Source organism: Perlabentimonas gracilis (assembly GCF_011174675.1).
GTDB lineage: Bacteria > Bacteroidota > Bacteroidia > Bacteroidales > Tenuifilaceae > Perlabentimonas > Perlabentimonas gracilis.
This window is the reverse complement of record NZ_JAANIG010000011.1, coordinates 57672-114879: the sequence shown is the minus strand read 5'-3', so window position 1 is coordinate 114879 and position 57208 is coordinate 57672. Positions and strand designations below refer to the sequence as shown.

Genomic DNA, 57208 nt, shown 5'->3' with positions numbered 1-57208 from the left:
CTCAGGAAAAAATACCGACAATAAGGCCTTTAGGCTTTCTTGTGTTTCCATACCCAAAGGTAATAACTCTTCTCCAGCACCTCAAAATAATATTTAGCCTTGATTTGCCTTAGTAATGGCGAATTGAGGTGGCATTGACCAATATCACCGTTTTTTATAGCCCAGTGATGTATCGCCGGTAAGGGTTTCGCCTATATTTGTAGGCAGCGGATTGTTGAGCACCACAACACACCATAAACAAGTTTACCATGAGAATATGTGGAACCACCTTTACAACTTTTCTTCTCCTCTTCTTTCTGGGAACCTCTCAACTGTTTGGTCAGTTTCAGCAAGAGCTGCCCGAAAACCTTGTTAAGGAGCTTGATGAGCATTTAACCCAAGCAAAGTCGCTGGAAACCTCCGGCGATTTCAATCAGGCTGCCTTTCATACCAACCGAATTGCCAACATATACTGGTTAAATGGATTCCCAGCCAAAGCGGTTGAATTCTTTGAAAAGACCATTGAGCTAAACAAAAAGATAGGAAACCTTAACGCCCAACGTACTCTGTACAACAATATCGGTATGGTGTATATCGATGAGGAGGACTACCCCAAATCGCTGGACAACTTCCAGAAGTCGCTTGCCATTGCCCGCCAAATGAACCGTAAGCCCGATATTGCGTCGGCATTAATAAACGTGGCCAACGTGCAATCGGAATGGGGCAAGCACAGCGATGCTGCCACAACCCTTGAGGAGGCCCATACGCTGGCGCGCGAGCTGAACGACGAGCGTATGCTGCGCAACTGCTACTCGCTGCTAACCGATGTATACGAAAAGCTGGGCGATAAGGAAAAATCGGCAGAGTATTTCTCCCTTTTCACAGCCATATCGCAAAAAATTCAGCGCGAGCAAATTCGTCAGCGCGATATCCAGGCACAGCAAATGGTTGAGAAAGCCAAATCGGAGGTAAGCGAGATAGAGCAAATGCGCCAAGCTACCGAAGAGGAGCTGCTCGATAAGCAGCGCGCGCTGAAGGAAACCGAAGAAAGTTTGGTGCAGGTTGAAGAAATATCGAGAGAAAGGGAGATGCAGATTGACCTGCTAAGCAAAGAGAAGGAATTACAAGACGCCATTATAAAAAACCAAAAGCTGGTTCGGAATGTTTTTATCTTCATCATTTTTGTGGTGATGTGCTTTGCTGCACTATTTCTATACAACCTTAATGTCAAGAAGAAAGCCAACGATAAGCTGCAGAAGCAGAACAAGGAGATAGCCGAGCAAAAGGATTTGATTGAGCAGGTTAACCAAGATTTGGGCCTTGCATTCAACAGAATTGAGAAGCAGAATCGCGATATTACAAGTAGTATCAATTACGCCCAACGGATTCAGGAAGCATTACTGCCTAACCCGGCAACCCTTTCGAGCATTTTCCCCGACTCGATGGTATACTTCCAGCCCCGCGATATCGTAAGCGGCGACTTTTACTGGTACACTGGTTACGGGTCGCCCAAAGCATTGGCAGATGACCCAAGAGAGAATTTCATTAAGATACCCAGCTTAGCAAATTCCGAAAAAGGTTTTCTTATCTCGGCTGTAGATTGCACAGGGCATGGCGTGCCAGGTGCGTTTATGAGTATGATTGGCTTTAACCTGCTCGAAACCATTACTCGCAATGGCACAATCATACCAAACCAAACCCTAAGGAAGCTACACAATGCCATTCGTTACCTACTAAAACAGGAAACCACCGACAACCGCGACGGCATGGATATGGCCCTTTGCGCCATTACCGATGGAGGGAGAAAAGTACATTTTGCTGGCGCTAAAAATCCGTTGATATCCATTTGCGATGGAGAGCTTACCTACATCAGGGGCGATGTGTACCCCATTGGCGGCTTACAAAAAGAGGGGGAACGCGAATTTGCTGTACATACCATTAACGTGGAGAAACCCACCTCGTTCTATATTTTTTCCGATGGCTACACCGACCAGTTTGGGGGGCAGCATGGCAAGAAATTTGGCACAAGGACATTCAAGCAGCTGCTGCTCGAAATAAATCATCTCCCAATGCAGGAGCAGCTCACTGTGCTTAAAGAGAAGATGGCTAGCTGGATGGGTAAAGAACACAAGCAAATTGATGACATTATAGTTATTGGGTTCAGAGTAATACCAGGCGAAGTTGATTTGTAAAACATTTTTACTAAATTTAAGGCACAATACATCCACAAACTAAAAATTGAATGAAACACACCTACGCCTTTATAGCTTTAGTACTATTCTTGACAGGAACCCTGTGTGGACAAACCCATACAAAGCACGAGGCAAAGCTATTTGTCGACAGTACCGGGCAGGTATACACCCGTGCCGATGCTCCTGCATACATCTTTATTGCCCCTGCCGATGCCGAGGATCAGCTAATGCTTGTACCCAGCACCGACAAGGCAGCCAACCCTATGCAGTGGGATGGCGCTGGGAAGCATTACATTACACACAAGGACAAGGAGCGCAATATGGATATCCGATTCCGTATTCTCGCCGATGGAGAACCACCCAAAACCACCATGGAGTTCCAGAGCGGTTTGCTATTCAAGTATAACAACATCTTTTTTGCCGAGAGCGGCTCGGCAGCTACGCTTACGAGCTTTGATGACATGTCGGGAGTTTCCCAATCTTTCATTTCAATTGATGACAACAGTTTTGCAGAATTCAATCAACCCATAACATTCTCAGGCAATAAGGAATACGAGGTTCAAGTATATTCAACCGATAACGTAGGGAACACCGAGGATCCAAAATCATACAGAGTGGTAACCACAACAGAAGCTGCTGTTCAAATGGAGAATATTTACTTCGAAACTAACAGCACCTCGCTTAATGCAAAATCAATAGCAGAGCTAAATAAGCTGGTCGAAATCCTGAAGCAGTTCCCATCGGTTCACCTTGAGATAGGTGCTCATACAGACTCCAAGGGAAACCCTAACTACAACCTTGGGCTGTCGGAACGTCGTGCACAAACAGTTGTAAACTACCTTAAATCCAGAAGCATACCCGAAGGTAGGCTAGCGGCCAAAGGATATGGCGAAACAATGCTTATTAATGAATGTGCTAAGGGCGTTGAGTGCCCCGACTCAAAACACAGGGAAAACCGGAGGGTTGAGTTTGTTATAACCAAGGTAGATGAAAACTAACCCTAAAATAAGGGACAAGATGAAGGTTCGTATTATTCTTTACATATTCGCAATTCTTTCCTTTGCCTTTATATCACAAGAAATATTGGCGCAGGACACCAAAACGTTTTATGTCGACTCCACAGGACGACTCTTCGTAAACCCCGGTACACCAGTATACCTATACCTCTCCACCTCGCCCACGGGTGAGGATGCTGTTAGGGTGCAAAGCATACAGCCCGAGGGAAACCCAATGTACTGGGATGGTCACGGGGTGCACTACCTAACCCATATGGATTTGTATCTAGGTCGTAAAATCCGTTTCGGCCTGTTTGCCGATGGCCGTCCTCCCCAAACATTGGCCAAATTCAATGTGAAAGAGGGTGTTCAGCGAGGCAACAAGGTATTCCTATCGGGAAGCGCGGTGCTTGAGCTGGCATCCATCGATCCGCACTCGGGCGTTAAGAGCATACACTACTCGGTTAATGGCTCCGAGTACCAACCATACACACAACCCCTAACATTTGACAGGGATGGTGAGTTTAGCGTGCGCTTTTACGCCATCGACAACGTGGGTAATCGCGAGGATGAAGGGGAACGAGTAATTGTGATAGACACCACCCCTCCCACCACAACACTAACCATCGATGGCCCACAGCACAACGAGGTTGTTGCATCAAGCACTAAGTTTGTTTTAACTGCAACCGATTCGCTAGGTGTACAATCGACCCATTACACAATTAACGAGGGCAACGAGCTTCGCTACACTCGCCCCATAAGCCTATCGCACCTACCCGAAGGCGTGCATTCAATAGCGTGGTACTCCATTGATGAGGTTGGGAATACGGAGCAGAAGCAATCGTTCGAGTTTTTTGTCGATAGAACCCCTCCCATGGTTTTCGAGGAGATATCGGGCAATACTTACATGGTAGCTGGGCGAGAGTACTCCTCGGGGCGCAGTCAGCTTCGCATTGTGGCGGTCGATAATAAGGCGGGGGTTAAGGAGATATACTACTCCATAAACAACTCGCCATTCCAGCTATACGAAAAGCCCATTTTCCTTTCGGAGATTTCGGGAGCCGTTTCCGTTCGTTCGTACGCCATCGACAACGTTGGGAACAGAGGCGTTAGCGATGCTGAGGGGCAACAGTTCTCGATGCCCGAGGTGGATATTACCGGGCCCAACATCAGCCATTCATTCACAGGGAAAAGAGTTACCCTTCGCGACACCATTTGGATTAGCCCAATTACTAAAATCAATATTCACTCTAACGACAGGGGCTCTGGGCTAAACAGAATTGAATACCGACTCAACAATAACACACCTATTGAATATTCAGCTCCCTTTACGGTTGAGCAGCAAGGGTATCATACAGTAAATAGCAGCGCTTGGGATAACGTGGAGAATCTAAACATATCATCCTTTGGATTTGGGGTCGATAACCAAGCACCCCAGATCTTTTACCATTTCTCGGTAAAACCATATAAGAAGCAACCTGATGGTGAGCTAAATGTATTTCCGCCTAACGTGCAGCTGTACGTTGCCGCCACCGACGACAAAGTGGGAGTTGACCGAATTACCGTAACCGTTAATGGAGGTAGAGAGAGAAACTACACACAACCCATAAGCGGATTTAAGCTTAACCAGCTTAACACCGTTACGCTAAAGGCAACGGATAGGCTGGGCAACGAAAGTTCCCAAACATTTACTTTTTGGATTGAGTAAAGGGAGCCACAGCCCTACTAAAAATTCCGTGGATATAGGCAATGGCCATCCCAAAGTTAGTTACAGGAACTCCCGCCTCAACTGCAGGCCGAAGCCTGTTTTGCAGTTGCTTTGGTGTAACAACACAACCTCCACACTGAATAACAAGGGCGTAATCGGTAATTGGTCGGGGCAGGTTATCGAGTCCGGCAACTATGTCGTACTCCAATTTTTTACCCGTAAATGTGCTAATCCAATTAGGAATTTTTACTCGCCCAATATCATCGCATGAAACATGGTGGGTACAGCTCTCGAGTAGCAGCACTCTATCGCCATCCTTCAACGCAGATATTTTGGGAGTCCCCTCTATGTAGCTATAAAAATCGCCCTTAAGGCGAGCCAGCAATATGCTAAAGCTGGTTAGGGGTACTTCCATTGGCACAATTTGGCTCACCGCGCCAAACATTTGACTATCGGTTACTGCCAGGGCAGGTTTTATTCCTGTACTCTTCAGAAACCCCTCCAGCTCTGTCTCCTTTAACACGATGGAAATGGCATCGTTATCCAGCGCATCGCGGATGGTTTGTACCTGGGGGAGAATTAGGCGCCCAGCAGGCGCCTCAGTATCGATGGGTGTTATAAGCAGCACCACATCGCCCTTGCCAACCATCCCACCCAGAAGGGTGGGCTTTTGCCATGATACCTCGGGGATAGCTTTGTGAATTGCCTCAACCAGCACATCGAAACCAAAACCCGTTCTGGCCGATACTTCAACCACTGCTGGTTGCGCATCTAGCCTTTCTAGTCTCAGCCTAAACTCGGGTATAATGGGGGAAATATCATACTTGCTGTGCACAACTATAAAGGGAACTTCGTAACGCTTAAATTCTACCACCAGATTATCCTCAAAACTGCCCCACGTATTGCTTGCCACCAGCAGAATGGCCAAATCGACCTGGCGAATGGAATCGTGAGTTTTGGCAATGCGTTGCTGACCTAGATCGCCCACATCGTCAATTCCTGCTGTGTCAACTAAAATTACTGGGCCAAAGTTTAGTATCTCAAGCGATTTTTTAACTGGGTCGGTTGTTGTACCTGGCACATCGGAAACAATGGCTACCTGCTGGCCAACCAGCATGTTTACCAAAGAGCTTTTCCCATTATTGCGACGGCCGTAAATACCAATATGCGGTTTCGATTCCTTACCTCTACTCATAACGTAGCGTTTTGAGGGCAAAGGTAATATTTTGGTTAACACCATTAAGCACCTTAACACGGGTAATAATCAACTTGAAGATGCTACAAGCTAAAACAAGATTGATTATAAATTACTCGAAAACATCCACTTTCCGAGCAACACAAGAACAGGTAACACAAAAAATCTATAATTTAGCAACCAAAACACAACAAAACTAAAAACCATGGCTAATTCTGTTATCGACCTAAAAAAAGAACAGCAGGTTACGCTAAATACCCCAAGGTACAAGTATAGCCTAATGGCAAAAATATTTTTTGCTGGGATGGATCTTGCCGCAGGCAGAAAGGATGACCTACCCAAAGCGAAGCTGCTAGAAATTTTGGCAAGTATTCCCTATAGGATCTGGGAAATTAGGCACTATATGAAGCTAACCCGTAAGTATAGGAATATTGAGAAGGTGGAGAAATTCCAGAGCGTGGTTGACTGGGGCCGAAGCGCACAGGATAACGAGTACACCCATCTTTTAGTTATTCATGAGAAGATGAAGGAGGATGGCATTAAGGATAAGTGGTACTTAAATCCGTTTATAACATTCTTTATTGTGCTTACCTACGTTTTAATAGCAAGGCTTATGGCCTGCTTTAGCCAAAAAAGAGCCTTCCTATTTAACGCCGAGTTTGAGAATCACGCCGAGGGTGTTTACGCCCAGCTGGTAGTTGATAACCCACAGTGGGAAGATCAAAAGCTAACCAACGCGTTGGTAAAAAGCTACGCCGATGTTGAAACCTGGGCCGATGTGTTTAGGCGAATCAGCCTCGATGAGCGCGACCATATGAACCACAGCTTCGAGTTCTGTGGGAAGCCAGAACTAGTTCAAAAGTACGAGGGCATGCCAGAGAGCTATACCGTTTAAATTAGATTATGAACAGAGTACTATAAAGGGGGAGCATCAGCGTTCCCCTTTTTTTGTAGGGTTTGCTTTTGCGATACATTAACGGATAAGCCCAATAAAAAGATAAAAACTTCGCCCGACAAAAACCAAAGCCTTGCGGCAATGGATATGGTTGCGGCTACATCTATTGGAGTACCCAAAGCGGTTAGCCCAACCACCATAAGCCCTTCCCTAACGCCTAGCCCTCCGGGTACAATTATGGCCAGCAGACCAAGGGTTACCGATAATGGAAATGCAAAGGCCACAAAAGGAGAAATATCTGCAATAATGGACTTGGTAAAAAACCAAAACCCCGCACTCCAAAGCACCCAGTATATTGCAACGCTACCAGCAAGTGCTATTATTTCCTTTGCCGAAATTCTGGGGATATCAAACTCATGCTTAGTAATCTTTTTGTAGGCCAACGCTACCAGTCGACGGAACCAATCGGATAAATTAAAAACGGTTAGCCCAAGGAATAGGGTAAATACGATAAGCAACAGCTCCCAATTCCCATTTTGAAAAAGCAGGAAAAATGAACCCAGGGCTAAGCCAAGCCAAATGTATACCAGCTGCTCCTTTAGCGATGCATACGATGCTGTTTTAAGCGAAACCCCTTCCGATGATACTTTCGATGCCCTACCCAACACTACCCAAACCTTGCCGGGAATAAACTTGGCAAACACCGATAGTCCGTGCGACACCACTGCTTTAACTCCACTAACTGGCATATTATGCAGCACCAAGCATTTTCGCCATGCCAAAGCCGAAGCAATAAAGCCTATCCAAAGAAGAATGCACGAAAGGCTCAAATACCAATAGTTAAAACGTATCCCTTTTAGGTCGACATAGTTGTACCGAAAAAGATAAACCACAAGGAATATCAGGGAGAGGTATATGAGGATATTGAAGAACCACTTGCGCATGGGCTACCGTAGGTGTTTATTGCTGTCCATATCGAACCACATGGCGAATAGGATAAACTGCACGCCCATAATTACGGCAAACATCCAAGCCAGAAAGTTTACCTTAGGGATATGGTCGTACTCAATCCAGTAGTAAATATATCTTATAAATAACGGTATGCTAAGCAGCTGCAATAAAAAACCGAAGAAGTAGAAAAATACAAGCGGGTGAAAATCGCGGATAATGTACTTTTCGCGTAGGCGGTAGAAAAATCGTTTTATCAAAAGCCATGAGATGGTGAAGACCACCTTCCGAACCCGCATAGTGCTTTTTTCGCCCACGTTGTAAATGGGCTGGGTTATCACATCGCGAACGCGAAAGTTGAAGATGTTGAGAAGAATAAGCACATCGTTGGGGTTACCATAACGCTTGTACATCTTGTCCCAATTCACCGTTTGCAGCGCCTGTTTGCCAATGGCCGAGAAACCGCTTTGCGAGTCGGCAATATGCCAGTAGCCCGAGGCAATTTTGGTTAGTAACGAAAGGATAGCATTACCATAGAATCTAACCTTAGGGATTTTTTCGTAGGCCTCACCCGAGAATAGCCGGTTGGCCTTGGTGTAATCAACCTCGCCCATGGCAATGGGTACAACTAATCGTTCAATGTCGTTGGCATCCATTTGACCATCGCCATCCATACGCACCGCAATGTCAATATTATTCTCAATGGCCCACTTATAACCTGTGGCCAGCGCTCCTCCGCACCCTAAGTTTTTACTGTTTTGCAGCAAAACAAGTCGCTTGTTATCGTTGCTAAGGTTTCTAACAACCTCGGCGGTGTTGTCCTTGCTGGCGTCGTCAACCACTACAATGTGATCTACAAATGTGGGAATGCCCGAAATTACTGAGGCAATATTCTTGGCCTCATTGTAGCTGGGAATTACTATGGCAACTAGCTTATTCTGATACATGCTAACGTGAGGTTACAAAATGAGTATTTTGGGTTATCACAATCTCCAAATCGTCGAAATATGCAGGCTGGTCATGCGGATTCCAAACGTAAACCACAAGATGCTTCTCATTAAAATCGGAAGATATGGGTATTGAGGTGGATATCAACTCCCAACCCGTTTCGGGATCTACTTCACCCGTTCCTTTAGATTGATAAAATTTTGATGATCGTTTACCCGACACAACGAGCTCGCCCACTTTATCCTTAGAGTTTCGCCACACGCTTATGTCTACTATAGTATTTTGTTGCACTGGAATCTCAATAGTAAATCCAAAGGGATTGCTACTATCAACAAGTAACGACTGGCTGCCCGATAACGAAAAATCATCGACCAGATTTTTCTCCCCCTTTGCAAAGTATGATGGATTGCTTGTTGCGAGTAAATTATTTTGGCTTACGGTTTCAGCATTGCAGCTTATGCGGAGAACTGTATCTATCCTTTGGGTTAAAACTTTGGGATGAAGCACCCCATCGATTCTATAAACCCGAAGACTACTCAGCTCGCCTATGGGTTGGTTTAAGAATGGTTTTATGTAGGGACGCTCCTGGATGGTTTGGCTGTAATTGGACACAAAAAGGAACTTAGCCCCTCCCTCAATCTTCTTGGCAAGCGAAAGGCTATCCACTGCCTGGTCGCCATACAAAGTCCACCCCTTACGGTTTAGCAGATAAAGTGTATAATCGGGCGTTCGGTCGGGAATGCTAATGATCTTATCGTCGGGCTCAATGCCCAAATCACCAATATAACTTGCTGCATTCCGAATATCGGCAAACTGCCGATGCTCGTAATTCATCCAACCCTTGTACCTTAGCCGCTGCTTCATGTACGTGTATTGTGTACCGTAAATGGCAAGTGCAATGAGTATAAGTAAAAAATAGCGCGAGCTAAAAACGCGGGGGAATCTCTTGCTAATAACATCAAGGGCTGTTAGCGTAAGGAAGATTGGGAAAATGTAGAGATTAATGAAGTAGTAATCGTGATCGAAAAAGGCGGCAAACCAAATAGCGATGTAGAGTGATGTCCCAATAAATGTGAACGCCGTTATTGCAAGCAAAAACCGATTGGCATACCTATAGTAATAGCCAACCAGCGCAAGGCAAACTATCAGTAAAAATAGCATTGGCTTATTGAATAGATGAGGCAGCCACAGCTCGTTTACCTGACGAATAATATCGGCAAAACCGCAGTTACAGCATGAGCTAACGTTCCAAATGGGGCAGGTGCGCATTGAGAAGTACTTGGTGCAATGCTCAGCATTATATTGCCAAGCCCAAACATACCAAGCAACAACAATCCCAAATGTTACCACAAAGGGAACCAACGAACTCCATCGATGCTTAAATATAGGTTTGCCGTTCTCCCCCAGCCTAGCTCCCAGCAGCTCGAGAAACCATACTCCTGCCAACGCAAAAAAGCTTATCAACGCTGTAACCTTAAGCAATCCACCCAGCATAAAAAAGATGGCCGCTAGCCAAAGGGAACTTTTCTGGTTATGCTTTTGCCGCCGAGCAAAAAACATCCAGCCAATAAGTACAAGCATCAAAGCAGGCGCATCGGGCAAAAAGCTATTGCCGTAGAACACAATAACCGGTGATATTAGAATAATTGCTGCCCCTAGAAAAGAAATAATCTTTGACTCGAGATATGACAAAAAAAACCGATAGGTTGCCCAAAACCCAAGCGATACAATTATAGACCAGACTAAACGATAAACCCAATGGCTGGGGCCAAATATCTTATAAAAAGCAGCAACAGTGTAGTAAAGATATGGGCTCTCCGAGGTGGCGTAGCCAGTGGTATGACCATCGGCGTGTAGGTTGTGAATTTGAGGTTTAAAGAAATCCATACCATGCTGGTAGTAATTTAGGGCCAGCGAGGCACAGTCGGACTGCCGCCACAGATGGGTTGATTGCGGTGGCTGATTTAGCTGGGCTACATAGCCAAAAACCACCAGCAGCAACATGAACGAAATAAACGAGAAAAGTTTATGTCTCTTTCCAATAAACACTAACCAAGGGAATGGGTCACCCGATTTGAACATACATTTTATTTTGAAAACAAATATAGACAATATTTGAAATGGTGAGGTTTTTAGCAATCTTTGTAAAACCATTGACCCAAACATATTGCCATGGGCTACACGTTTTCAGTAATTGTCTCGGTATACAACGAAGAGCCGGTAATCCCATTGTTTTGGGATGAACTATCTAATACGCTACAGCAACTAAAAGGCTACACCTTCGAGGTTATCTTCGTAAATGATGGCAGCAGCGATAAGTCGGCCGAACTGATTGACCACATTGTAAACGCCAATAAGAATACCAAGGCCATTCACTTTAGCAAGAATTTTGGTCATGAGGCCGCCATGCTAGCTGGCCTTGAGAATGCTCAGGGCGATTTTGTAATATGTATGGACTCCGACCTACAGCATCCGCCCAGCTGCATTGAGCAAATGGTTGGCAAAGCCAGCGAGGGATACGAGGTGGTAACTATGGTTAGGAACCACAGGGCCGATGGCGGGCTCCGCAAACGACTCACCTCGGGCCTTTTTTACTGGATCTTCAATAAGCTATCGCACGGACAAATTGAGCCCAACGTATCGGACTTTTTTATGATCTCGAAACGGGTGGCAGGTGTGGTAACATCCAAATACCCAGAGAGAACTCGCTTCCTCCGTGGCCTAATACAATCGGTTGGATTTAAAAAGACATCCATTCCGTTTGTTGCCCCAAACAGGGCTGCTGGGCAAAGCAAGTATTCGCTAACGCGGTTATTCTTCTTCTCGCTCTCGGCCATTGCCACCTTCTCCCATATCCCGCTAAGGCTTGGCCTTGCCATTGGTTTGCTGTTTGGCGGGTTTAGCTTTATAGTCGCCATCTACTCCGTGGTGATGAAATTTTTGGGCGAGCCATTCTCGGGCTACACCACCATTGTGGTACTTATTAGCCTTGGGTTTTCGCTACTGTTTATAGTTATTGGAATAATTGGCGAGTACATTGGCTACATTTTTAACGAGGTAAAAGGACGGCCAACCTACATCATCGATCGTATTAACGAGCAGAAGTAACGCTATTCAACAGGGCTAGGCAGCTGCGTTTGGGGATCGAACTCAAACTCGCGAACTTTCCATATCTCGAGGTTAGCCTCGGGGTATTTTTTTACCAGCAATGGCGACCCGAGAATGTTAGCAACCCGAGTAGAGTCGAAACCATTCATAACAATCATTTCGAAACGAGGATTGCCGTGCTCCCCTTTGCCACCCTTGTAATACCAGTTTTTGTTGGTAACGTGATACCAAATCCGAAGGTTTGGGTGAACATGGTATATCCTAGCGCCCTCCTTTGATAGCATGGTTGATGATTTGGCACTCCAGTATTCCGAAATACCATACTTAACACCCGTTTCCCGCACAAAATCATCAATGGCCTCAACCCTTTTGGGGTAATACGAGATGACCGTTTTAAGCGAATAACTCTCAGCATTTAATATCCATAGTGCGAATCCTAAAACCGTAGCACCAACCACCAACGAATAGGATATGGTTGCTATATACTTTTTATTGCTGATGAGTAAAAAAACGATATACCCAACGCAAAGCACTGCCAAATAATATGCATGGATATTAAACCTAAGAATGGCTGGGCTTACATAGCTGCCGTTGAGTATTGGCGTTAACCAAACAATGGGAATATTTGCCCAAACAAAAAGGGCGAAAGCATGATCAGTCGAAAAACGGAAGGAGCCATCTGTTTTCCTTGATTTGACAATAAGGCGAGCCAAACCAAACACCCTTACTGTAAGGAATCCAAAAACCAAAATGGAAATAATTACCACCCAACCGCTAACATGACCTTTTGTGATAAATCTCATGGTTTGCTCACCTGCCACCTGAAACGATGAGGACACATTGCTAAAGTTGAACATCTTCCAACCAGTGTCAATAAAGTGCACATATCCCATGTTCCTAACCACATCGAAGAGCACCAAGCCTAAAACTGACGAAACCAGCACAGTAACAACAGTAAGGAATAAAACCCGAACCTTAGCTCGAGAAAATGCAAAAGCTAGCCATAGTAAAAGTGGGAATACAAAGGTTGGAATAAACAGCTTATCATTATAAGTTGCGACGAGCACAACAAGCCCCAAAGCAATAGTTAATGGTTTTGAATATCGATTTAGTATCTTCAACGACAGCAACAAGGCAAGCAAGGCCATAACAAAAGCGCCGATATGGTAGCTTAAGCTGAATAGGTAAAAGGTAAATATAAAATCGCCAGAGATAAGGGTTGATAATGGGAATAGAATTAAAAACAAATTCGATATAGCTAGATGATGGAATGTAATCATTTTATCGACCTGTAACAGGATGGCGTTGAAAAGCAATGCAATTAGCACCACCTGAACAAGGCTAAAAACCAGATAGGCTAACCTTACGTTGGAGAATACTGAATTAATTAAGGAAAAAATAAAGAAATCGGGGAAAAAATTGGGTGCTGCATTAAGGTTCCAGCCCTTAAAACCGCTCCCATCAACAAATACATCGCGAAAAATGGAGGCCAAGTAAAACGTATCGGAATTGAAGTAAACCGAAACTTGCTGAGGTGTTAAACTGGCAAAGGCTAGCACAGAAAAAACAGCCAACAAAACTAAACTCGTAATCCAGACTATGTATGGAGAGTTCTTTTCAATTGCTTTCATCATACTGATCTGCAGTCATCCGTTTTACCGAATAGTCATCAAAGTAAGCCGTTTCACGCTTGGGGCTCCAAACGTATACCACAAGCAAGCTATCGGGATAATCCTTGGGAACTACCAGTGTGTATACCAGCTGATCCCAGTCGCCCTCGGAGCTAATCTTGCGATCGGTTTTTTTGTAAAAATTATTAGCATCCTGTGCCGAAATGATTAGCGCAGCCTCACGCGACGATTTGGAGTGTCGCCAAATTTCGAACTCCAGCTGATCGCCAGGCTTTACGCTTATCCTATGGTTTAGGGCAAATGGGGTATTGCTGTTAACTTCAACAGAATGGTTGCCCGATCGGGAGTACCTACTGGTTTGCTGCTTCGCATTGTGTAATTCAAGCAAACCATCAATCGACAGAAATTGTGTCCCTGTTGCATCTATAGTTTCCATATCGCATACTGCTGCGTTGGCAACAATAGTGCTGGGCTTTTTCTCGGGGATATAAATGCCCTTGCGCGCGAGTTCATAATCCAATCGCTGCAGGTATCTATCGAGATTGGGATGTTTTGTAGATCGAAAGAACGATTTCCAGTACGCCTCCTTGGTCATCGAATCCCAATGTATTACCCCAGAGTAGTACTGGATATTCATAAATAGGCCCTGAGCAGTGAATAGTAATATGGTAGTAACGGTAGCAATTCGCTTCCAAAGTTTTCCCGAAGATACCCCAGCATCAATAAAAGCGGTCAAAGGAAAAGCCAAAATTGCATACGACTCAATTAGTGCTCGCTGACCAAAACCGCCACCATACCACCAGTTCCACCACGAAAATACCACATACAAATTCGCCACTAGGAACAACGTTATCGGGGTAAAATACTCCCTATGCTTTCGAAATGTTTGAACCAAACCGATAATAGCGAAAACCATTATAGGCGTGTAAACAAACCAGCCCTTACGGTAGCTAAATAATCCGCTTAAAAACTGAGGGTTACTCCAAAAGAATTTAGCATCGTCGCCGTAGGAGTAGTAAAACCAATCCCCCGTAAGCCATTTCCAGTAAACCAGCTGCGGCGCCCAAACCAGCAAGGCGCAAAGGCCAATAACAAGCACATACTTCCATCTTTTTATAAAGAAAAGAATGCGCTCGCCAATACCTTTGAAAGTTGTTATGCCATAAAATCCGAAAACAAGCAGTACCACAATATTTGTAGGACGAATAAGAACGATTAGCCCCGAGAGCAAGCCAACCAATACGGTTTTTCGAAGGGTTGGCTTTGCCCACCATTTTATGGTAAGATATAACAGTGCAGCAAATAGCGCAAAGCTAAAGCCATGCGACATTGCTCCCTCGGTATTTGAGTAATGAAACAAGTTGGTACCAAGTCCAACACCCGCCAAAGCAAGTGCAGAGGCAATCTCAGAGAAATGCTTAAGTAAGATTCTTCGCAATAGAACCAACCCCAGTAGCAAATATGGGAGAACCGAAAATTGCATCATCACAAGATAGGGTAAAGAGTACCCATCGGCCTCATAACCACCCAGCAATGCCCACACATGGGCAATAAAGAAAAAGGGTAGATACAAAAAAGCCATCCCCATACTGGTAACAACAACCTTTGCCCCATTGGGCGCTGTGCCGGGCCAGTAGTTTTTAATGTATTTATCGGGATCAGCCTTTGTAAACTCAAGCGATAAATCGCCATGAATAAATGCAGCAGGCAAATATGCGTAGTACGACTTAACATCCCACTGAATTATTCGGTCTTCCCACGTCCACATCTTTCGCTGTATATTTGCAAATATGGAGGTTAGAATTACAACTGCAATTACAACTCGAGTAAGCGTTAAGCGTTTACATAAATTCATATTCAATTATTTCTACTTCGGTTTACCCACAAAAATAGTTAACTAAAACTTATTACAATGGCAGCAAAACCATATTTCAACGGCAAACCAACCATTAAATCAATTAGCTTGGACATAAAGTGCAACTATTTAGAAACGCAACCGATGCAATAATGCAAAAAAATGCTTAAAATTGTATTATAATTCTTTTATTGAAATGAAAAGCTATATCCCTAGAAAAGTATTTTCAGTCGTAACTGTTGCTATACTTAGTTGCCAGCTAGCAATATCGCAGGTAAACCCTATGGGTATTCCCATACTTCAAAACTATTCGCATAAAACTTACAATGCCTCGGAGGCTAATTGGTCAATAACGCAAGACGAGCGAGGGGTAATGTATTTTGGTAACTCCGAATATATTCTAGAATACGATGGAAGAAACTGGAACAGAATAAACGTTCCAGGGCAAACGTATATCTTTTCGCTTGCCACAGGCTCCGATGGCGTAATATACGTTGGTGGAACCGACGACTTTGGCCGCCTCACATCTGATGATCAGGGACAAATCATGTACGAATCGCTTAGGCCACTTGTGGGCGATAGCATTGGTGTTAATAGGGTTTGGAAAACATATGCATTCGATGATAAGATATTTTTCTGCACCCTTCCACGAATATTTGTTTACAATATCAACAGCAACAGCATTAGCAGCATTATTTTGCCCGAGAACAGCTTTTGGAGCTTTCAGGTTAACGATAAACTTTACGTTGACAATTATGAAAGTGGGCTACACGTGCTTGAGGATAATGAGTTAAAACTGATTAAAGGAGGAAAACAATTTGCCCAAAACGATATCTTTTCCATCCTACCGTGGAGTACCAATACACTTCTTGTAGCCAGCGCTGGCGAGGGGTTGTCGCTTCTTAATACCGAATCGGGCGAAACATCTAAATTCAACTTCAACTCCAGAGCACAGCAAACGCTGAGCATTCTTGTTGATAAGCTAATTTATGCAGGAATTGTGGTTGACGATAATCACTTTGCCTTTGCAACTCGTCTCGATGGATTATATGTAATAAATCGAAACGGCGAAATTGTTACCCATATAAATAAGGAGACGGGGTTACCCACCGAAATCGTAACCAACCTTTTCCATTCTTCAATACAACCGGGTGTAATATGGCTTTCACTAATAAATGGTTTATCTGCAGTTAATATTGGGTCGCCCATACGTTACTTTTCCGATGAGTTGGGACTAAAGGGAACCGTATACAATATGCTTTGGTACGACAATAGGTACTACGCCTCAACAATGTATGGTGTTTCATTGCTTGAACAGAACTACAGCAAGACCTCCCAATTTGTTCAGGTTGAGGGTATTTTTGGCGAAGAGGTATACTCTATGATTAACTACAAGCATAACAACCAGAGCAAACTTATTGCCGCTAGCGTACGCGATATATACGAGATTAAAGGTAAAAAAGCATACCCGTTTAACCTTGGAATTGAAACATACCAGCTGCTGCAATCCAAAGTAAAACCCGAGGTAATTTATGTGGCATCCTCACGCGGAATACGCAAGCTTAGCCAACAGGGTAATCGGTTTATCCTCGACCCCGACGTATTTGCATTGGCCGACACAACGGTTACAAGAATTGTTGAGGACACCAGCGGAAACCTTTGGTGCAACACGCTATCGGGAGCCAAATTTGTAAGCAGCAATGGAAAAACTATGCCGCTGCCAAATCTAGCCGCCCAGCTTAACGGCGATTTCATTACATTTCAGAATAAAATACATTTTGTTGCTAATGGGGAAGTATACCAGCTCAATGAGCAGGCTAACACCTTCTCCATATGTAGCATAAACAATCACTTCAAGCCCAATGATAGAGAAATTAAAAATTTCTTTACTCTCACCGATACCTCCGCACTGGTATCGTTCGAGCAGCAAAATGCTACGCTGGCTGCGCTAGCCTACAGAGCTGATAGTGACTGGCGAATTGACACTTGTGCCCTTAGAATGATCCCCTCAATGACAATTTCTTCGGGCTCAGCACATAACGAGTTGACATTTATTGGTGGGCAGGAAGGGCTGTATGTTCACAACCGAAGTACCGAGAAAGATTTCAGGAGAACTTTCAAAACGCTTATTCGGACGGTTAAGGTGGGATACGACTCAACCGTTTACAGAGGAGCAGGTGGACTTACCCTATTTAACGCCGATGCCAACAAGCTTTATTTCCACAGCCCCATTGCAAACAGATACAATAGCATCACCTTCACTTTTAGCACTCCCTACTTCGAGTCGGAGAGCGAAACGCTATACCAGTCGTACCTTGAGGGCTTCGACAAGGGTTGGTCAGCTTGGGAAGAGAAGGATTTCCGTAACTACACCAACCTTTCGGGCGGCACTTACCTGTTCCACGTAAGGTCAAAAAACATATACGGAGTTGTTAGCCAGGAGGCAATCTTCGAATTCAAAATCCTACCACCATGGTACCTAACATGGTGGGCATACCTCATATACATTGCTGGAGCCTTTATAATCATACGCCTAACCATAGCCTGGTATACCCGCAAGCTGCAGGAAGACAACCGCAAGCTCGAGGCCATTGTGAAGGAACGAACTGCCGAGGTTGTGGAGAAAAACAAGAAGATTGAGCAGCAGAATATCTCCATCACCGATTCCATTAGGTACGCTAAGCGTATACAAACCGCCGTGTTACCCGATAAGCAAACGTGCAAATTGTTCGACTACTTTATCTACTTTGCCCCTAAGGATATTGTAAGCGGCGATTTCTACTGGGTTCACCATTTCGAGAAGCAGAAAAGATTAATATTCATAGCTGCCGACTGTACTGGGCACGGTGTTCCAGGTGCATTCATGAGCATGCTGGGCACATCGTTCCTCAATGAGATTGTAGCCAAACTCGACATAAACCACTCCGACTCTATCCTCAACCTACTTCGCCAGTACGTTATAAACACCTTAAGCCAAGGGCTAAGAGAAGGCGACAGGGAGGAACGGAAGGATGGAATGGATATGGCTCTCGCATCCATCGACCTGAACACTATGAAGTTGGAGTTCTCTGGAGCCAACAACCCGCTTGTACTTATCAGAAATGGTGAGCTAACAGAGTACAAACCCGACAAGATGCCAATTGGGGCATACGTTAAGCAAGACATTCCTTTTCAGCGGACCGATATACAGCTACAACCTGGTGACACATTCTACATGTTTTCCGATGGTTACATCGATCAGTTTGGCGGAGCTAACGGCAGAAAATATATGAAGAAGAACTTCAAGGAATACCTGCTATCTATCCACCATCTACCAATGGAAGAGCAAAAAGAGATTCTGCGCAACGAGATGAACAGCTGGATGGAGGGTTACGAACAAATAGACGATCAAATTGTAATTGGTGTAAGGGCAAGTTTCTAATTTAAAAAACCGCTAAGGTTAATTGGTTAACCCCACACGTAAAAACTTACTAGAATATGACAACCCCGAAATCATATTCAACATAAAAGGCTACGTTTTCATTTTTTTAATAACCCAATTCAAAAATTCTTGGCAATTGGTTCTTTTTTTGATGTATATTTGATATTGCTTCAAACTGACAATAAAGATGCTACACAGTTCTTAAATCAGATAAAATACTAGCCAAACCCAAAAAAATTTAATTCTAACCTAACCTACAATTACTATGAAAAGAATCCTACTCACCTTACTCTTTTCGGGTTTGTGTACATTGGCAACCATGGCACAAGCTCCGTTGGGAATGAACTACCAGGCCGTAATACGCAATTCGACAGGCGAGGTTGTGGCCAACCAACAGATAGGGCTACAACTCAGCGTTCTGCAAGGAAGTTCTTCCGGCACCTCGGTTTACTCCGAAACATTCACCCCCACTACCAATGAATTTGGTCTTGTAAACGTAATACTGGGACAAGGCAAATCGAAAAGTGGCGACTACTCAGCAATCAACTGGTCTACTGCAAACTACTACCTAAAGGTTGGACTCGACCTGAACGGTGGAAGTAGCTACCAAACAATGGGCGTAACCCAGCTGCTCTCAGTACCATATGCCAACTTTGCCTTCTCTAGCAAAACCATTGAGGGCGATGGGGGCAACGCAACAATAAGCGGAACATTGCAAGTTGTATCCGATGGCACCAACAGCGAAGAGGTTCCCATTTTCCAAGTAAAAAACTCTAAGGGTGAAACCGTTTTTGCCGTTTACGAGAATGGCGTTGAGATTCTTATAGATGAAACTAGTGGCGCCAAAACTAAGGGCGCATTTGCCATTAGCGGCAAAACAACCACCAAGGGAACCCAGGAGATACTTACGGTAACCCCAGAGCTCACCCAAATTTATGTTGACGAACCCACCACCAAAACCAAGGGCGGTTTTGCCATCTCGGGCCGTACAACAACCAAAGAAGGTGAAGCAGATATATTAACTGTTACCCCAAGCCTAACCCAAGTATTTGTTGAGGAAACAACCACAAAGACCAAGGGCGGTTTTGCCATCTCGGGTCGAACCACAACAAAAAGCACTGGCACATACGATGTGTTTACCGTGGTTCCTGAGCGCACCGATGTGTACGTTAAGCCATCGCCTAGCAAAAACGCATTGCCCATAGGCTTTAGCGTTTCTGGGTTAGACTTTAATTATGAACCCACCGAGTTGTTCTCCATCTCGGAGCAAGGCACGTTTGTTGCCACCAACCTAGCCGTTGCCCCCAAAATGGGCACTTACATTGTTAAAAGCATTACCCAAACAACAGCCATTGCAGGGGGAAAACTCCTTGACAATGGTGGCACTTCCATTATTGCTACTGGTGTTGTATACTCCCAAAAAGGGCTCCGAGTTCCAACCTTAGACAACGTTGCTAATTTAACCAAGGCAGAAGGTGGAATTGTTCTGGCTGGCACATCAACGGACTTCAACAACCTTACCCTATCAATGCTAAAACCAGGAACAACTTATGTAGTAAGAGCCTTTGCCACTAATTCCGATATGCTTACTGGATATGGTGACGCCAAAGAATTCACCACAGATGCCCCCACTAAATTTACGGTTAGCGTGATTGACAATGACACAGAAAATCCGATATTAAACTCAACTGTAAGTTTATGGCCATCATTCGGTGGTGATCCAATACTTAGCGGGCCCAGCGGTACACATAACTTTAACATTGGAAACGGAACTTACAACTACATAATTGAGGCTCCTGGTTACTACGACCTAGAAATTAGCAACTATCTTGTTAATGAAGACAAGACTCAGGTTGAACGCCTTGACGCTACAAGCCTACCTAAAGTAAGCATCGTTGTACAAAACCAATATGGAGAACCAATTAGGTATACTGAAGTGATGGTAGGAGAAGACGTGTCATACACAAACATTAATGGTGTTGCCGTATTCTACCTTGAACCAGGCACGCGCCCCTACTCCGTAAACGTGCCCGAAGTGGGTTATGAAACTTACGAAGGAGGAGAACTTGTGGTAACCACCGAACTAACCCAAGTGTACAACGTAATCCTTACCGAGTTGCCCAAGATAGTCTTTAACATAAAAGACTCTCAAGGAAAACCAGTACTTCAAGGGGATGTAATACTATCTCGTATTGGCCATGAAGACATATGGGGCTACATTGACTATGATACACCTGGAAAAGCAACTTTATACGAGGTTCCTGCAGGACAATGGGAATACTCAATTTATTGCGAAGGCTTCAAAGAGACCACAGGAAAAATTGACGTTATTGAGGGGCAGAATCTATTTGTAAACGTAACACTTGAGCCACCTAAGAAGTTTACGGTTAAAGTTGTTGTAATTGATAATTTCTGGATAACTCCTATAGCTAATGCCGAAGTTAACCTTAACTCTGAAGAAACCAGCACTTATCTTGACCAGACTACAGACCAGTCGGGCATTACAACCTTTTACAATGTGCCAGAGGGTGAATACAACATCACCGTATACGAATCAGGGCATGACACCTATGATGAAATGATTACAATTGATGAAAACAATCCTGATTTCAATGGATTTGAGATTGTTATCAACGTATCTCTTTCCGGTGTGTAAAACAAAAAAACCACATTAGTATGCTTAAGCAAATAGTAATTATTTTACTCAGCCTATTAACAATGCCACATATAATTTGGGCGCAAGAGCTTCAAGCAGTGGTCTCTGGTGGTGCATACCACCAGGGCTCCGCTGGCTCCATCAGCTGGAGCCTTGGCGAGGTGGCTACGGAAACCCTAAAAGCTGGTGACTACATCATCACACAGGGATTCCAGCAAGGCAGGCTGGGGCTAACATCGGTAAAGGAAACCCCAAACCTTGATGTTACCATCTCGGCCTACCCAAACCCTACGCATGATTACATAAACATCGAAATTATTGGTGAGATCACCAATATGCACTATGCAGTATTCGATATAAATGGTCGGGCAGTAAAAAGTGGTGAAATTATCGAGAGCCCAACCCAAGTTCAGTTCAACGAAATGGGTTCTGCCATATACTTTATCCGCATTATGCAGAATGGGCAGGAATTAAAAACTCTGAGGGTGGTTAAAAATTAATATTCGGCCATCCAAGTCTACAAATAAGCGATGCAGGGATTGTCTCTGCATCGCTTATTTTTATAACAACATCATCTAAAACCTAACTCTCTGCGGAGGTTTTCCGCCATGTTAATACCGACAGCAGTATGTATATCAGCATAACAATAGACAATGAGGCCTGTCTGAAAAAAATAATGGTTGGTACTGACACAAAAAACAGAACTTGTTGCCGCCAAGTATCTTTATAATAACCTCGCTTAATCTTTAGCGAAAACATAGGAATTGGTGACACCAACAACGCCGACAGCACTAGTACCATAACGATTATTGCTACTGGCGAGTTGGTAAAATACCCAAACCAATCACTACGTGAACTGTTTAATCCAAGCACAATACCAACAATAAAAAGAGCATTGGCTGGGGTAGGCAGCCCAATAAACGAGGTGGTTTGCCGTGTATCGATATTAAATTTGGCCAAACGGAGCGCCGAGAAAAGAGCAATTAAAAAGGGTATAACAAGCAGAGCCTGCCCACCTGTAAAGCCACCTGCAGCACTATCACCCAAAGCATCTATTAAAAGATGAAAAACAATTACCGATGGCGCCACGCCAAAGCTAACCAAGTCGGAGAGCGAATCGAGTTCTTTACCCATAGGCGAGTATGCCTTGAGCAGGCGTGCCGAGAACCCATCGAGAAAATCGAAAACAGTAGCAATAATAATTAGGTATGCGGCCAACAGCAGACTACCCTCAAACGCTGAGACAATTGACAAACAACCAAGAAGAAGATTGGCTAGCGTAAGGGTATTGGGTATATGCTTTAGCGGATTGGGTAGGCTCATAGTATCGATGATTTAGTGCAATAATTAGGGCAAATGTAAGTTATTTGGAAGACAGATAATAAAAAGCGGGTCATCAAAACTGTTTTTCAACTCCTTTTTGCAATTATGTTGTAACTTTGAGCTAAGCTAATTTAGATGTGTTATGGATGCTATAAGCACGCTAGTTAAGGAAAAAGTTAAGGAAGTAATACCTTTTTCAAGAATACTACTTTTTGGCTCACGCGCCAGAAACGATGCTGACGAGCAAAGCGATTATGACTTACTAGTTGTAGTGCCAAACTCTATATCAATTCGTGAAAAAATCTCTGTCCGAACTTCCATTCGAAAAAAGTTACTCGCCAGTGGAATCCGCAGTGATATTTTGATACAAAGCGAGGAGGAGCTTAAAAGTAAAAAACAGATACCTGGGCATATTATTAAAATGATTATGCGCGAAGGGGTTACCTTATGAACCAAGATATAAAAGACTATATTGAAAAGTGGATTTTTAGGGCTAACGAGGATTTTGCAGTTTGCCAGCACCTTGCATCGGTTAACATTGAGCAATACTCAAGTACTATTTGCTTTCACGCTCATCAAGCAGTTGAGAAATATCTAAAAGCTTTCCTCACATATAAAGGTGTAGACTTTCCTAGAACTCACGATCTCGATTATCTTTTAGCCGAATGTTCCAGTGTTGACAACAATTCATTTAATGATATTGATCTTAAAGAACTATCCGAATTTGGTGTAATCATAAGATATCCAGATGACTTCTTCATCCCCAGCCATAGCGAAACTAATTACTTTGTTGAGTTAACACGACATTTAAAAGAAGTAGTTGAAAGGCTAATCTGCTTTTAATGAAAAGATTTCTCTCCATAACAGCTTTAATTCAACTTGTCTATGCCCTATCCTTTGCCCAAACAGCCAAGTACAGCAACGATTTTCTGAATATCGGTGTGGGGGCCAAATGGATGGCTATGGGCAACACGGGTGTGGCCACCAGCTCCGATGTGGAGGCGGCCTACTGGAACCCGGCAGGGCTTACAGGCATACAAAACACCTACGAGTTGGGCGCCTTGCACGCCAGCTACTTTGCCGGTATGGCCAGCTACAACCATATGGGCTTTGCTCATAAACCCGACACGCTATCGGCCCTTGCTTTTACTGCCATTCGCTTTGGGGTTGATGATATACCAAATACCACCGACCTAATTGATTCCGATGGTAACTTCAGCTACGATAGGCTAAAGCTATTCTCGGTGGCCGATTACGCCTTCCTCCTCTCCTACGCCCGCAGGCTACCCATCGAAGGGCTTACCGTTGGCGGCAACGCCAAAATAATATACCGCAATGTGGGTAAGTTTGCCAATGCCTGGGGATTTGGTGTTGATGTGGCTGCCCAGTACCAACGCAATGGGTGGCAATTCGGAGCAAACTTTAGGGATGTGAGCACAACTGTAAATATCTGGAGTTTCAATTCCGATGAGCTAGAGATAACCATTGGCGACAGCACCTTTAACCGTGCCCCCAACAATAGCCTCGAGATAACCCTACCACAGCTAACAGTGGGTGTTGCGCGCTCATTTGATATTACAAATGATATAAACCTAACCACAGAATTTAACGGTGTATTCTACTTCGATGGTCAGCGCAACACGCCGCTCACCACATCGTTTGCCAGCATTGAACCACGCGTAGGCATTGAGGTTGGATATATCGATTTGATATTCGTTAGGGCTGGAGTAAACAACCTACAACGGGTAACCGAGTTCGACGATAAAACTGCACTTATAGTGCAACCAAACCTAGGCCTTGGGATTCGATTTAGGGGGATATCTTTAGATTATGCCCTAACCAATGTGGGTAGGGTTGGGTTCTCGCGCTACTCAAATATTTTTAGCCTAAAATGGGAATTTAGTAGGATTGGGCAGCGATAACTTTCTTATACTCCTCAAGCTTTTCGAGCACAGCTTTGGCCACCTCGTATTCGGTTGAATTCTCAAGAAACCTATTTGAGAAATTACAAAACACCAAGAACTCAATAGCCTGTTCCTGCTGTAAGCCTGTTAGACGTTCTATTCCTTCTGCTGATATAATCTCATAAATAGGTCTCATTTTTTGATCACTCCTTATCTTTCGATTTATCTTTTTTCGCTGCTTCGAGTACCAATCCTCTCCAAAATATAGTGTTTTGCTCGCAATTTTAAGATACTGTACCTCATAGGGATATTGTACTGGCATTATAAGCGAGTCGGTATTCACATCGTTAATTACTTGGGTGAGTTTTTCAACTCGTTGCTCCTCTTCGGTTAAGGGGATTTCCCGAGTCGCCACATCCTTTATGAAGTTATAGTAAGATTTGTAACGAACTATAGCTACCGAGTCAATGGAATATGACTCGGGCTGTAGGTAAATAGCATAGACTTCACCTGCACCTTCAATATGCTCATCGCATTTAAAATGTAATCGTTGGTATCCAACTGCCGAAATAATTAGCGTATCTGCTCGCCCAGCAGAAACTCTAAACAATCCCTTCTCGTTCGATATTGTACCCTGCCCTTTAGCTAGTAACATAATATGGGCGTGGGGAACGGGTAGGTGCGTAACCGAGTCAAGTAGTTGAAAGGCTTTCCATCCTTCCTTATCATCGTTATGCTGTGAGTTTGCATAGCTTGCCAAAAGCAATAGGACTATTAAATATGCTGATTTCAACTTTTTTAATCAAATTTATACTACTGACCGACTAATAAATATAGATTTCTCGCTTCGCTCGAAATGACAGTACTTTCAAGATGTCTAAGGGGGTGAGGGGGTGAAGGCGGCTACGCCGCCTTCACCCCCTCACCCCATACAGCGTAACAGCCTGTCATTTCGAGCGAAGCGAGAAATCTATTACATTATTATCATTTTAAAAAAGACTTAGTCGGACACTAGTGTCAAACTTATAAATTAAACCCGCTACAACACCCCCCCATTAACTCTTGTTAACCAAACTATTATTAACAAAGCGCTTTTTAGCTATTATTCCAATATTAAAATCTTTGGTATTTTAAAACATTTTCACTTTTTATATGTTAATAGTGTAATTATTGTATTTATCTTTGTGTTATAAAAAACACAACTTGCAATGAGTAGCATTAAAACCAAGTACATACAAAAGGCGATACAAATCTTCAAGCAGGAAGGGTTAAAGCTTTCGCTCGACGACTTGGCAGTTAAAATGTCAATATCAAAAAAAACTTTATACAACCACTTTAGCTCAAAGGAGGATCTGCACTCGGCTTGTATGCGAAGCATGTTTTCGGAATTGAACCAGAAGATGGATGTGCTAACCGACCCGACAAAGAATGCAATTGAGTGTTTACGCGAAGGTTTCAAAGGGCTAAAGGCAGTTTTCATACAACTTTCGCCGCTTTTTATTCACGATATGCAACGGCTTTACCCCGATATGGTATACTCAAGCCACGCCTCCGATATCGATTTCTTTAAGCAAAGAATGATGGCAAACATTGAGAAAGGAATTGGTGAAGGCATTTACAATCGGCAGCTCGATGTTTCATTTATTAGCCAGTACATAAGCCATTCGGTATTTGGATTCTATTTCCACTCTGTACTTAGCAATAACGATTTTTCAACCTCTAACTATTTCGAAACCGTCCTTGAGTATCATCTCAAGGGGTTGGTCACCGATAAGGGACGATTACTTCTGTAACCAAAAACCATCCATATAATGCGAACCAAAATAGCTATCATACTATTCCTGAGTGTACTCGCCTCTTTGCAGGTTGAAGCTCAGGAAATATTCAACCTGCAAAGGTGTATCGACTATGCGCTGGAGAACAACAGTAACCTAAAGAAGTCGAAGCTTGAACTGGAAAAAAGCTTTGAGTCGCGCCGAGAGATTATGGGGAGCCTGCTGCCACAAATAAGTGGTTCGGGTAGCTTAAACTACAATCTGAAAAAAGCTCAGTTTGTAATGCCCAACTTTGTGAACGACATGCTGCCCCCCAACATGCAGGATCCCAATGCATCGAAATACATGACCATTGAGATGGGCACCAACTACTCGGCCGGAGTGGGCGCAACGCTTAACCAGCAAATACTCAACTTTACGCTTTTCAGTACGCTGGAAATTGCAAAAACTGCCGAAAGCATGGCCACACTAGGCATTGAGTCGAAGGAAGAGGAGGTTATAGCTCAAACCGCAAGCATTTTCTATGCGGTACAATCAACAGCTTACGCAGCTGAGCAGTTCAAGCAGAGCATCAAACTAATCGACAGGATGCTTGTAACCATGGAATCGAACTACCAGAATGGGCTTGTGAAAAAGGTTGATTTAGATAGGCTAAAGGTAAACCGTGTAAACCTTTCAACCCAGCAGAGCGCAATCGAAAATGCCATTGATATCCAAAAAAACCTACTCAAGCTGCAAATGGGGATGGATATTAACCAACCCATTGAGATTGAAGAAATAGACCTTGATGTCTTTGAGCAAAAGGTAGAAATGCCACAACTGCAAGGCTTTGAGCTAACACAGCTGATCCCCTTTCAGCTAATTCAGCAACAGCATAAAATTGGCTATCTGCAGGTAAAATCTGTTAAAAGCGAGCTGCTGCCCTCGCTTATGCTGGGAGTGAACTACCAGTACAACCTACTTGGCGACAAACTCTTTGGGAGCGACGACAGCTACTCCTACCCTACATCAGTAGTAGGGCTAAACCTTCGGATTCCGATTTTTGCTGGAATGTCGAAGAACGCCAAGCTGAAGGGCGCACAAATTGAGCTGATGAAGCTCAGAGAGGATGAGCAATCCGTTGGCCAGTCACTCACCATGGCCTACCAAAATGCACTGCTCAAGCTAAGCGATAGCAGGCAAACCATCGATGCCCAACGCCAGAATATGGAGCTGGCTGCTGAGGTTTTCCGAATTACCGAGGAGAATTACCAGCAGGGATTGGCCTCAATGTCCGATGTGCTCAACGCCAACTCGTCACTAATCCAATCGCAAATTAGCTACGCCGATGCACTAAGCAAGCATATGACCGCATACATCGAGCTGCGTAAGGCAAACGGCACAATTAAAAAACTTGTTAAATAGCCAAAACAACTACCGAATATGAAAAGAGCGATTAACATACTCGTGATTCTGGCCATGCTTACCGCCATAGTCCTAGTTCTTAGAATGAACAAAAGAACAAACCAGCAGAAAACCGAGCTGGCCTCCGTGGTATCAACCGCTGTGCCAGTACAAATAGATGTGGTTGGGGAGGATACATTCACCACCGAATTTTCATCCAACGGAACGCTTGAACCCCTAAGGGAGCTAGCCTACGTTTCGGATGTGTCGGGCAGAATTGTAAATATTATTGTAGATAAAGGAGACTGGGTGCAGAAGGGACAAACCCTTATCAATGTTGATGATGAGATGCTCCGTGCCGATTACCTAGCCAGCGAAGCATCGTTCAAAGCTCTAAAAACCGACTACGAACGATTCGAAAAGGCCATGGAGGGCGGTGGCGTTACGGCTCAGCAGCTCGACAATATGCGCACACAACTTATTGCAGCCGAAAGTCGTTACCTAACAAGCAAGCGTAGGCTGGCTGATGCAACTGTTAAATCGCCCATGGCAGGATACATAAATGAGCGTTACGTTGAAGTGGGCGCATACCTAAACCCCGGCGCTAGGCTTTTTGATATTGTTGATGACTCACAGCTTAAGCTGCGATGCAATGTAACCGAATCGCAAGTGCTCCGAATTAGCAAAGGACAAGTAGTTTCTATAAAAAGCAATGCATTCCCCAACCAATCATTTGAAGGTAAAATATCGTTTGTAGGAAAAAATTCGGGCGGAGGACTCAGCTACCCCATCGAAATCATCATCAAAAATAAGAGGGGTCTACTGGCAGGGATGTACGTTACGGCCCATTTCGAGTCGAACACCCAACGCCAAGGCATACTTATCCCCCGAAATGCCGTGAGCGGCAGCGTTAAATCGGCCAGTGTATTCGTTGTTAACAATGGTATTGCACAGCATCGCGATGTAGCCATTGGCGAGATGGTAGGGTCAAGAGTTGAGATAACACAAGGCCTCCAAGCGGGCGATAGCATTGTGGTGGCCGGACTAATTAATGTGGCCAATGGTGTAAAAGTGGTTAACAGAAAATAGCCCATGCAATGAAAATATCCGAAATATCCATAAAACGGCCAATCTACGTAATTGTACTATTTGCCGTACTCACCATTCTCGGCTACCTAGGGTTTCGCAACCTAAGCGCCGAGCTGATGCCCAAGTTTACCCCGCCAATGATTAATGTGCAGGTAGTGTACCCCGGGGCATCGCCTCTAGAGGTGGAAAACTCGCTAACCCGCAAACTCGAGGATGCCTTATCGAGTATGGAGGGGATTGACCAAATACAGTCTTACTCCTTTGAGGGGATGTCGATGCTATTCGTGCTTTTCAACTACGGAACCGATATCGACAAGTCCATAACCAACGCGCAAAACCTTATATCATCAAAGATGATGGAGCTACCACGCGATATCCTATCGCCTACCATCAATAAGGTAACTGTCGACGACAAGCCCATCATCACCATTGCAGCCACCTCAAACCTTGAGGCCACGGCCTTTTACGACTTGATGGACAAGCGGATACTGCCCGACATCAACAGCATAAAAGGGGTTGCCAAGGTCAGCCTGCTGGGTGGGCAGGCCCGTGAGATTCAGGTAAACCTCGATATGGATAAGATGCGGGCGCTAGGTATTACCCCAATTCAAATTCAGGGTCTAATCAGAGCCTCAAACCTCGATTTCCCAACAGGGAATTTACGAGGTGCAGAAACCTCCACCATTGTCCGCTTATCGGGCAAACTCGAAAGCATTGAGCAGATTCGAAACCTAGTAATTACAACCCTACCAACGGGCAGCCAAATTAGACTTGAAGATTTGGCAGAGATTTCGGATGCCATAAAAGATCCCACCACTCTTGCCCGGGTAAATGGAGAGGAGGCCGTGCTGGTGAACCTACTCAAGCAGGGCGACGCCAACGCCATTGAGGTAAGCGATATGGTTCGCAAACGTATTGCTGAACTGGAGAGGGAATTTGTTGACGAAGGCCTAAGTATGGAGATTGCACAGGATTCAACCGACTTCACCCGCCAGTCAATCAACTCAGTTATTAACGACTTGCTACTGATTGTTCTACTGGTTACCCTGGTGATGCTGTTTTTCCTGCACAACTTTCGCAATGCGCTAATTGTTATGACTGTGGTACCCGTATCGCTAATTGCCACTTTTATTGGCATGCAGCTACTGGATTTCACGCTTAACCTCATGTCGTTGCTGGGGCTTTCGCTCGTAATTGGCGTGCTGGTTGACGATGCCATTGTGGTGATCGAGAACGTGTATCGCCATATCGAGATGGGCAAGAACCGCATCCGTGCCTCGTACGATGCTATGAAGGAGATTGGGTTTGTTGTGATCTCCACTACAGTTGTTCTCGTAGTGGTTTTCCTTCCTGTGGCCCTTACCGACACGTTGGTATCGGATATCCTACGCCAATTCTCACTTGTAATTGTAATAGCCACAATTATTAGCACTCTGGCAGCACTCACACTAACACCTATGCTAACCTCGCGTTTCGCCAAGGCCGAAAACTTATCGGGCAAAGGGATCTTTAAAAATGTATTAGTTGGGTTTGAAAAACTTATTGAGAGATTTAGCCTATGGATTTCGAATATCCTATCGTGGTCGTTAATGCATAAGCGGTGGGTTGGGCTAATTGTAACCTCCATTGCCATTGCTGTATTCTCGCTTTTCCCATTAGGATACATCGGGTTTGAGTTTCTACCAAATGTCGATAGAGGCGAGTTTATGGTGCAGCTCGAGATGCCAAAGGACATCTCCATGGAGGAGTCAAACGCACTTGTTCGCAGAGCCGAGGACTGGATGCGCTCACAGCCAATTGTTCAGAATGTGATTACAACAATTGGAGCAACCAGCGATAACACCCAAAGCACAAGAGGAACAGCCTACCTAGCCGAAATGAATATTGAGCTAGTACCCCGTAATGAACGCACCATCGAGACCAGCGAGTATATTACATTTATCCAGCAACCTCTCTCCGACTATTTGATGGACGCCAAAGTAAAAATATTTAACGTTGCCCTAACCGGTGAGGCATCGAAAGCAGCTGTAGAATACGTAATTAGCGGAACAAATCCCGACACGCTGATGATTTTTGCCGAGCGAGCCCTGGAGGTAATGCGCAGCATACCAGGAACAATGCAGCAAGAGCTTTCGGTGGAAACCGGCACACCCGAAATTTCAGTGGTGGTAAATCGCGATAAAATGTCAGCACTTGGTTTAACTATGGACAACGTTGGGCTTACGATGCAAACCGTTTTCCAAGGGAACAATACGCTTAAATACACCGAGGGCAACTACGAGTACGATATCAACATAAGAGCCGATAGGATATATCGCCAGCAAACAGGTAATGTGGAGGGGTTAACCTTTGTGAACAGCCGCGGCGAATCAATTAGGCTCGACCAATTTGCTGACATCAACCTTAGCACTGGACCGAATAAATTGGAGCGATACAACCGAAATAGTTCAGTTACCATTCGCTCACAAGTGCTTGGAACCACTTCAGGAACTGTTTCATCACAGTTTTTAGCCGATATCAATGCCATAGGAATTCCCAAAGGAGTAAGAATTGAGGCAACCGGCGATTTAAAGTCGATGGCCGACTCAATGAGTGTGCTAACAGCCGCACTGCTACTGTCAATTGTGCTCATCTACCTAACCCTGGTAGTGCTTTACAACGACTGGACCGACCCGCTGGTGGTGATGTTCTCCATTCCACTTTCCATACTGGGAGCCGTTTTGGCCTTAGCGCTCACCAATACAGCCATGAGTATTTACGCCATGCTGGGCCTTGTTATGCTTATTGGCCTAGTGGCCAAAAACGCCATCCTTCTGGTCGACTTTGCCAACGAAGCCATCAGCCAAGGCAAAACAGCCGACGAAGCCTTGTTGGGTGCAGTTAAAATTCGAACCCGACCAATATTAATGACAGCCATTTCAACCATAGTTGGTATGCTACCCGTTGCCCTGGCTACAGGATCGGGAGCCGAACTACGCAACGGTATGGCTTGGGTAATTATTGGTGGTATGGCGCTATCGACTCTACTCACGCTAATTGTGGTTCCCGTGGTTTTCAGAATATTCCACTCACGTAAAACTAAAACAGCAAAACTCGATATTGAACGATTGATGTATGAGAGCATTGAATAATCTCATGAAAAAAAAGATAAGGTCAACCCAACGGCCTTATCTTTTTGATATTATTTTACTTACAAAAGCGACATATCCGCTCGCAATGCATTGTTGATAAAAAAGTATCTGAAAAATCAACTGAAAAATTTAATTGCCAAACCATTTTTTTCCAAGATGTTAACCCACCCAAACCCCTCCTACCCTGTTCATTTCCTGTTGATAAAGAATTTTCTGAAAGGCGATTTTTATTCCTATTTTTGTGGGTTAATTAGGAGATAGTAGCATATGATGGACGGAACGTATTCGGAAGATAGTATTAGAACGCTGGAGTGGAATGAGCACATCCGCCTGCGCCCTGGTATGTATGTGGGTAAGTTGGGCGATGGCACACAACCCGATGATGGTATTTATGTACTTCTTAAGGAAGTATTCGACAACTCAGTGGATGAGTATATGATGGGCAATGGAAGAACCATTGAGCTAAACATATCGGAACATAAGGTATCGGTTCGCGACTACGGACGAGGAATTCCGCTTGGTAAGCTTGTTGATGTGTCATCAAAAATGAACACAGGTGCCAAGTACGACTCCAAGGTTTTCAAAAAATCGGTTGGGCTAAACGGAGTTGGTATAAAGGCGGTTAACGCCCTATCAACCAATTTCCGCATTCAAAGTTTCCGCGAGGGCAAATCGAAGCTGGTGGAGTATAGCTGCGGAAGGGTAGTTAGCGAGCAGGATTTTGACAACATAAACGATAGAAACGGTACTTACGTTGAGTTTCTGCCCGATGAGTCGCTGTTTGGAGAATTCAACTTCCAGAACGAGTACATCGAGACGATGGTGCGAAACTACTCGTACCTAAACACTGGCCTTACCATAAAGTACAACGGAGTTCCTTTTGTTTCAAAAAACGGTCTGCTCGACCTGCTCAACGAGCAGCTCTCGGGCAAGGAGCTATACCCCCCTGTTCATTTGAAGGGGCCAGATATTGAGCTAGCCATTACCCACGGGGTTGGCTATGGCGAGGACTACTACGCCTTTGTAAACGGGCAGCACACAACGCAAGGGGGAACCCACCTTGCCGCTTTCCGCGAGGCATTTGTGAAAACAATCCGCGAGTTTTACCGTAAAGATTTTGACGCTTCGGATATCCGCACCTCAATAATTGCAGCCATTAGCATTAGGGTTGAAGAGCCTGTATTCGAGAGCCAAACCAAGACCAAGCTGGGCAGCCGCGATATGGGGCCCAATGGCCCATCGGTACGTCAGTTCATTAGCGACTTTGTAAAGACCTCGCTCGATAACTATCTGCACAAGAACTCCGAGGTTGCTGATGCTATTCTGAGAAAGATACTAGAATCGGAAAAGGAGCGCAAGGCAATATCGGGCATTCAAAAGTTGGCCCGCGAGCGTGCCAAAAAGGCCAACCTACACAATCGCAAGCTGCGCGATTGCCGTATTCACTATGGCGACAAGGATGAGCGAAACGTTAACTCCATGCTCTTCATCACCGAGGGAGACTCGGCCAGCGGATCCATCACCAAAAGCCGTGATGTGAACACCCAAGGCGTGTTCTCGCTTAGAGGGAAACCCCTAAACAGCTACGGCCTCACAAAAAAGGTGGTTTACGAGAACGAGGAGTTTAACCTGCTACAGGCAGCGCTTAACATTGAGGAGGATATTGAGAATATCCGCTACAACAAGGTGGTGATAGCCACTGATGCCGATGTGGACGGTATGCACATCCGCCTACTGCTCATCACGTTCTTCCTGCAGTTTTTCCCCGACCTAATCCGCCAGGAACATCTGTTCATACTGCAAACGCCCCTGTTCAGGGTTAGAAACAAAAAAACCACAAAGTACTGCTACAGCATAAACGAAAAGGACAAGGCCCTTAAGGAGTTGGGAAGCACTGCTGAGATAACACGTTTTAAGGGATTGGGAGAAATCTCACCCGATGAGTTTGTAAACTTCATTGGAGAGGACATCCGGCTCGACCCCGTTCGAATATCATCGCAAGACCACATAGCCGATCTGCTCTCGTTTTACATGGGCAAGAACACACCCGAAAGGCAAGAGTTTATCATCGAAAATCTAAAGATTGAAGGCGACCTACTGGAGGAGATGAATGAGGCAGCTATGGTAAGCACCGATGAGTCGGTGTTAGAGATTGAGGAAGAGGCTGTGGTTTAACAATTATTTACCTTAGTAAGAAATAGCAACATACACAATGCAATTCGACGATTTTGAAGCGGAAGATTTACTGAATGGCGATGGCACCCGAAAAACCTCCACAGAGGAGCACAATCGAATAGCCAAGTTAACTGGCGATGGTGCAAAAAAGGTGCAGGTTTCGGGTATGTTTAAGGAGTGGTTCCTCGATTACGCCTCGTACGTAATACTCGAGCGGGCTGTTCCTCACCTCGACGATGGCCTAAAACCCGTGCAACGACGTATTCTTCACTCCATGAAACGGCTTGACGATGGGCGTTACAATAAGGTGGCCAACATTATAGGTTACACCATGCAGTACCACCCCCACGGCGATGCCTCCATTGGCGATGCCCTGGTGCAGCTTGGCCAAAAAGACTTGCTTATCGATATGCAGGGTAACTGGGGTAACATCCTCACTGGCGATGGTGCAGCTGCACCTCGTTACATTGAGGCTAGGCTCTCTAAGTTTGCACTCGATGTGGTATTCAATCCAAAAACCACAGAGTGGATGCTCACCTACGATGGCCGTAACCAAGAACCCGTAACCCTACCCCTAAAGTTCCCTTTGCTACTTGCTCAAGGTGTTGAGGGTATAGCCGTTGGATTGGCCTCCAAGATATTACCACACAACTTCAACGAGATAATTGACGCCGCCATTCTACACCTAAAGGGAAAGGACTTTGAACTATACCCCGACTTCCCCACTGGAGGCTATATTGATTGCTCGCGATACAACGACGGACTACGAGGTGGAGCGGTAAAGATTAGGGCTAAGATAGAGAAACTGGATCGTAAAACGCTGGTGATAAAAGACATTCCATTCAGCAAGACCACCACCACGCTTATCGACTCTATACTTAAGGCCAACGACAAGGGCAAAATCAAGATAAAAAAGATAGACGACAACACGGCCCAAGACGTGGAAATCCATATACACCTGTCTCCCGATATCTCGCCCGACAAAACCATAGATGCGCTATACGCCTTTACCGATTGCGAAATATCGCTATCGCCCAACTCGTGCATAATATTCGACAACAAACCCCGCTTTATGGGGGTTAAGGAGATTCTGCGCACATCGGTGGAGCGAACTAAGCACCTGCTTACCCGCGAGCTGGAGATAAGACTTAGCGAGCTAGAGGAGAACTGGCACATGTCGTCGCTCGAGAAAATCTTTATCGAGAACCGCATATACATCACCATTGAGGAGTGCGAAACGTGGGAGTCGGTAATTGAAACCATTGACAGAGGATTGGAGCCATTCAAGAATTTGCTTCGGAGAGAGATCACCCGCGACGACATCATCAAGCTAACGGAGATTAAGATTAAGCGAATTTCAAAGTACGATGCTTTTAAAGCCAACGAGCAGATAAAGGGGCTTGAGGAGGAGATGGAAGAGGTGAAGAACCACCTGGCCAACATCGTAGCCTATGCTATTAACTACTTTCAGCAAATTAAAAAGAAGTACGGCAAGGGTCGCGAACGCAAGACCGAGATCCGTAGCTTCGACACCATTGAGGCCACCAAGGTGGTTGTGGCCAACGAGAAGCTATACGTAAATCGCGCAGAGGGTTTCTTTGGCACGAGCCTCAAAAAGGATGAGTTTGTTGGCGAGTGCTCCGACATAGATGAGGTGATTGTAATTCTGAAAAATGGCAAGTACATCATCACCAAGGTATCGGAAAAGGCATTCTTTGGAAAAAACATAGAGCATATCTCGGTGTTTAAGCGCAACGACTCGCGCACCATATACAACGTGCTATACCGCGATGGGCGCAATGGCGCCATCATGATGAAGCGATGCGCCATAACCGGAGTAACCCGCGATAAGGAATACAACCTCACCAAGGGAACTGAGGGGTCGGAAGTTATCTTCCTAAGCTACAACCCCAACGGCGAAGCCGAGGTGCTTAAGGTGTTTTTAAAGCCTCGCCCAAGGCTGCGAAGCCTTATCATGGAGCTAGACTTTAGCCAGATAGCCATTAAGGGGCGCCAGTCGCAGGGAAATATTTTTACCCGATACGCCATTCATAAGGTTCAGGTGAAGGAAAAAATTGGTAGCACCCTAGGGGGCATTAAGGTTTGGTTCGACTGGGATGTTTTCCGCCTTAACAACGATGGCCGCGGTGTACTGATTGGTGAATTCCAATCGAACGATAGGCTCTTGGTAGTGAACAAGGATGGGGAGTACTACCTCTCGGGCATCGACCCGTCTACGCACTTCTCCGACAACATATTGATGCTTGAAAAGTACAAGGAGGACAAGGTGTTCTCGGCCACCTATTTCGATGGCGAGCAGGGATTTTTCTACGTGAAGCGATTTACCTTTGAGCCAACCGATAGGGTACAAAGTTTTATTTCCAACGGAAATAAGTCGTACCTAGTAGAGCTTAACGACGACACCTACCCCAGCCTTATGGTAACCTTTGGAGGGAAAAACTCTGCCAAGGATTCTGAACAGATTGATGTTGAAGAGTTCATTGGAGTGAAAAGCCACAAGGCTAAGGGCAAAAGGATATCGAGTCTACAGGTTAAAACGGCAAAATTTGTTGAGCCCCTACAAAAGGAAAAAGAGGAAGAGACAGAGGAGCAAAACACATCGGATATCATTAGTACAAACGAGGGAAAAGATGGAGGGGATAGCGCATCGCAAATGACTTTAGAATTATAGCTACTCGGTCAGCAAAGTACAATCCAATACACCATAAAACCTTAAACCGTTCAACCGTATGAAAGTTTTCCTAATTGGATTTATGGCCAGTGGCAAAACCACCATTGGCGAGGAACTAGCAAAGGTTCTTAGCTACAGGTTCATCGACCTCGATCAGTTTATCGAGAAGCAGGAGGGCCAATCCATAAAAGCTATTTTTGAGCTACTCGGAGAGGAAAAGTTTAGGGAGATAGAAAACAAAGCCCTACGAGATGTGGCCGCAATGGAAGGCAACATAGTTATTGCCTCGGGTGGAGGCACCTCATGCTTTTACAACTGTGTAGACTTTATGAATAAAACTGGGATAACCGTTTACCTAAGGGCTGAGGTGGAAGAATTGCTAGCAAGGCTTATCGAGTCGAAAACCGAAAGACCCCTACTGTGGGGCAAGAGCAAGGATGAACTGAACAACTACATCATAAGGGTGCTAGACGAAAGGAAGAAATACTACGAAAAGGCTAAAATAACCGTTGGAATTAACGATTTAGACGTTAACAACCTTGCCGATACCATAAGGGCAATAAACGAGTAGGTTAATGGTACTTTAGCATTAGGGCAACCCAACTGTCTCCTTGCTGTAAAATCCATGAAAGTTTACCTGATGGCTTATCTTACGAAGCACAACTGCATTGCCCTTTAGGGCTGGGATTGTATCAACCGTTTCGAAGCTTTGCTCCCAAACCTCACCAACCCCTAGTGCAAACTTTTCATCGTTAAATGTAAAAGTAATAGATTCCTGCGCTATTGATTCGAAGCTAACCCGCCCCTGCTTGAGCGGTAGTTTACCCGCACCAATAATTCTGCTTGACATACCACCTCCCTCAGTACCCCGCCGAACAACACCTGCACCAAGGATAAAAGATACTGTATCGAGGTTGAAGTTCACTTCCTTGTATGATGTTAGTTCTCCTGATGCCCTATCGAAGGTATACGTTGGGCCATCAATTCTCATGCCGGGAGGGGGATCGCCCTCGAGCGCTTGCCCCTGGTAAATGGTGTAATACTCAACAAACGCATACTGGTCGGCTGGTGGTTGCCATGAAGTAACTTTTTTGGTACTTCCGCATGATAACATAAGAGCGATAAAAATGCTCAACACGACTGGTTTTAGGGCTTTCGACTCCATTTGATCTGTTTATTAGTCTAGCGTAAGTTATCGATAACGAAATTTATTGGGCCCAGCACGCTCTCGCCAAGCCTCATGGCACGATCGGATGACCACCCAAAATTTCTATCGGGTAGGTTAGCATTATCCTTAAAGGGCATCTCGATGGTCATGGACATACACTTGAAATGCTCGCCTACAAACTTTGACCCAATACTAAGGTTAGCCTTGCCCGGCTCGTTCTTAGGATATCCCTGCTCGGTCTGAAAATCGGGGCTATACTCTACCCATTTGGCAAGGAAATTCTCCTGGAGCCATCTGAGTCGCTCATCGTACGATGGGATACCCTCAATACCAGAGGCAAAGCAGTAGGGCAAGCCCTCGTCGGCATGAATATCGAGAAACATATCTACGCCAACCTCTTCCATTTTCTTTCTCACATAGTACACCTCGGGACAAAGCTCGGCATCGGGCTTTGCCCACTCGCGATTAAGATTCTTTCCAGCAGCATTAACCCGAAGGTTTCCGGCAAACGCACCATCAATATTCATGCTGGGGACAAGGTAAAAAACGGCCTTGGATAGTAGTGTTCGCGATACGGGATCGCTCTCATCTATAAGCCTTTCAATTAGCCCTTGCATGAACCATTCCGATTGCGGCTCACCTGGATGCTGTCGGGCAACTATCCAAATCTTACGTTTGCTCTCGTCTGGTTCGCCAACCACAAGCAGGTCGATATCGCGTCCCTCAACCGTTTCGCCAAGTAGTTCTAATACGCAAAGAGGCGAGAGCTGTGCTGCGCTTACCATATCGAGGTGTTGATCGTAGGTATAAGGGGTTGAGTATGCAAAGAACACGGAGTTCTCAATGGGGGTGTGCTCAAAGGAAAGCACACCATTGGCGTAGGTAGTAGGCACGCAAAACCAGATAACCCTATCGTACGAAGCGTACACATTGTATCCTGGCCATCCCTCGGGGTAGCTAGCCTGTGCAGCATTATCTACATGAAATTTACAGGGAAAACCTTCGGCACCATGCACACGGAAGTAGAACCACTGAAAGGTATCGGCATAGGAATCCGTTCTAATCCTTAGCCTAATGTTATCATGCTTCTCGATGCTAACTATTTCGATATTACCGCTATCAAAATTTGATGAAATTTTCATGGAGTTGATGTTATAAAGTAACTGATTTATCTATTCAAGTTGAGAACTATCGTCTGAGCTCAAAATTTTGACCAAGGTAAACCTTGCGAACCTCTGGATCCTCGGCTAGTTCCTCTGCTGTACCAGCCTTGAGGATATCGCCCTCAAAAAGCAAATACGCCCTATCGGTTATGGTTAGGGTTTCATGCACATTATGGTCGGTAATTAATATACCAATATTTTTATCCTTAAGCTTGGCCACAATGGTTTGTATATCCTCAACTGCAATTGGGTCAACTCCAGCAAAAGGCTCGTCGAGCAGGATAAATTTGGGCTCAAGAGCCAATGCACGAGCTATCTCGGTACGCCTCCGCTCACCCCCACTTAGCTGTATACCCATACTTTTTCTAATCTTCTGCAGACCAAATTCATCGAGCAGAGATTCAACCTTTTCGCGCTGATACTCCTTGGTGAAGGAGGTCATCTCCAAAACGGCCTTCAGGTTATCCTCTACGCTAAGGTTACGAAACACGGATGCCTCTTGGGCCAGGTACCCAATCCCACGCTGGGCGCGCCGATAAACAGGCTCCTTGGTAATTTCAATATCGTCAAGAAAAATCCTTCCATCGTTGGGCGTCACCAGTCCCACAATCATATAAAAGGTGGTGGTTTTGCCTGCGCCGTTTGGGCCAAGCAATCCCACAATTTCACCTTGGCTAACCTCAACCGAAGCACCTTTCACCACTGTTCGCGACTTATATCTTTTCACAAGGCTATCGGTATGCAGCCTCATCTTCTTCTCCATAGCTATACTGATTTTGTGCAAAAGTAGCAAAATTGGGCAACATAATGTGACACACGCCCCTCAAACTAGCCCTCCATACACTTTTTTCAGATCAAAGCAAATGCTAAAACCCATCCCAACACAGCAAAACGACCGAATTAATGAATCAAAAAACATAATACCCTGTCTATGTGGGCACGATAACATTTATATGTTTCTTAACATATGCTTTATAACATTCGTAAAAACAAGCAATTAGAAGGTGAAAATGCCCTTAAAAAACTTGCTTCTTTAATTTTTTTTTGATAGAACTTTCGTCGGAACTATAAACTTCTAATTTTGTTGGGCGTATTTAGCGCACCATTTTACACCCAGTATCACAGAGTATTTAACCAATTAAATCTAAAAGTTTTATGAACAAACGAAATGTAGTTATTATCGGTGCAGCCGGAAGAGATTTCCACAACTTCAACACCTTCTTCCGCGATAACGAGCAGTACAACGTGGTAGCATTTACTGCTGCACAAATCCCCGACATTGATGGTAGAAAATATCCCGCTGAGCTTGCCGGAGCTCTTTACCCCACCGGAATTCCCATTGTAGCCGAGGAAGAACTCGTAACCATTATTAAAGAGAAACATGTACACGACTGTGTATTCTCCTACAGTGATGTTAACTATGCTCACGTTATGAGAATTAGCTCCACAGTTAACGCTGCTGGAGCTAATTTTTTACTTTTAGGTCCCAGTGAGACCATGGTAAAAAGCACCAAACCAGTAATTGCAGTTGTGGCAACCCGCACAGGATGCGGAAAATCGCAAACCTCACGGAGAGTGATTGAACATCTAATGGATATGGGACTTAAGGTTGTTGCCGTTCGCCACCCAATGCCCTATGGCGATTTAGTTGCACAAAAGGTACAGCGTTACGCTGTGGTTGAAGACCTAGCCAAGCATAAGTGTACTATTGAGGAGATGGAAGAATACGAACCACACGTAGTTCGCGGAAACGTTATATACGCCGGCGTTGACTACGAAGCGATTCTTCGCGAAGCAGAAAAAGATCCATCAGGTTGTGATGTTATTCTTTGGGATGGCGGAAATAACGACTTCGCATTCTATAAGCCCGACCTAACCATTACCGTAGCCGACCCACACCGAGCAGGTAACGAGATTAGCTACTACCCTGGTGAAGTAAACCTTCGTTTGGCCGATGTTGTTGTAATTAACAAGATGGACTCAGCCAGTCCTGAGGGGATTCAAACTGTTCGCGAAAATATTGCCAGCCGCAACCCCAACGCAATTGTTGTTGATGGCGCATCGCCAATTTCGGTTGACAAACCCGAACTTATTAAAGGTAAGCGCTGCCTAATTGTTGAGGATGGCCCAACCCTAACCCATGGCAACATGAAGATTGGGGCAGGTACCGTTGCGGCTCGCAAGTTTGGCTGCAGCGAAGAAATTGACGCCAGGCCCTACCTTGTTGGTAAGCTAAAAGAAACCTATGAGATTTACCCAAACATTGGGAATATTCTTCCTGCAATGGGCTATGGCGAACAGCAGCTAAAAGACCTTGAGGCGACCATTAACAATACCGATTGCGACACAGTAATTATTGGCACACCTATCGACCTTTCGCGCATCGTTAATATTAAAAAGCCAACTGCGCGCGTATTCTACGATCTGTCCGAGATTGGCAAGCCCGACCTAAAGGGTGTTCTTGAGGATTTTGTGAAGAAACACAACCTTAAGTAACAATATTTGTTTCCTACGGAAGAGCCATCCTGCTTTGGGTGGCTTTTTCTTTTTCACTACTGACCGACTAATAAATATAGATTTCTCGCTTCGCTCGAAATGACAGTACTTTCAAGAGGTATAAGGGGTGAGGGGGTGAAGGCGGCTACGCCGCCTTCACCCCCTCACCCCTGACAGCGTAACAGCCTGTCATTTCGAGCGAAGCGAGAAATCTATCGCATTATTATCATTTTACAAAATACTTAGTCGGACACTAATGTTTCTTTTTATATAAATTTGGATTGTAAAAAGGAGACGGACAATGCTACTTATAAACCAAGAAGGGTATGACCCCTACTTTAATATTGCCACCGAAGAGTATCTTCTGAAAAATTACTCCGATGATATATTTATGCTTTACGTTAATGAGCCATCGGTAATTGTAGGCAAGCACCAGAATACCTTTGCCGAGGTTAACTACAAACTCGCGAAGAACACAAAAGTGAAAATTGTCCGTAGGCTTTCGGGCGGAGGAGCAGTATACCATGACACGGGCAACCTGAACTTCACGTTTATTAAGAACAGCCTCGACGGGAATTTAGTAGATTTCAGGGGGTATACTAAACCAATAATTGAACTGCTTAATGAGCTTGGGGTAGATGCTCGTTTCGAAGGGCACAATAGCCTTAACGTGGGCGGTAAAAAAATCTCGGGGAATGCGGAGCATGTATTCAAAAACCGGGTGATGCATCATGGAACGCTACTCTTCTCGACCAATATGGATACTCTAGCCCAGCTGCTATACATTAGCAACGATTTGTACTCCGACAAAGCCGTAAAATCGGTAAGGGCCAAAACCACAAACCTAAGCGAACATCTACCACCCGGCTTTACGCTCAAACGGTTCAGGAATCACATCATAGAGCAAATGCAAAAGATGTATAGCAACCTAACTCTTCACACACTTTCCCACAAAGACATTGAGGCAATTAATGATTTAGTACACCAGAAGTACAACACTTGGCAATGGAATTTTGGCTATTCGCCCAGCTATAGCTTTTCACGAAGCATAACAATAAAAGGTAAGATCCTCGCTGTTTCAGTAGAGGTGCAAAAGGGTATAATTTCAAAAGTTGAGGTTACAGCTAATGACTTTAGCTCATTCGAAAAGGAGACCCTTGAGAGTAGCCTTAAGGGATGCAACCACAAGGAGGAAGACGTAAAAAAGCACCTCAGCGGAGCATTACTCTCCATTGAGATGCAACAAAAGATATTCGAAGCGCTATTCTAGCAACGCCTACTCAAAATCCTTATCTGGCCTAAAAAAAACCTTTTCGTCGAGGATATAGTCGAACGACTCAGGGGGCAATGCCGAGGCTACTCTCAGGCTTGTGTCGAGAAAGAATAGCAGTTCGCGATTAATTATCTCGCCCGCCATATTTTGCTCCTGAAACTTATGGGGTAACAGGTACCCCAGCATATCACTCTTGTACTTAGCAATTTCGGCCTTAAGGCTATCGAGCTTATGCTTGTTATCGGCTGTATTCCGAATTGCCTCCTCATTGGCTATCTCGATGGAGAGCTGCAGTGTTCGGGTCGACTTTTCATAGCGTGGGGTTAAGTCGCCAAAAACCACAGGCTTGTAATGCGGATAGTCGTTGGACTTAATCATCCAAGCCTTAACGGCTTCTTCTGCAATCTCCTGCTTTGCTGCCTCTCGCTCCTCTTTCACCTGCTGACTATCACCACCAGCACACCCATAAAAAAACACTAAAAGAATGGCAAGATACAGGTAGGTAAAGATGCTTATTGGTTTCATGGTAAGTAGGATTATTATGCATGCAAGTTAGCAAAATGCTATCAATATTTCCACAGATACTAAAAAAATATCCCAGCCAAAAATTTGGCTGGGAATATGTTTTACTCAAAAACGGGAGTGTTCTACTTTGCCATTTCGGAAAAATACTTGTAGAACAACGGTATGGTTTCAATCCCTTTGTAGAATTGCTCCAATGGGTAGTTCTCGTTGGGCGAGTGAATTGCATCCGACTCCAGTCCAAAACCAATAAGGATTGATTTGGTACCAAGTATTTCCTCAAAAGTGCTAATGATAGGAATACTTCCACCGCTACGGTAAGGTATTGGCTTCTTGCCAAAGGTATCTTCCATAGCTTTGCTAGCTGCCTTGTATGCTGGGCTATCGGTGGGCGACACGTATCCTTGGCCTCCATGCAGATAGCTAACCTTAACCTTTACGTAAGGAGGTGCTATTGCCTCGAAATGCTTTTTAAATAGTTCAGCTATCTTGTTGTGATCCTGATTTGGAACTAAGCGCATAGATATCTTTGCATACGCCTTTGATGGAAGAACTGTTTTGGCTCCTTCGCCAATGTAACCGCCCCAAATTCCATTCACATCGAGGGTAGGACGAATACCAACACGCTCAAGGGTTGTGAATCCCTTCTCACCCCATACCTCATCAATATCAAGCGCCTTTTTGTAGTTATCCTCGCTAAATGGTGCTTTGCCCATTTCGCCACGCTCCTCGGCAGAAACCTCCATCACATCATCGTAAAACCCAGGGATGGTAATATGGTTGTTCTCGTCGTGCAGCGAAGCAATAAGCTTATTCAATATATTGATTGGATTGGCAACGGCACCGCCAAATAGTCCTGAGTGCAGGTCTTTATTGGGACCAGTTACCTCAACCTCAACATACGACAGCCCACGAAGACCAGTTGTAATCGATGGCTCATCCTTTCCAAGCAACGATGTGTCGGACACAAGAATAACGTCGGACTTTAGCATTTCCTTGTTCTGCTCTAGCCATTTGCCAAGGTTTGGCGAGCCAACCTCTTCTTCACCCTCAATCATAAACTTAACGTTACAGGGCAATGTGTTGGTTTTTAGCATCAACTCGAATGCCTTGGCATGCATAAAGCCTTGGCCTTTATCATCATCGGCACCGCGAGCCCAAATTTTGCCATCCTTCACTACTGGCTCAAAGGGCTTGGTATTCCACAGTTCGATGGGGTCAACAGGCATCACATCGTAGTGAGCATAAACCAGAACAGTTGGCGCCTTGGGGTCGATTATCTTTTCGCCATATACCACGGGGTGACCATCGGTGGGGAACACCTCAGCCTTATCGGCACCTGCGCTCAGAATCTGATCGCGCCAGTACTCGGCACATTTCTGCATATCGGGTTTATGGTCGGCAATAGAGCTGATTGAAGGGATGCGAAGCAACCCAAAAAGCTCATCGAGGAATCGATCCTTGTTCTCTTCAACGTACTTCTTAATGTGGTCCATAGTTTTTATTTTGATTAATTTAAAATGTTTCGTGCTGTAATAATAGGAAAAAATGGCCAATTTTCATAACGATTATGACCTATAGCATATACCTTATCCTTGTGATAAATAATGGATTTTGGCTTATGCTCTTATAGTAACAAAGTTGGAAATTGATTGTTTACAGGCACTTTGACAACACGAGCCAAATGAAAAAGGGAAACAACCGTTTCCCTTATTACTGTTTATATTTAGCTGTATTTCACATTGCTAATACTCAAAATCGCCTTTATCGCTTTTCACAACTAGCTTGTTTCCCTTTTCGCGCTTGTGGCATGAACCAATAATCATTGCATCTACTCCATACTCCTTAGCTATGGCTATAATATCGTCGGCATACTCGGGGAAAACGTAAATCTCGTATCGATGCCCCATATTAAACACCTTGTACATCTCCTGCCAAGGGGTTTGCGACTCCTTCTGAATGATGTCGAAAAGCGGAGGAACAGGGAACAGGTTATCCTTAACTACAAACATACTATCAACAAAATTCATAACCTTGGTTTGCGCACCACCTGAGCAGTGAACCATACCATGTATAACTGGCCTGTAGTTATCGAGCACCTCCTTTATAATTGGAGCATAGGTACGAGTGGGGCTAAGCACCAGTTTCCCTGCATCGACACCCAAATTGGCAATAGCATCGGTTAGTCGGTAAGAACCTGAGTAAACCAGGCTGCTATCGACGGCTGAGTCGAAACTCTCGGGGTACTTCTCGGCTAAATATTTTTCGAATACATCATGCCGTGCAGAGGTAAGTCCGTTGCTGCCCATACCACCGTTATACTCATTCTCATAGGAAGCCTGCCCGTATGAGGTTAGCCCAATAATAACGTCGCCATCGCGTATGTTAGAGTTATCTATTACATCCGAGCGGCGCATACGTGCAGTTACGGTTGAGTCGACTATTACGGTACGTACCAAATCGCCCACATCGGCAGTTTCTCCTCCAGTAAGCTGAATGTTTACGCCTTGGTCTCGCATCTGCTGGCAAAAATCTTCTGTACCCTGAATAATCTCGGCAATAACCTCGCCGGGTATTAAATTCTTGTTTCTACCAATGGTGGATGATAGCAATATATTGTCGGTTGCCCCAACGCACAGCAAATCGTCAATATTCATAACTATGGCATCCTGTGCTATACCTCTCCAAACCGAAAGATCGCCCGTTTCGCGCCAGTACATATACGCAAGTGATGATTTTGTACCTGCTCCATCGGCATGCATAACAACACAGTGATCGGCGCTTCCGGTAAGTATATCGGGAACAATTTTGCAAAAGGCTTTGGGAAAAAGCCCCTTATCCAAATGATCAATCGCTTTGTGAACATCCTCTTTGGATGCAGAAACTCCACGCTGGAAATACCTATAATTGTCGGACATGGTTAATAAATTCTAAAGGCTTTTTACTACTTGGGTGGTTTAGTTTTTATGGATAACAGATTCCGTTTGCCTTGGTTTAGCCACCGAGCCTCTTCGGGGGTATCAACAAGCCAAATCTTAAGGTCGGCGTCCTTCTCCTCGTCAACAAAAAAGATTATAACATCGGCCTCATGGTCAAACTGCATATCCATCCACAGGCCAGTTCGTACTACCTCCGACTCGTCCCAAACAAAGCAAACCCAGAGGTCGGCATTGTCGGGCTCCATCACGGGGTAAACCTTTATGCTAGCTTTAGCTGCGGACTCGGCTTGGAATATCTTTTGGGCAAAACCCGACGACAAAGCCAAGGTAAGAACCGTGGTAATAAGCAGTTTAACAAAACCCATAATCCTAATTTTTACCGTATTAGTCCGCCTTAAAATCTGTACTTAGCACCCTGAACTCTGTTCTACGGTTAATTTGGTAAACGGTTTCCTGCTGCTCTTCATTCGAGAGTTTATCGATGTATTGCTGGTTAAGCTTAGCCCCAACCTGCAGGAATGGGTACTGCTGTGCAAGCTGCTCGTCGACCACCTTGGGCTGCGACTGGGCATACCCCTTAGCACGCAAGCGTTCCGTTGGCACGCCACGTTCTATTAGGTAGTTAACAACGGACTGAGCTCTTTTCTGCGATAGGTCGTAGTTGTAATCTAACGATCCACGGCTATCGGTATGAGCGCCCAGCTCAATCACAATGGTTGGGTTATCGTTCAGCACCTCGATAAGCCTATCGAGTGCAGCCATAGATTCGGGACGAAGTTCCCAACGATCGAAATCGTAAAAGATATTGGGCAGCTCAATTGGTCGTGCCGTTGATGTTAATTCGATATCCACGTCGAACTCCTTGCTTTCGGTTAATCCGCGGGTGGTCTCACGGCCCTTGCCGTTTAGGTAGCCTTCGCGCGATGCGATAAGCACATAATCGGTGTTGGGGTTAAGCATGAAGCGGAACGAACCATTATCCTCGGTTCTTACGTTTGCAATAATTCCATCGCTACCCACCAGCTGCACGTTGGCATTGGCCAGTGGCCTACCCGACTTATCGTCGCGAATACGACCAATCATGTTGAAGTTAATTTCAGGCAGATAGAAAAGAAATATATTGTCACCTCCACGTGCACCAACATCTCTTCGTCGTGATGAGAAGTAACCCGCCTCGCGTTCGCGCTCGAATATAATACCGAAATCGTCGGAGGGAGAGTTAATTGGGTAACGCATATTTTCAACCTCCCAACCGTTGCCGTTGCTTGGGGTAGCTCTAAAAATATCAAGCCCACCCATCCCAGGATGGCCATCGGATGAGAAGTATAACGTTCCATCGCTATGGATGTAGGGAAACATCTCGTTACCCTTTGTGTTGATTTCGGGGCCTAAATTAACAGGCTCGCCCCAGTTGTCGGATGATGATGTGCGAGTAACCTTCCAGATATCGTTTCCACCATAACCACCAGGGATGTTGCTAACAAAATACAAGGTTAGCTCATCGTCGGATATTGAGGGGTGTGCCACAACCATACTGTCGGCAGCAATAGGGATGGGGTCGGGAGTAAGCCAACCCTGCTCTCTGCGTTCGCTAACCAAAATTTCGCACCCTAGCTTATTACGGCGACTAGTTCTGCAACGGGTGAAGTACAACTTATTGAGATCGGCTGTTAGCGAGGGGGTTCCCTCGTCGTAAGCAGTGTTTATTGACTCATCGAGAGGGCGTGGATCGCTCCAGTTACCTCTACGGTCGCGCTGTGTTACAAATATATCCGTAAACTTTTCGCCCGTTCCAGCATGCTTTCTCGAACCAGTGGCCTTGTCGCGGGAGCTGGTGAAGAAAAGTATGGAATAATCTTCGGATGCATAGGTTGGGCTAAAATCGGATTGTCGACTATTAATAGCTCGCAGATTCACCACCTCGTATCCCGAGGGTGACGCCATCCACTGCTGAGCGAGTTCGCACGACTTAATGCCCACATCGGCCAGAGGATCGTTAGGCACTAGCTCCTTGTACTTTTGGTATTGCTCAATGGCCTCATCATATTTCTCGGCCATCTTAAGCATCTCGGCGTAGTGATAGAACACTTTAGGATTAGGCGCATCGCGCATAATTGCTTTTGAATACCACAACTCGGCCTGACGAGCATTTCCGACAAATCGATAGCAATCGGCTATTCGCTGTAAATAAAAGCCCATATCTTCACGGGAAACCTTATCCAACTCGCGGCGATAAATCTCTACAGCCTCAAAAAAACCTCCAGCTTCAAAAAGAGCGTCGGCACGTCGTATCCGTGCAGTTTGCGAAACGCCATCAAGGCTAAAGGTTATAATGAATAGTACTACAAGCGCTTTAAGTGTAAACCTCATTGTACGATATTTTTCAGGTCTAACGATTCTATTGAACTGATACGATAATTTCAGCTTTTTATTGTACGATTTGAAACGTACAAAACAGTAAACCTTGTAAAAGTAAACATAATTTCGAAAATTACGCACCATTACACAAATGAAAATGAGCGTGCAAAAAACTGCCCGCTCATTTCGCACTCAAAAACGCCCTAAAAGTGCTTAGCGAATAAACATCAGCTCACGGTACTTGGGCAATGGCCACATCTGATTATCTACAATAAGTTCAAGCTTATCTATGTGAAAGCGAATCTCCTCGAGGTAAGGTTTTATAACGCTCGAGTATAGTTCGGCCCGCTTGGCTATATTCTCCTCCTGATTCACCTCCTTACGCTTCTCAACCAACTCCTTCACCTTCTCACGAATCTCCTTAATATGGCCAGAAATCTTTCTAATTGATAGCAATTGAGTTCCAGCGAGGGTACAGTAGTCGTTCTCGTCGGGGAAGAGCTCCTTGATCCCCTTCACATTCTCGATAAGCACATTCTGGTAAGCAATTACGGTTGGCACTATATGATTGATGGCCAAATCGCTAAGTACGCGTGCCTCAATCTGTACCTTTTTCACAAATATCTCGTTCCGTATTTCATATCTGGCGTGAAGTTCCCTTTGGGTAAGCACTCCGTAGCGCGTGAAAAGTTCTGTGGTTGATGGCAGAAGAAAGGTTTTAAATGCCTCGGGGGCAATTGGTATGTTGGGCAAGCCCCGCTTTGCTGCCTCCTCAATCCACTCCAGGCTATAACCATTCCCCTCGAACCTAACCGGCTTAGATGCGATTATCACCTTCCGGATGCACTGGAAAATTGCCTCATCCTTCTTCACTCCACTGGCAATAAGTTCATCAACATCGGCCTTAAACAGGGTGAGTTGGTCTGCAAGTGCTGTTGACAGCACAATCATTGGCGAGGCGCAGCTAGCCGATGAGCCTACTGCTCTAAACTCAAAACGATTGCCTGTGAAGGCAAAGGGCGATGTGCGGTTCCGGTCGGTATTATCGAGCAATATTTCGGGTATCTTTCCAATGATATCGAGCTTAAGCTCCGTTTTCTCATCGGGAGTCATTTTGTTCTCGTGTACTTTTTCCTCCAGATCGTCGAGCACTTGGCTTAACGTTTTGCCAATAAAAACCGACATGATGGCTGGTGGAGCCTCGTTTGCTCCAAGCCTATGGGTATTGGGCTCACTGGCAATGCTACCCAGCAACAGTGCAGAGTGATCGTATACCGCTTTAATGGTATTCACTAAAAAAGTTAGAAACTGTAGGTTGTTCTTTGGCGTTCCGCCAGGTGATAGCAAATTCACACCAGTATCGGTAAGTAGCGACCAGTTACAATGCTTACCCGAACCATTAACATCCTTAAATGGTTTTTCATGGAAGAGCACACGGAAGCCATGCCTACGGGCCAGCTTATCCATTAACGACATGAGCAGCTGGTTATGATCAACCGCCAAGTTCGCCTCCTCGAATATAGGCGCTAGTTCAAACTGGTTTGGAGCAACCTCATTGTGCCTAGTTTTAACCGGAATACCAAGTTTGTAACACTCAATTTCCAGATGTCGCATAAAAGCGCTAACCCGCTCGGGAATCGATCCAAAGTAATGATCCTCGAGCTGCTGATCCTTCGCGGCTGCATGCCCCATAATGGTACGACCTGTTAAAACCAAATCGGGACGGGCGTTAAACAATGCCTCATCAACCAAAAAGTACTCCTGCTCCCACCCTAACGTTGAGAAAACCTTCTTTACATCCTTATCGAAAAAGTTACAAACTGCGGTGGCTGCCTTATCCAGCGCATTCAGCGATTTTAGGTGTGGCGTTTTAAAATCGAGCGCTTCGCCAGTGTAGGATACAAAAACTGTGGGAATACAAAGGGTATGATCCATAATGAATGCAGGTGACGACGGATCCCATGCGCTATAGCCACGCGCCTCGAAAGTGTTACGAATACCACCGCTAGGGAAACTCGATGCATCGGGCTCTTGTTGTACCAGCAAATCGCCACTAAAACGTTCTATGGCTTCGCCATTACGGCCAAAAGAGAAAAACGCATCATGCTTCTCGGCTGTAGCCCCGTTGAGCGGATGAAACCAGTGGGTGTAGTGTGTTGCACCTTGTTCCATTGCCCAAGCTTTCATTCCAGCAGCCACCTGCGCTGCAATCTTCCTGTCGATACGCCGGCCCTCGTCGATAGCCGAAATTACACTCTCAAAGGCTTCATGCGATAGGTAACGCTGCATCTTATCGCGACTAAATACATTAATCGCAAAAATTTCAGAGATTTTACTTGTAGAAACCTCAAAATCTTTAATGGGTCGCCGGAGGGCCTCCTCAACGGCTCGAAAACGTAGCTGGGGCATAGTGTAAAATTATTAGGGGTTCGATGTGCAAATTTATTATTTTTTCTTTACACCCCCCCCTGTTTTTTGTATTATAAATACTTTTTTTGATTCTTTTTTTTAATCACCCCCTATTTTTAACATTCGCCACAACTAGTATTTATAAAAAAAAGAGGAGACACCCCCTCTTTAGAATTATCAAGATGTATAAAACTACTCGCTAATATAATTCACCCCACGCTGCTTTAAATAATCCAAAATAAAGTCGAAGCAACCGGGCGCCGCACCTACCATTTCAGGGGCAAAAACGCCAACTTCACGGAAGTTGCCCGCGGCCAAAAGATTTACTCCAGCAGTAGCCGTGTAGCCTGTGGTACGAGCCATTGACCACTGTTCTGTTGCAGGGTCGTACTCATCGTAAAGGTTGTAGGTTACCACTTTGGGTGTTCCCTTTTCAACCCCTTTAATAAGTACCTGCATAACGGTTATCTCTGGTTCGTTGGGCTGGAGTTTCCACTTTTCAAAAAGGATTTTTGAGGTCATGGCCATTGGCGAGAGGCTAACTCCATCAACACTCACTGGGTCTGTAGAGAAAAATCCACTCGCACTAAGGATTTTGACAATATCGATATGCCCCGGATACCGCAAGGTTTTCTCCTTCATATTGGGAATATGAGCCATAGTTTTAAGCAGCGAGCGTAACCCATCGGTATTGAATCCCTCCAAATCGCCAACTTGAGGAAAATTGTACATTTCGATTTCGCTCATGGCCGGTTTAGTAACCACCCTGCCGTTCTCCATACACCTTGCCGGACGGGTATACTCCTCCAGAACATCAACAGGCGAAAAAGGAGCTTTATACTGATAGGGATAATTCCGCACCTTAGGTAGGCCGCCCACCATATAGAAAAACTCAGACACCTCCATCAGCTGGTTATAATGACCCAAAATGATATTGGGCATTCCCGGGGCAACCCCAAAATCGGCAATTACAGTAACGCCTGCTTCTTTGGCTAAAGGGTCTAGTTCCATAAAATCCTCGGGCATAAAGGAGATATCAACCACCGATTTCTTTGCCTCTATGCATGTCCTCACCGTGCTATAGCCCATAAAACCAGGAACGGCACAAACTACCAGATCAAAATCTTGTACAACTCTTTTTACTTGTTCGCTATCGCGTAAATCTGCTCTATAAGTTTTTACACCGTAGGGTTCAACCATCGACAAGTTCTCGGTGCAAACATCAACAGAAGTAACGTCAAATTTTGCAGACAGGTCAAAGGCCATTGCTCGACCTACCATTCCTGCGCCTAGCACTACAATCTTCATAACAATTCTATTTTTATTGATTTTTATTGCCTCAAAAATAAGGTTTTACCAAAAAAAAACAACCTCATTCGTTAGCGTACATTATTTTATATCATTGTGTGGGCAAACTAAAAATTTGGCTAAAAGCTATACCTTTGCGAAGCAAAAATCAACATAACAGCACTTGGACTGTTTTCAAGAAAAACACATTATATAATAGTATAGCATTATGCAGACAAACAACAAAGTACTACTAATGATCCTCGATGGGTGGGGAATTGGCAAGGGCGATAAAACCGATGTTATTGCAAGCACACATCCCGAGAATATGACGCGCCTTCAGGAGACATACCCCAATGCGCAGCTGCAAACCAGCGGCGAGAATGTGGGGCTTCCCGAAGGGCAGATGGGAAACTCCGAGGTTGGGCACCTAAACATTGGAGCGGGAAGGGTTGTGTACCAAGATCTGGTTAGGATAAACAAGGAGATAAAGGAAGGGCTAATAGATAAAAACCCAGTATTAACCGAGGCTCTTGCTTACGCCAAGGAAAAGAATGTGGCCGTACATTTCCTCGGGCTGGTTTCCGATGGCGGTGTTCACTCTATGGATACCCACCTATACAAACTTTGCGATATGACCAAGGATCAAGGGCTCAGCAAAGTATTCATCCACGCTCTAACCGATGGCCGCGATACCGACCCGCAAAGCGGGTTAGGATTTGTTCGCAACCTTGAAAAGCACCTTGCCAACAGCAATGGTACCATTGCCTCTATGGTTGGGCGCTACTACACCATGGATCGCGACAAGCGATGGGAGCGCGTTAAGGTTGGCTACGACCTGCTAACCAAAGGCGAAGGTAAACCCGTGCAGAGCATTACTAAGGCAATGGAAGAGTCGTACGCCGAAGGTGTTACCGATGAATTTATAAAGCCCATAGTGAAGGTTGATGATGCCGGAAAACCTGTAGGCACTATCAACGAGGGTGATGTGGTGATTTGCTTTAACTTCCGCACCGATAGGCTTAGGGAAATTACCATGGCGCTTACCCAAATAGATATGCCCGAGCACGGAATGCAAACCATACCGCTGCACTACGTGACCATGACCAACTACGACGACACATTTAAAAATGTTAAGGTAGCTTACGATAAAGATAACTTGGTGAACACCATTGGTGAGGTTGTTTCCAACGCTGGGCTAAAGCAGCTGCGCATTGCCGAAACCGAAAAATATGCTCACGTTACATTCTTCTTCTCGGGTGGACGCGAAGAGCAATTTCCTGGCGAAAATCGCATACTAATTCCATCTCCCAAAGTAGCCACCTACGATTTACAACCCGAGATGAGCGCCTTTGAGGTGAAGGATGCCATAGTGAAGGATCTGAATGAGAATCAACCCGACTTTGTTTGCCTAAACTTTGCCAATGGCGATATGGTTGGTCACACCGGAATATACAGCGCCATTGAAAAAGCAGTTAAAGCAGTAGACCAGTGCGTTGGCGAAGTAGTTGAAACAGCCAAGGCCAACGGCTACACCGTAATGATAATTGCCGACCACGGCAATGCCGACAATGCAGTTAATCTCGATGGTTCGCCAAATACGGCTCATTCGCTAAACCCCGTTCCCTTGATACTGGTTACCGATAAGTACAAGAAGGTAAGCAATGGCATACTAGCCGATGTGGCCCCAACCATCCTAAGCATAATGGGGCTGCCTATTCCAGCCGAAATGACTGGCCAAGTTCTTTGCGAATAGACAATATAGCCTTGGCTATCTTAGCTCAAAACTCTGTTGCCAAGGCTAATTACTACCCTAACGTTTATGATTCAAATTGACGATAAGCTACTTAGCTTTGATATTTTCGAGAAACATTTCTGCTGCGATCTACCCAAATGCCTTGGTGCATGCTGCGTGCACGGGGAATCGGGTGCACCGCTGGAGATGGATGAAATTGATAGCCTAAAGGCAGAGATTGAAAAGATAAAACCATTCCTAAAGCCAAGCGGACTAAAAGAGATTGAAAAGCAGGGTGTTACCATAAGGGATTTAGATGGTGATATGGTTACACCCCTTATCAACAACGCGGAGTGTGCCTACTCCATTGAGGAGAATGAAATTACCTTTTGTGCCATAGAAAAGGCTTGGCTCGAGGGCAAGGTTAAATTCCGCAAACCCATTTCATGCCACCTATACCCCATTCGGGTAAAAAAGTACCCCACCTTTACGGCGCTTAACTACGACCAGTGGAGCATTTGCCAACCCGCCCGCGAGCTGGGCGAGAAAGAAGGCATTCCTGTTTTCAGGTTCCTAAAGGGAGCCATAACCCGAGCCTACGGTGAGGAATTTTATGCCGAGATGGAGGAGGCCTACCGATTGCTGCAGGAACAAAATGAGAATCAGGACTAGATAGACTGAAAAGGGGTGATTGGATGCCTGCCTGTCTCGGGTCTCGTCATTATTTAACGAGATAACGAGAGCAGGATTGGATGATTGCTGAGCCTTAGCCAAAGGTTGAAAAGACCTGACAGCGTTTGCAAAACCTGTCAGCGTCTATAGTGAGAAGTTGAGTGACCCTGCTTGCCAGCAGGCAAGCTGCCTGACTGACGTCGGCAGGCAGGTTGCTTGCCTCGCAAGAACAGCGTTTCCTTGCCGTGACTGTGTCTCAGTTTGTCTCGGGTCTCGTCATTATTTGACGAGATAACGAGAGCAGGATTGGATGATTGCTGAGCCTTAGCCAAACGTTGAAAAGACCTGACAGCGTTTGCAAAACCTGTCCGCGTCTAAAGTGGCTGATTGAATCAGCCTGCCTTTCCAACTGCCATTTGCCTATTGCGAACTTTATTATAATTGGCGGAGTAATTAGCTAAGTAACCGACAAACCGCGAATATCCAAACTCAACGCCCTATCCATCCTTATTTACCTTAAAATATTTCGTGAGCCACAAATTGCTGCACGTTACCACAATTTCGTTGTACCAAATTTTCGGTTAATTTTGCCATTGTGAATTCAGCATCCCAACTATATACCGAGGTAATTCTGCCCTTGGCATTGCCAAAGCTATACACCTACTCCATTCCACCGGAGTTAGCCCAGCAGGTAATGCCCGGAGTAAGAGTTGTGGTGCAGTTTGGCAAAAAGAAGTTATACTCAGCCATTGTGCATAGAGTGCATAGCAATGCCCCCGAAGCATACCAAACCAAGGACATAGTTCAGGTTATCGACTCGGAACCCCTGGTGCAAGAGGAGCAGCTAAAACTCTGGAGTTGGATATCTACCTACTACATGTGCACGTTGGGCGAGGTGATGAAAGCGGCTCTCCCATCGGGGCTTAAGCTGGAAAGCGAAACGTTGATTAGCCAAGGTGAGAATTTTGCAATCTCCGAAATGCTTAACGAATCGGAAGCATCTATCCTTAGCGCCTTTGAGGATAGCAAGAGCATAAGCATACAGCAGCTAGCTGCCAAAACCGATGCCAAGCAACCCATGGGGGGTATCAAAAAGTTACTCGACAAGAAAATACTAAGCATAAGCGAATCCATTGAGCCAGCATTTAAACCCAAACTCGAAACCTTTGTAAGGCTTCATCCACGGCTAAAAGTTGATGAGGATGTAAACCAAACCTTCGAGCAACTTGCAAGAGCCCAGTCGCAACAAAAGTTGCTAATGGCTTTCCTCGCGCTTACTGCCCCTAACCGAGGTACATTCAGCAGTTCAGTTGCAAAAAAGGAGCTCATGGAGAAGGCTCAAGTATCTGCTGCAGCATTTAAGGCCCTCGTTGATAAGGATATTTTTGAGGTAGAAACACGAGAGGTTTCGAGGTTAAACGCGGGGGGCGATGGAAGCATGAAGAGCCTTTTGCTCAGCCAAGCCCAAACAGCTGCTTTTGAAAATATCAACAAAGAATTTACCAACACGAACGTTGTTCTACTGCACGGTGTAACCTCCAGCGGAAAAACTGAAATCTATATAAAGCTGATAAAGGAGCACATAGCACAGGGCAAACAGGTGCTTTACCTACTCCCCGAGATTGCCCTTACGGCTCAGATCATCAATCGATTAAAACGGTTTTTTGGCAACCGAGTTGGCGTGTACCATAGCAAGTTCAGCGATAACCAGCGCGTTGAGGTGTACCAAAGCCTGCTCAACGATGGCACTTCGCCCGATGTGCCAGCATACGATGTTATCATCGGCGTGAGGTCATCCATATTCCTACCTTTTAAGCGCCTTGGGCTTATTATTGTAGATGAGGAGCACGAAAACACATTCAAGCAGTTTAACCCTGCACCACGCTACCATGCTAGGGATACTGCCATTGTTTTAGCGCAGCTGTTTAGCGCCAAGGTGCTGCTAGGTACTGCAACACCATCGGTGGAAACATTTTACAATGCGCAGATCGGAAAGTACGGACTGGTGAGCATTACAGAACGATTCGAGGGAATTAGCCTACCCCAAATCACTGTGGTAGACACCCTTATGGCTCGCAAGAAAAAACTTATGAAATCGATGTTTGCCCCCCAGCTACTCGATGCCATTGGCGAGCGACTTGAGCGTAACGAGCAGGTAATTCTTTTCCAAAACCGTAGAGGGT

The 57208-nt window shown here is 45.0% G+C and carries 41 protein-coding genes (1 of these 41 running past the window's edge); 23 read left to right on the top strand and 18 right to left on the bottom strand.

What is annotated here, in order from left to right:
• The first annotated feature begins 248 nt into the window (after window positions 1-248).
• The 3 genes from G8O23_RS07185 to G8O23_RS07175 are packed head-to-tail and all read left to right on the top strand — an operon-like array spanning window position 249 to window position 4874.
• On the top strand, window positions 249-2171 hold the full coding sequence (locus tag G8O23_RS07185; RefSeq protein ID WP_166363234.1) for a tetratricopeptide repeat protein: 1923 nt from the start codon (window positions 249-251) through the stop codon (window positions 2169-2171).
• A 50-nt stretch (window positions 2172-2221) separates the two neighbouring features.
• Window positions 2222-3169 carry an OmpA family protein gene (locus G8O23_RS07180; RefSeq protein ID WP_166363232.1) on the top strand — a complete coding sequence of 316 codons (948 nt, stop codon included), beginning with the start codon at window positions 2222-2224 and terminating at the stop codon, window positions 3167-3169.
• Window positions 3159-4874, top strand: a complete 1716-nt coding sequence (locus G8O23_RS07175; RefSeq protein WP_166363230.1) for an OmpL47-type beta-barrel domain-containing protein — start codon at window positions 3159-3161, stop codon at window positions 4872-4874. The genes G8O23_RS07180 and G8O23_RS07175 overlap by 11 nt, the downstream gene beginning before the upstream one ends.
• Here G8O23_RS07175 and hydF read toward each other — a convergent pair.
• Window positions 4855-6069, bottom strand: coding sequence for a [FeFe] hydrogenase H-cluster maturation GTPase HydF (gene hydF / locus G8O23_RS07170; RefSeq protein WP_166363228.1), 1215 nt, complete (start codon window positions 6067-6069; stop codon window positions 4855-4857). The genes G8O23_RS07175 and hydF overlap by 20 nt on opposite strands.
• Before the next feature lie 205 nt (window positions 6070-6274).
• On the opposite strand from hydF, the gene G8O23_RS07165 reads away from it, so the two are divergent.
• Window positions 6275-6964 carry a hypothetical protein gene (locus G8O23_RS07165; protein WP_166363226.1) on the top strand — a complete coding sequence of 230 codons (690 nt, stop codon included), beginning with the start codon at window positions 6275-6277 and terminating at the stop codon, window positions 6962-6964.
• A gap of 20 nt (window positions 6965-6984) precedes the next feature.
• Here G8O23_RS07165 and G8O23_RS07160 read toward each other — a convergent pair whose 3' ends face one another.
• The 3 genes from G8O23_RS07160 to G8O23_RS07150 are packed head-to-tail and all read right to left on the bottom strand — an operon-like array spanning window position 6985 to window position 10942.
• The gene (locus tag G8O23_RS07160) at window positions 6985-7908 is read right to left on the bottom strand and encodes a lysylphosphatidylglycerol synthase domain-containing protein (RefSeq protein ID WP_166363224.1); all 924 of its coding nucleotides are present in this window, start codon (window positions 7906-7908) and stop codon (window positions 6985-6987) included.
• A 3-nt stretch (window positions 7909-7911) separates the two neighbouring features.
• Window positions 7912-8859 (bottom strand): glycosyltransferase family 2 protein, encoded by a 948-nt coding sequence (locus G8O23_RS07155; RefSeq protein ID WP_166363222.1) that lies wholly within the window; start codon window positions 8857-8859, stop codon window positions 7912-7914.
• A 1-nt stretch (window position 8860) separates the two neighbouring features.
• Window positions 8861-10942: an ArnT family glycosyltransferase gene (locus G8O23_RS07150; RefSeq protein ID WP_166363220.1), complete on the bottom strand. Its 2082-nt coding sequence runs from the start codon at window positions 10940-10942 to the stop codon at window positions 8861-8863.
• Window positions 10943-11032: 90 nt separating this feature from the next.
• Here G8O23_RS07150 and G8O23_RS07145 point away from each other — a divergent pair, with 90 nt between their 5' ends.
• On the top strand, window positions 11033-11968 hold the full coding sequence (locus G8O23_RS07145; protein WP_166363218.1) for a glycosyltransferase family 2 protein: 936 nt from the start codon (window positions 11033-11035) through the stop codon (window positions 11966-11968).
• A gap of 2 nt (window positions 11969-11970) precedes the next feature.
• Here G8O23_RS07145 and G8O23_RS07140 read toward each other — a convergent pair whose 3' ends face one another.
• Together G8O23_RS07140 and G8O23_RS07135 are read right to left on the bottom strand one after the other, a co-directional pair.
• Complete coding sequence (locus G8O23_RS07140) at window positions 11971-13602, bottom strand: hypothetical protein (protein WP_166363216.1); 1632 nt, start codon at window positions 13600-13602, stop codon at window positions 11971-11973.
• Window positions 13586-15454, bottom strand: a complete 1869-nt coding sequence (locus G8O23_RS07135) for a hypothetical protein (protein WP_166363214.1) — start codon at window positions 15452-15454, stop codon at window positions 13586-13588. Before G8O23_RS07135 ends, G8O23_RS07140 begins: the two co-directional genes overlap by 17 nt.
• 196 nt (window positions 15455-15650) lie before the next feature.
• Between G8O23_RS07135 and G8O23_RS07130 the strand changes: the two genes are divergently transcribed.
• The 3 genes from G8O23_RS07130 (at window position 15651) to G8O23_RS07120 (ending at window position 22031) form a co-directional block, all read left to right on the top strand.
• Window positions 15651-18875, top strand: a complete 3225-nt coding sequence (locus G8O23_RS07130; RefSeq protein ID WP_166363212.1) for a SpoIIE family protein phosphatase — start codon at window positions 15651-15653, stop codon at window positions 18873-18875.
• 265 nt (window positions 18876-19140) lie between these two features.
• Window positions 19141-21531 (top strand): hypothetical protein, encoded by a 2391-nt coding sequence (locus tag G8O23_RS07125; protein ID WP_166363210.1) that lies wholly within the window; start codon window positions 19141-19143, stop codon window positions 21529-21531.
• Between the two features lie 62 nt (window positions 21532-21593).
• Complete coding sequence (locus tag G8O23_RS07120; protein WP_166363208.1) at window positions 21594-22031, top strand: T9SS type A sorting domain-containing protein; 438 nt, start codon at window positions 21594-21596, stop codon at window positions 22029-22031.
• An 82-nt stretch (window positions 22032-22113) separates the two neighbouring features.
• Here G8O23_RS07120 and pssA read toward each other — a convergent pair whose 3' ends face one another.
• A complete protein-coding gene (gene pssA, locus G8O23_RS07115) occupies window positions 22114-22854 on the bottom strand; it encodes a CDP-diacylglycerol--serine O-phosphatidyltransferase (RefSeq protein ID WP_166363206.1) in 741 nt (246 codons plus the stop codon).
• 142 nt (window positions 22855-22996) lie between these two features.
• Between pssA and G8O23_RS07110 the strand changes: the two genes are divergently transcribed.
• From G8O23_RS07110 to G8O23_RS07100, 3 genes are read left to right on the top strand one after another with little or no spacing between them, the layout of a single operon-like run.
• Window positions 22997-23305, top strand: a complete 309-nt coding sequence (locus tag G8O23_RS07110; RefSeq protein ID WP_166363204.1) for a nucleotidyltransferase domain-containing protein — start codon at window positions 22997-22999, stop codon at window positions 23303-23305.
• Window positions 23302-23697, top strand: coding sequence for a HEPN domain-containing protein (locus G8O23_RS07105; RefSeq protein ID WP_166363202.1), 396 nt, complete (start codon window positions 23302-23304; stop codon window positions 23695-23697). Before G8O23_RS07110 ends, G8O23_RS07105 begins: the two co-directional genes overlap by 4 nt.
• Complete coding sequence (locus G8O23_RS07100; RefSeq protein WP_166363200.1) at window positions 23697-24776, top strand: putative type IX sorting system protein PorV2; 1080 nt, start codon at window positions 23697-23699, stop codon at window positions 24774-24776. Before G8O23_RS07105 ends, G8O23_RS07100 begins: the two co-directional genes overlap by 1 nt.
• Here the strand turns inward: G8O23_RS07100 and G8O23_RS07095 are convergent.
• A complete protein-coding gene (locus tag G8O23_RS07095) occupies window positions 24754-25518 on the bottom strand; it encodes a carboxypeptidase-like regulatory domain-containing protein (protein ID WP_166363198.1) in 765 nt (254 codons plus the stop codon). The two genes, G8O23_RS07100 and G8O23_RS07095, sit on opposite strands and share 23 nt — an antisense overlap.
• Before the next feature lie 448 nt (window positions 25519-25966).
• Between G8O23_RS07095 and G8O23_RS07090 the strand changes: the two genes are divergently transcribed.
• The 7 genes from G8O23_RS07090 (at window position 25967) to G8O23_RS07060 (ending at window position 37574) form a co-directional block, all read left to right on the top strand.
• Entirely contained in the window at window positions 25967-26551 is a 585-nt protein-coding gene (locus G8O23_RS07090) for a TetR/AcrR family transcriptional regulator (protein WP_166363196.1), read from the top strand.
• An 18-nt stretch (window positions 26552-26569) separates the two neighbouring features.
• A complete protein-coding gene (locus tag G8O23_RS07085) occupies window positions 26570-27937 on the top strand; it encodes a TolC family protein (RefSeq protein WP_166363194.1) in 1368 nt (455 codons plus the stop codon).
• A gap of 18 nt (window positions 27938-27955) precedes the next feature.
• Window positions 27956-29005 (top strand): efflux RND transporter periplasmic adaptor subunit, encoded by a 1050-nt coding sequence (locus G8O23_RS07080; RefSeq protein ID WP_166363192.1) that lies wholly within the window; start codon window positions 27956-27958, stop codon window positions 29003-29005.
• A gap of 8 nt (window positions 29006-29013) precedes the next feature.
• A complete protein-coding gene (locus tag G8O23_RS07075) occupies window positions 29014-32136 on the top strand; it encodes an efflux RND transporter permease subunit (RefSeq protein ID WP_166363190.1) in 3123 nt (1040 codons plus the stop codon).
• Between the two features lie 270 nt (window positions 32137-32406).
• Entirely contained in the window at window positions 32407-34311 is a 1905-nt protein-coding gene (locus G8O23_RS07070; protein WP_166363240.1) for a DNA topoisomerase IV subunit B, read from the top strand.
• A 37-nt stretch (window positions 34312-34348) separates the two neighbouring features.
• Window positions 34349-37003, top strand: a complete 2655-nt coding sequence (locus G8O23_RS07065; RefSeq protein ID WP_166363188.1) for a DNA gyrase/topoisomerase IV subunit A — start codon at window positions 34349-34351, stop codon at window positions 37001-37003.
• Window positions 37004-37061: 58 nt separating this feature from the next.
• The gene (locus tag G8O23_RS07060) at window positions 37062-37574 is read left to right on the top strand and encodes a shikimate kinase (RefSeq protein ID WP_166363186.1); all 513 of its coding nucleotides are present in this window, start codon (window positions 37062-37064) and stop codon (window positions 37572-37574) included.
• 18 nt (window positions 37575-37592) lie between these two features.
• On the opposite strand, the gene G8O23_RS07055 is transcribed toward G8O23_RS07060, so the two are convergent.
• From G8O23_RS07055 to lptB, 3 genes are read right to left on the bottom strand one after another with little or no spacing between them, the layout of a single operon-like run.
• The gene (locus G8O23_RS07055) at window positions 37593-38168 is read right to left on the bottom strand and encodes a hypothetical protein (protein WP_166363184.1); all 576 of its coding nucleotides are present in this window, start codon (window positions 38166-38168) and stop codon (window positions 37593-37595) included.
• Window positions 38169-38185: 17 nt separating this feature from the next.
• Window positions 38186-39313 (bottom strand): M14 family metallopeptidase, encoded by a 1128-nt coding sequence (locus G8O23_RS07050; RefSeq protein ID WP_166363182.1) that lies wholly within the window; start codon window positions 39311-39313, stop codon window positions 38186-38188.
• Window positions 39314-39359: 46 nt separating this feature from the next.
• Complete coding sequence (gene lptB / locus G8O23_RS07045; RefSeq protein WP_166363238.1) at window positions 39360-40085, bottom strand: LPS export ABC transporter ATP-binding protein; 726 nt, start codon at window positions 40083-40085, stop codon at window positions 39360-39362.
• Between the two features lie 404 nt (window positions 40086-40489).
• Between lptB and G8O23_RS07040 the strand changes: the two genes are divergently transcribed.
• Both G8O23_RS07040 and G8O23_RS07035 read left to right on the top strand, forming a co-directional pair.
• Window positions 40490-41830, top strand: a complete 1341-nt coding sequence (locus G8O23_RS07040) for a cyclic 2,3-diphosphoglycerate synthase (protein ID WP_166363180.1) — start codon at window positions 40490-40492, stop codon at window positions 41828-41830.
• A 301-nt stretch (window positions 41831-42131) separates the two neighbouring features.
• On the top strand, window positions 42132-43100 hold the full coding sequence (locus G8O23_RS07035) for a lipoate--protein ligase (RefSeq protein ID WP_166363178.1): 969 nt from the start codon (window positions 42132-42134) through the stop codon (window positions 43098-43100).
• A 6-nt stretch (window positions 43101-43106) separates the two neighbouring features.
• Here the strand turns inward: G8O23_RS07035 and G8O23_RS07030 are convergent, their stop codons facing one another.
• The 7 genes from G8O23_RS07030 to G8O23_RS07000 form a co-directional block, all read right to left on the bottom strand.
• The gene (locus G8O23_RS07030; RefSeq protein WP_166363176.1) at window positions 43107-43628 is read right to left on the bottom strand and encodes a hypothetical protein; all 522 of its coding nucleotides are present in this window, start codon (window positions 43626-43628) and stop codon (window positions 43107-43109) included.
• 122 nt (window positions 43629-43750) lie between these two features.
• The gene (locus G8O23_RS07025; protein WP_166363174.1) at window positions 43751-45121 is read right to left on the bottom strand and encodes a dipeptidase; all 1371 of its coding nucleotides are present in this window, start codon (window positions 45119-45121) and stop codon (window positions 43751-43753) included.
• Between the two features lie 249 nt (window positions 45122-45370).
• Complete coding sequence (locus tag G8O23_RS07020) at window positions 45371-46543, bottom strand: AIR synthase related protein (RefSeq protein WP_166363172.1); 1173 nt, start codon at window positions 46541-46543, stop codon at window positions 45371-45373.
• A 26-nt stretch (window positions 46544-46569) separates the two neighbouring features.
• Entirely contained in the window at window positions 46570-46929 is a 360-nt protein-coding gene (locus G8O23_RS07015) for a DUF6150 family protein (RefSeq protein ID WP_166363170.1), read from the bottom strand.
• Between the two features lie 19 nt (window positions 46930-46948).
• Window positions 46949-48934, bottom strand: a complete 1986-nt coding sequence (porE, locus tag G8O23_RS07010) for a PorE family type IX secretion system protein (RefSeq protein WP_166363168.1) — start codon at window positions 48932-48934, stop codon at window positions 46949-46951.
• Window positions 48935-49135: 201 nt separating this feature from the next.
• Window positions 49136-51331 carry a glutamine synthetase III family protein gene (locus tag G8O23_RS07005; protein WP_166363166.1) on the bottom strand — a complete coding sequence of 732 codons (2196 nt, stop codon included), beginning with the start codon at window positions 51329-51331 and terminating at the stop codon, window positions 49136-49138.
• Window positions 51332-51523: 192 nt separating this feature from the next.
• Window positions 51524-52639: a saccharopine dehydrogenase C-terminal domain-containing protein gene (locus G8O23_RS07000; RefSeq protein WP_166363164.1), complete on the bottom strand. Its 1116-nt coding sequence runs from the start codon at window positions 52637-52639 to the stop codon at window positions 51524-51526.
• 208 nt (window positions 52640-52847) lie between these two features.
• Here G8O23_RS07000 and gpmI point away from each other — a divergent pair, with 208 nt between their 5' ends.
• The 3 genes from gpmI to priA all read left to right on the top strand — a co-directional run.
• On the top strand, window positions 52848-54374 hold the full coding sequence (gpmI, locus tag G8O23_RS06995; protein ID WP_166363162.1) for a 2,3-bisphosphoglycerate-independent phosphoglycerate mutase: 1527 nt from the start codon (window positions 52848-52850) through the stop codon (window positions 54372-54374).
• Window positions 54375-54440: 66 nt separating this feature from the next.
• Window positions 54441-55025: a DUF3109 family protein gene (locus tag G8O23_RS06990; RefSeq protein WP_166363160.1), complete on the top strand. Its 585-nt coding sequence runs from the start codon at window positions 54441-54443 to the stop codon at window positions 55023-55025.
• Between the two features lie 595 nt (window positions 55026-55620).
• Window positions 55621-57208: the 5' portion of a replication restart helicase PriA gene (gene priA / locus G8O23_RS06985; RefSeq protein ID WP_317168998.1), read on the top strand. 902 nt of this gene lie beyond the right edge of the window; the window shows 1588 of its 2490 coding nt (coding positions 1-1588); its start codon is at window positions 55621-55623; its stop codon lies beyond the right edge, outside the window.

Coding starts and splice junctions, on each gene's coding strand:
- G8O23_RS07070 (WP_166363240.1), top strand. CDS start 32,407: ATGGACGGAACGTATTCGGAAGATAGTATTAGAACGCTGGAGTGGAAT.
- G8O23_RS07025 (WP_166363174.1), bottom strand. CDS start 45,121: ATGGACCACATTAAGAAGTACGTTGAAGAGAACAAGGATCGATTCCTC.
- lptB (WP_166363238.1), bottom strand. CDS start 40,085: ATGAGGCTGCATACCGATAGCCTTGTGAAAAGATATAAGTCGCGAACA.
- G8O23_RS07160 (WP_166363224.1), bottom strand. CDS start 7,908: ATGCGCAAGTGGTTCTTCAATATCCTCATATACCTCTCCCTGATATTC.
- G8O23_RS07005 (WP_166363166.1), bottom strand. CDS start 51,331: ATGCCCCAGCTACGTTTTCGAGCCGTTGAGGAGGCCCTCCGGCGACCC.
- G8O23_RS07165 (WP_166363226.1), top strand. CDS start 6,275: ATGGCTAATTCTGTTATCGACCTAAAAAAAGAACAGCAGGTTACGCTA.
- G8O23_RS07065 (WP_166363188.1), top strand. CDS start 34,349: ATGCAATTCGACGATTTTGAAGCGGAAGATTTACTGAATGGCGATGGC.
- G8O23_RS07090 (WP_166363196.1), top strand. CDS start 25,967: ATGAGTAGCATTAAAACCAAGTACATACAAAAGGCGATACAAATCTTC.
- G8O23_RS07145 (WP_166363218.1), top strand. CDS start 11,033: ATGGGCTACACGTTTTCAGTAATTGTCTCGGTATACAACGAAGAGCCG.
- G8O23_RS07030 (WP_166363176.1), bottom strand. CDS start 43,628: ATGAAACCAATAAGCATCTTTACCTACCTGTATCTTGCCATTCTTTTA.
- G8O23_RS07175 (WP_166363230.1), top strand. CDS start 3,159: ATGAAAACTAACCCTAAAATAAGGGACAAGATGAAGGTTCGTATTATT.
- gpmI (WP_166363162.1), top strand. CDS start 52,848: ATGCAGACAAACAACAAAGTACTACTAATGATCCTCGATGGGTGGGGA.
- G8O23_RS07080 (WP_166363192.1), top strand. CDS start 27,956: ATGAAAAGAGCGATTAACATACTCGTGATTCTGGCCATGCTTACCGCC.
- G8O23_RS07120 (WP_166363208.1), top strand. CDS start 21,594: ATGCCACATATAATTTGGGCGCAAGAGCTTCAAGCAGTGGTCTCTGGT.
- G8O23_RS06990 (WP_166363160.1), top strand. CDS start 54,441: ATGATTCAAATTGACGATAAGCTACTTAGCTTTGATATTTTCGAGAAA.
- G8O23_RS07055 (WP_166363184.1), bottom strand. CDS start 38,168: ATGGAGTCGAAAGCCCTAAAACCAGTCGTGTTGAGCATTTTTATCGCT.
- G8O23_RS07130 (WP_166363212.1), top strand. CDS start 15,651: ATGAAAAGCTATATCCCTAGAAAAGTATTTTCAGTCGTAACTGTTGCT.
- G8O23_RS07050 (WP_166363182.1), bottom strand. CDS start 39,313: ATGAAAATTTCATCAAATTTTGATAGCGGTAATATCGAAATAGTTAGC.
- G8O23_RS07180 (WP_166363232.1), top strand. CDS start 2,222: ATGAAACACACCTACGCCTTTATAGCTTTAGTACTATTCTTGACAGGA.
- G8O23_RS07150 (WP_166363220.1), bottom strand. CDS start 10,942: ATGTTCAAATCGGGTGACCCATTCCCTTGGTTAGTGTTTATTGGAAAG.
- G8O23_RS07110 (WP_166363204.1), top strand. CDS start 22,997: ATGGATGCTATAAGCACGCTAGTTAAGGAAAAAGTTAAGGAAGTAATA.
- G8O23_RS07125 (WP_166363210.1), top strand. CDS start 19,141: ATGAAAAGAATCCTACTCACCTTACTCTTTTCGGGTTTGTGTACATTG.
- G8O23_RS07040 (WP_166363180.1), top strand. CDS start 40,490: ATGAACAAACGAAATGTAGTTATTATCGGTGCAGCCGGAAGAGATTTC.
- G8O23_RS07140 (WP_166363216.1), bottom strand. CDS start 13,602: ATGATGAAAGCAATTGAAAAGAACTCTCCATACATAGTCTGGATTACG.
- G8O23_RS07000 (WP_166363164.1), bottom strand. CDS start 52,639: ATGAAGATTGTAGTGCTAGGCGCAGGAATGGTAGGTCGAGCAATGGCC.
- G8O23_RS07075 (WP_166363190.1), top strand. CDS start 29,014: ATGAAAATATCCGAAATATCCATAAAACGGCCAATCTACGTAATTGTA.
- G8O23_RS07135 (WP_166363214.1), bottom strand. CDS start 15,454: ATGAATTTATGTAAACGCTTAACGCTTACTCGAGTTGTAATTGCAGTT.
- G8O23_RS07155 (WP_166363222.1), bottom strand. CDS start 8,859: ATGTATCAGAATAAGCTAGTTGCCATAGTAATTCCCAGCTACAATGAG.
- hydF (WP_166363228.1), bottom strand. CDS start 6,069: ATGAGTAGAGGTAAGGAATCGAAACCGCATATTGGTATTTACGGCCGT.
- G8O23_RS07015 (WP_166363170.1), bottom strand. CDS start 46,929: ATGGGTTTTGTTAAACTGCTTATTACCACGGTTCTTACCTTGGCTTTG.
- G8O23_RS07085 (WP_166363194.1), top strand. CDS start 26,570: ATGCGAACCAAAATAGCTATCATACTATTCCTGAGTGTACTCGCCTCT.
- G8O23_RS07105 (WP_166363202.1), top strand. CDS start 23,302: ATGAACCAAGATATAAAAGACTATATTGAAAAGTGGATTTTTAGGGCT.
- porE (WP_166363168.1), bottom strand. CDS start 48,934: ATGAGGTTTACACTTAAAGCGCTTGTAGTACTATTCATTATAACCTTT.
- G8O23_RS07020 (WP_166363172.1), bottom strand. CDS start 46,543: ATGTCCGACAATTATAGGTATTTCCAGCGTGGAGTTTCTGCATCCAAA.
- G8O23_RS07100 (WP_166363200.1), top strand. CDS start 23,697: ATGAAAAGATTTCTCTCCATAACAGCTTTAATTCAACTTGTCTATGCC.
- G8O23_RS07060 (WP_166363186.1), top strand. CDS start 37,062: ATGAAAGTTTTCCTAATTGGATTTATGGCCAGTGGCAAAACCACCATT.
- pssA (WP_166363206.1), bottom strand. CDS start 22,854: ATGAGCCTACCCAATCCGCTAAAGCATATACCCAATACCCTTACGCTA.
- G8O23_RS07035 (WP_166363178.1), top strand. CDS start 42,132: ATGCTACTTATAAACCAAGAAGGGTATGACCCCTACTTTAATATTGCC.
- G8O23_RS07185 (WP_166363234.1), top strand. CDS start 249: ATGAGAATATGTGGAACCACCTTTACAACTTTTCTTCTCCTCTTCTTT.